Source organism: Streptomyces sp. NPDC047917 (genome assembly GCF_043204345.1).
GTDB lineage: Bacteria > Actinomycetota > Actinomycetes > Streptomycetales > Streptomycetaceae > Streptomyces > Streptomyces sanglieri.
Genome location: NZ_JBIDCA010000014.1, coordinates 115,343 through 168,708 on the forward strand (window position 1 = coordinate 115,343; position 53,366 = coordinate 168,708).

Consider the following 53,366-nt stretch of genomic DNA (forward strand, 5'->3'; position numbering starts at 1 on the left):
TGGTGCCCGTCTCCGGGGACGGGGTCCCGGTGAACAGCTCCCGGTGCTCGTGCTCGTCCGCCAGCTCCCGCAGCCGGGGCAGTACCCAGTCGGGCATCCGGTAGTCCACGCAGGACTCCACCCCGGTCGCCATCTCGCCCCGGACCGGGCTGGGCACCGGCGTGCCGAGCTCCCCGCGCACCGCCTTCGCCAGGAACGGCGGCACCCCCAGGTCATTGCTGTAGCAGCGGGCCATCGGGCCGGAGAGCTGACGGGTCGGCGGGTGCCAGCGGGCCAGGAAGTGCAGCCAGAGCCGGTCGTGCAGCCGGTCGTTGAGCTCCAGCACCTCCTCGTCGTCGACGTGCTCCCTGATCAGGGTCAGGGTCTGGAGCACGACGCCCCAGTAGGACGGGCTGTTGAACTCGGTGAAGCTGCCGGTGCTGTCGATGGCCCGGGTGAGCCGCACCATGCGGTCCTTGCCGTACGCGAAGAGCTCCTCGTCTTCGAGGAGTTTCCCGGCGGCGAGTGTCACGAAGGTGCCCATGACGGCGACGTTGGTGTACGTCAGATGTACATTCCTGCGGACGATCGAGGCGGCCGCGTGCCGCAGTGACTCCCGCAGCTCGTGGCGCACCTCGGCCGGCAGGGTGTCGCCGTGCCGGGCCTGCACCAGCAGCAGCGCGATGCCGAGGAAGTCCGCCCAGTTCCAGTCGGCCGGGACCATCTCCGCCGCCGGCTCCTCGGCGTAATAGCCCCAGATCCCGTAGGTGGCGTTCTCCGGCTGCCGGTCCTGGAGCCCGGCGATCCGCAGGATCACCGAGTGGGCGCGCTCGGCGTCGCCCTCGCCGCCCCGCTCCAGCAGCAGCAGGGCGTAGTGCAGGGAGTTGCGGGTGGGGTGGGCGGGGCCGCCCTTGATGTTGGTGTGGATGGGGTTGTACGGGGCTTCGACCTGCAGCAGGTTCGCCTCGGCGTCCCAGCAGCGATCGCCCTCGGCGAGGGCCGCTCGCAGCAGGGCGCGATCGTACTCGGCGGCCGACCAGGCAGGGTGCACGGGATGTCCTCCAGCTCGCGATCGTCGGGACGACGATCTTCGGGAAACGCTTGGGAAACGTTTTCCAGAGGCTAAGCCGACGTCTACGCTGCGGCAAGAGGCATACGGGGGGCTCCGGGCCAGAAGCCCGCACCAAACCCATTGACGCGGCGATATCGGGCGGTGCAAGGTGACCCCGGCTGGAAAACGCTTTCCAGCCGGTTTCCGGTCTGCCCCTGAATGGAGTCCCCGATGAGACCCTCCCTGCGCATCGCCCTGACGGGCGTCACCGCGGGTGCGCTCGTCTGCGTGCTTGCCTCGTGTTCCGGTTCCGGCAGTGACGCGGCGGGCGACGGCACGGTGACGATCACCGTCTCCGGGCGCCCGCCCGCCACCAACGCGGCCGCGCTCAAGACGTTCGACGCGCGGGTGGCGGAATTCGAGAAGGCCAACCCCAAGATCAAGATCAGGACGAACGAGTACCAGTACGACCAGCAGAGCTTCCAGACCAAGGTCGGCGGCGGCAGCCTGGAGACAATCGTACGGGTGCCGCTGACCGAGATGTCTGGCCTGATCAAGCGCAGGCAGGTCGCCGACCTGACCTCGGACTTCAAGAAGCTGAAGCACAGCGAGGACTTCAACGACGTCGCGCTCGGGCCCGTGAAGGGCGCGGACGACAAGCTCTACGGCATCCCCACCGAGGAGTACGCCCTCGGCCTGGTCTACAACCGGGACCTGTTCGAGAAGGCCGGTCTCGACCCGGACAAGCCGCCGACCAGCTGGTCCGAGGTTCGTACGGCGGCCAAGGCGATCTCCGAGAAGACCGACGCCACCGGCTACGCGCAGATGACCAAGGAGAACACCGGCGGCTGGATGCTCACCGCGATGGCGTACTCCTTCGGCGACAGCATGCAAGAGCAGTCCGGCGGCAAGTGGGCCAACACCTTCGACCGTTCCGGCAGCGGCGCGGAGAAGTCGCTGAAGGCGCTGAAGGACATGCGCTGGACCGACGACTCGATGGGCAAGAACCAGCTGCGCAACATCACCGACATGGAGAAGGACTTCTCCGCCGGGAAGATCGGCATGACGATCGCCGGCCCGAGCATGGTCGGCCACTACATCCAGCAGTACAAGGGCGACCCGAAGCTCATCGGCCTCGGCGCCATGCCCGTCGACGGCACCGGTAAGCGGACCCTGGCCGGCGGCACCATCGCGGTGATCAGCCCGAGGGCCACTGCGCAGGAGCGCGAGGCCGCGGCGAAGTTCATCGACTTCTACTACCTCTCCACCAAGTACGACGCCGGGCTGGCCGAGAAGGACGCGGCGGCCAAGAAGAAGGACGGCGCCGCCATCGGCGTGCCGACCGTGCCGTTCTACAAGCCGGCCATCGCCGATCCGGTCCAGGCCGCGGTCGACAAGCAGGCCAACGTGCCGGTCGGGAACTTCGCCCCGTACAGCGGCACGCTCGGCGACTACGAGCTGGCCATCGAGCCGCCCGTCGAGGCGCAGAACGTCTACAAGGCACTCGACAGCGCCGTGCAGGCCGTACTGACCCGCCGGGACGCCGACCCGGCGGAGCAGCTGAAGAAGGCCGCGGCACAGGTCAAGTCCCAGGTGGAGCGGGCGCAGAACTAGGGCCTCTCGTCTGGATCATGCCGGGCCCGTGTGCCCCGGTGCCGCGCCCGCCGCGTTGTCGTCGGTCGCCAGGGCTCCTTCCCCGAGCTCTCGGCTCCGCTCGAACAGGGGAGACCCCGTCGACCCCCTGCGCCGCCTTGCGACGCACGACACCGGACCCGCTCCCCGGTCCGGCCCGTTCCAAACGAAAGACCCCAGTGCCCCTCGCGGCACCAGCATCCCTTCCGGTAACGGAGCGTCCGGACATCACGCAGTGAGCACAGCACGAGGAGAGGCGAGGAGACGTCAATGAGCAGGTCACAAGCGCCTGCGGCGCCCGCCGGGAACCGCACTCAGAAGGACCGGACGAGGAAACAACGTTCCGCCGACCCCTCCGCGGACCTGCCGCGGACTTCCGACGGGCCGCCGCGCCCCGCCTCCCCGCACCGCGGCGGCCCTGCGGAACGCCTCGTCCGCTGGGTCAGGCAAGGAGGCGTCACCACCATCCTGTTCGGCCTTCCGATGGTGCTGTGTTTCGCCTATTTCTCGTGGTGGCCGATCGTCCAGAGCGTGCAGCTCAGTTTCCAGCAGACCAACCTGGTCGACCCCGCCACCTGGGTGGGGCTGGACAACTTCACACACGTACTGGACGACCCGCTGCTGTGGACGGCCGTCAAGAACACCGCGCTGTTCGCCGTGCTCGCGCTGGTGATCGGCTTTCCGGTGCCGCTCTTCCTCGCCGTGCTCATCTCCGAACTGCGGCGCGGCGGCACCCTGTTCCGCATCCTCGCCTACCTTCCGGTGGCGATCCCGCCGGTCGTGTCGGTCCTGCTGTGGAAGGTGTTCTACGACCCGGACGCCGGACTGTTCAACCAACTGCTGGCCCATGTGGGCCTCGGCCCGTACCCCTGGCTGCAGTCCACCGACACCGCCATGCTGTCGATCGTGCTGGAAGCGACCTGGGCCGGCTTCGGCTCCACGGTCATCATCTATCTGGCGGCGCTCGGCTCCGTACCGACCGAACTGTACGAGGCCGCCGAGATCGACGCCGCGGGCATCTGGCGCCGGGTCTGGCACATCACCCTGCCGTCGCTGCGCGGGGTCATCCTGATCATGCTGCTGCTCCAGATCATCGGCACCCTGCAGATCTTCACCGAGCCCTTCGTGATGACCGACGGCGGCCCGGAGGACTCCACCCTCACCATCCTGATGCTGATCTACAACTACGCCTTCCAGAACGGCGACTTCGGAGCCGCGACCGCGCTCAGCGTGATGCTGGCCCTCGTGCTCGGCGTGCTCTCGGCGATCTACCTGCGGGCGACGAGGAGCTGGAGCAACTGATGGCCGTACAGACCCCCCTTCGTACCCGCCGCGCCGGCCGCTCCGAGGAGAGCGCACGCGGACTCATCTCCGGCGCCGACCGGCGGCGGACCTCGGTACGCGTCTCGCTCCGCTCCGTGCAGACCCTCTCGCTCCTGCTGCTGCTCGCCTTCGGAGCGGCGCCCCTCTACTGGACGTTCAAGGGCGCCGTCTCACCGACCCAGGAGCTGCTGCGCGATCCGCTGGCGCTCTGGCCCGACCACGCGCAGTGGGACAACCTCTCCCGCGCCTGGAGCGAACTCCAGGTCGGCCAGTACCTCTGGAACACCGTGGTCCTGGTCAGCGGCTCGGTCGTCGCGCACCTCGTCGTCGCCACCACCGGCGGCTACGTACTGTCCGTGCTGCGCCCCAAGTGGGCGACGCCCGTGCGATGGCTGGTGCTCGCCACCCTGTTCATCCCCGGCTCCATCTCCCTGGTGGCTCTCTACCTCACCGTGCTCGACCTGCCGGGCCTCGGCATCTCCCTCGCCAACAGCCCCTGGGGCGTCTGGCTGCCGCACGCGGCCAGCGCCTTCACCGTGCTGATCGTGATGAAGTTCTTCGACGGCATCCCGCGTGAACTCTTCGAGGCCGCCAAGGTCGACGGGGCGGGTCCGTTCACCATCTTCCGCCGGATCGTGCTGCCCATGTCGAAGCCGATCCTCGCGGTGGTGACCCTGCTGACGGTCATGAACTCCTGGAAGGACTTCCTCTGGCCGCTGATCGTCATCCCGGACACCGAGAAGCAGCCCATCTCCGCCGCGCTGCCGCGTCTCGCGGAAACGGCGGAACAGTCGCTGCTCATCGCCGGGATGCTGCTCGCCATCCTGCCCCCGGTCGTGCTGTTCCTGATCTTCCAGCGGCAGATCGTCCGCGGCGGGGGAGGCTTCACCGGCCTCAAGGGATGAGGCACCACCCGGGTAACGGCGCGGACCCCCGTCCGCGCCGGCCGACGGCGGCAGCGGTGCGCGCCGACGGCACACGGGCCGGTGTGCTCCGCCGGGGTACAGCCGACGGAGCACACCTCCACCCGGGAACCACCGAAACGCACCGCGCCGATCCGATCGAGAGGTTGCCTCGATGGAACAGAACGGCACGATCCGGCCAGGTCCTCTGGTTCCGGCCAGAATAAGGGGTCGCTCCCGGCGGCCCGCCGCATGGGGCAGTGCCGCTGCCCTGCTCGGCTGTCTGCTGGTGGCGGCTCCGTTGCCCGGCACCGCCCCGGCCGCCCACGCGGCCGGTACCCTCACCGTCACCTCGCCCGACCTGATCTTCGTCAAGGGACAGGCGAAGATCACCCTGGGCTCCGACCAGACCTCGGTGGCCTGGAAGGCCATCGACGACCAGGGTCTGACCGTCGCGTCCGGCACCGCCCCGGTCACCGGTGGCTCGGCCACCGTCGACGTCACCAAGCTCGGCAGCGGCTACTACACGCTCACGGCGACCGCCGGCACCACCACCCGTACCGCCAACTTCGGTGTACTGACCGCGCTGACCGGCAAGGAACAGCAGGACACCCGCTTCGGCACGGGCATCCACTACGGATGGAACGACGGCGACGACCAGAAGCTGCTGCGCTCGGTCAAGCTGATGGGCATGCACGGCATCCGCTCCGACATCAACTGGGGCGCCATCGAGAAGACCCCCGGCAGCTACACCTGGAGCAACTACTCCACCGACCAGCACATCCCGTACGCCAAGTCGCAGGGGCTGACCGCCCTGCCCATCTCCGGCTACCGGAACACCAATTACGACGGCAACCGGACCCCGGCCTCCGCCGAAGCCCTTGAGGCGTACGGGAAATTCACGGCCGCCGCCGTGGAGAAGTACCAGCAGTCCTCGAAGGAAATCGAGATCTACAACGAGTACAACTCGACCGGCTTCAACAACGGCACCTGCGGCATCACCGCCGACTGCTACCTCAAACTGCTCCAGGCCAGCTACGGCAAGGTGCACGCCAAGGTCCCGGACGCCGTCGTCGTCGGCGGCGGCCTGGCCGGTCTCCAGACCGATTGGCTCAAGCGGCTGTACGCGATCGGCGGCCTGAAGTACATGAACGCGCTCAGCGTTCACCACTACGGCTACCCCGCCCCGCCCGAGACCGCGTTGGAGAAGCTGCCGCAGGTACGCGCCGATCTGGACGCGGCGGGCGGCAAGAACTTCCCGCTGTGGATCACCGAGAACGGCTACCCGACCCACAGCGACGGCGTCACCCCGGCCCAGCAGGCCGCGTACGTGCCGCGCGCCCAGATCTTCTCGTTCGCCTCGGGCGTCAACCGCTACTACTGGTACGACCTCACCAACGACGGCACCGACGCCACCAACAAGGAACACAACTTCGGCGCCTTCAAGCGGCCCACCGCGGAGGTCAAGGCCTGGCAGCCCAAGCCGTCCGTGGTCACCGAGGGCGTGCTGATCCGGCAGCTCGCGGGCCGCGCCTACGCCGGCCGCGACGACGCGGGTTCCGCCGACATCCGCTCGTACCGCTTCGGCACCGGAAACGACACGGTCCGGGCCCTGTACACCACGACCGCCACCCCGGGCACGGCCGAACTCTCGGCGAGCGGCCCGGTCACCGTCACCGACCAGCTGGGCCACGAGAAGACCTACCTCCCGGTCGGCGGCAAGGTGCAGCTCGGCATCGACGGCAAGGTGCTGTACGTCAAGGGCGCGGTGTCCGCGGTCAAGACCGTCGGCGGCCCGGTGTTCTCCCTCCGGCTGCCGCAGCACTCCAACACGGAGGAGACCGTCGACGCGGTGCTCCAGGTGGACGGCACCAAGGGCCGGACACTGCCGCTGCCCTACGACTTCCGGGTCGCCGGTGAGAAGTACCGGGTCACCGCGAAGCCCGGCAAGGTCGTCCGCCAGAACATCCAGCTGCCCACCTCGGCCCTCACCGGGCCGCGCACGGTCAGCGGCACCGTCGGACTCGGGCCGCTGAACCTCGCCCGCCTCACCTCGGACACCGAGGTGGTGCCGCCGACCGAGGTCACCTTCGACCCGGTGGTGAAGAAGGCGGCCCCGTTCGCCGCCGCGCTGAAGGTCACCGTCACCAACAACCGTGTCCGCGACCCGCTCGAACTCACCAAGCTGGACTGGCAGGTGAACTCGGGCGACACCTACCTGGACCGGGGCACCGTCGACGGACCGATCGAGGTCGGCGCCCGGTCCAGCGCCTCGTACACCGTGGACGCGCGCAACATCAAGCAGTGGAAGCGGTACTGGACCGCCGCCTACATCAACACCCCCGACGGCGCCAGGACCGCCGTGGGCACCTGGAACGGCTGGGGTGCCGTCCAGCCGTCCGGCACCGACACCACCACGCCCATCGATGTCATCGGCGACGGTTCGGTGAAGTACACGGGCGGCTACAACGGCGCGGCCGACCTGTCCGGCACCGTCCGGCCCCAGTACACCGACGCCGGACTCGTGCTCAAGGGCGCGATCACGGACAACGCACTGGCACAGCCCGCCACCACCGCCGAGAACATGTGGCAGGGCGACAGCATCCAGTTCGCCGTCACCCCCCAGGTGCCCGGCCGCAGCAAGCAGTACGTCGAGATCGGCGCCTCGCTCGTGGGCGGCAAGCCGCAGGTCTACACCTGGCGGGCGCCCTCCGGCCAGTCCGCCGGACCGACCCCCGGCGCCACCGCACAGATCACCCGTGACGGCACCACCACCCACTACACCGTGACCGTGCCGTGGGCCTCGCTCGGCCTCTCCGGCAAGCCCACCGCATCCATCGGGCTCGGCGTCGTCGTCAACGACAGCGACAACGACGGCCGGGTGCGCGGCTGGACGGAGTGGGGCGCCGCCATCGCCAACAACTCCAAGAGCGCCACCGGCCTGCGGGCCGTCCAGCTGACCGACTGATCCACCCCCGAAGAACGGGCGGGGCCGGGTGCACCTGACAGCACCCGGCCCCGCCGCTCCATGCCGTGACGCCGCACGGCAGACTGTTCCGGATCCCACCATGAGGAGACCAGCTCCATGGCCCTGTTCGACATGCCGCTGCCCGAACTCCGCGCCTACCGGCCGCAGATCGACGAACCGGAGGACTTCGACGCCTTCTGGTCGAAGACCCTCGCCGAGACCCGCGCCCACGACCCCGCCGTCTCCTTCGAGCCCGTCGAGACCGGGCTGACCGGCACCCGCACCTGGGACGTCACGTTCGCCGGCTTCGGCGGCCACCCGATCAAGGGCTGGTTCACCGCCCCCGCGGACGCCGAGGGCCCGCTCCCGCTCATGGTCCAGTTCCACGGCTACAACGGCGGCCGCAGCCTTCCGCACTGCTGGGGCCTGTGGCCGTCGGCCGGATTCGCCCACTTCATCATGGACGTGCGCGGCCAGGGCAGCGGCGGCAACGTCGGCGACACCCCCGACCCGGTCGGCTCCGGCCCCTCCCACGCGGGCTTCATGACCCGCGGCATCGAGGACCCGGACACCTACTACTACCGCCGGGTCTACGCCGACGCCGTACGCGCTGTCGAAGCGGCCCGGTCCCACCCGCTCGCCGACCCCGCCCGCACCGTCGCGTTCGGCGGCAGCCAGGGCGGCGGCATCAGCCTCGCGGTCGGCGGACTCGTTCCCGACCTGGCCGCCATCGCCGTCGACGTCCCGTTCCTCTGCCACTTCGGGCGGGCCGTCACACTCACCGACTCCAACCCGTACGCGGAGATAGCCCGCTACCTCAAGATGCACCGGGGCAAGGAGGAGACCGCCCTGCGCACCCTGTCGTACTTCGACGGCGTGTCCTTCGCCGCCCGGGGCACCGCCCCCGCGCTCTTCTCCGTCGCGCTGATGGACCAGGTCTGCCCGCCGTCCACGGTCTTCGCCGCACACAACGCCTACGCCGGCGAGAAGGAGATCGAGGTCTACCCGTTCAACGGCCACGAGGGCGGTGCCATGTTCCAGGAGGCCGCCCAGCTCCGCTGGGTGCCGAAGACGCTGACCGGCACGGTCTGAGCCCTGCCGCACCGCAGCCGGCGTGTTGTGGATCACGGACAGGGTGTGCACAGCACGTATATCGTCCGACGGGGCACGTCAATGCCCCATGACGGGCGAGGACAAGGGCGAACAGTGCGGCAGAAAGCCTATGCGCAGGCGATGCGTGTCATCGCGTGCGCGCTGATGGCGTGGCAGGTCTGGACGATGTGGTACATCGCCGGCCACGAGGCGATCGGTGTGAAATGGTCCTGCGACCTGGCCGGAGGCTGCGCCAGTGACCAGTTCGCGTCCGTGTCGGCGTTGCTCGGGATCGCCTTCGCGGTCTGCCTCGGTCTGCTCTGCGCCCGGTACCTGCACCGGGCGGCACCCGGCGCGATGATCACACTCTCCGCCGTCGCGGCACTGGCCGGCTGGTACGACGCGCTGGCGGAGGGCCAGGTCGAGCGGACCACCGTCACCAGCTTCCACGTGGTCCTGCCGCTGGGCGAATTCGCCGTCTCCCAATGGATCACCGTCCTGTGGTCCGTCGCCGGCGTGGGCTGTCTCGCCGCCTGGTGGGGCGCGGCGGTGAGCCTGCGCCGCACCGCGGGGCTGCGCAGGCTGTCCCGCCGCTACCGCACGGCCGACGCGGTACTGGAGGGCTGGCAGTCGGTGGGCCGCAAGTCCGGTGAGGTCACCGTGGTGTTCGACGACGAGGACGGGGTGCGCCACGAGGTCCCGGCCGTCGTGGACCGCGTCGCCCTCAGACGCGACGTCCTCGCCGTGTACGACGCCGACCGCCCCGGCGACCCCGCTCTCACCCGGGTCGCGATTCCCCACCGAAAGCTGCTGCGCCTCACATGAACCGATCCATGTCGTCCCTGCGCATGCTCTTCTCCTCGCTCAGGATGGTGGCCGTCCTCCTGATCGGGCTCTCCGTCGCCGCGCTGGTCCAGGGTGCCCTGGACGGCCCCCGCTGGCTGCTGCTGACCGGCGTCCCGGTGACGGCCCTGATCCTGACGATCCTCGGCGACATGGGCGATCCGCTGGCGACGGGCTCGGCGATGCAGCCGCGCTCCGGCGGGCCGCGCGCCTTCGCGCCCGCCGTGGTCAATGGGGTGAGGACCGTCGACAAGAGGACCGGCCGGCCGGTCCGCGACGGGCGGTCGGTGGACTCCGTGTTCGCCTTCGACCTGACCGTGATGCCCGAGGGGCTCCCCGCGTACCGGATGCGGGTCTGTCACCCCCTCGACCTCCAGGGGCTGCTGCACAAGTCCAGGGCCGTCGTCGAATACGACCCCGAGCAGCCCTGGCGGGTCGCCGTCGCCGCCGACCCGCCGCGCGAATGGCTGGCCCGGGCGAACACCGCCGCCCCGCCGGCCGTGGTCAAGGAGCCGGCCACCGGGATCCCGACCGGTCTCTGGACGCTGCTGATGGGCGTGGGTCTCGCGGCCGTGCTGCTGGTGCTGGTCCGGGTACTCGGCTGACCCCGCGCCGGGTTCAGCCGTTGCGCGGATACTTCTTGAGCACCTTGCCGTCGATGTCGGCCCGCAGATACGCGCCGCCGTACTCGTCCGAGACATAGACGCTGAGGGTCGGCCGGTAGCCGTCGAACGGGGAGGCCGGGTCGATGTCCACGTAGTGGGTGGTGGGCTCGGCGACACCGAGCTCCTTGTCCGCCCGGCGTATCAGCCCCGGCAGGGCGTCCCAGTCGATCTTCTCCAGGTCCACGGACCTGGCGTCCGACGGGAGCGTGCCGCCCGCGCGGTCACGGACGGCCTTGCCGTCCTGGTACGTGTAGACGTCGTACAGGGCCTTGTTCTTCGCCACCGGGGCCTCGACGCTCGCATGGACGTCGTACAGCGTGAACGACGTGACCTCGGTGGTGCCCATCACCGGCTTCAGCGCCGCGACGACGGACCGTGCTCCGGCAGGCGTCAGCAGGTTCTTCCGGTCCACCCGCGACGAGCCCTGCGCCCGGTCGGCCCCGTCGGGCGACGCGCCGCCGGGGGGCCGGCCCGAGGCGGACGACGGGGTGTCGGGAGTGACCGACACAGTGCCGCCCGGCTTCGTACCGGAAGCCTCCGTCTCCGCGTCGGGCAGCAGCGACCACACCAGCGCCCCGGTCAGGGCGGTCCCCACGAGAGCGGTGCCGGCCGTGAAGGCACGGCCCCGCCGGAGCCGGCGACGGATCTCCTGGCTGCCCAGCGTCGCGGGCGCCGGACGCGGGGGAGCGGTGCCCGCCCCGCTCACGGGCGCCGGGCGCCGGACGGGGGCGGTGGGCAGGACCGTGGTCGGACCGGGGCCGCCGAAGCCGGGCGGCACCGCGTCCTGCCGGGTGGGCGCCTGCGGACCGGGCGGCACGGCATCCTGCGGAGCCGCGGGGCGCGGCTGCGCGGCCCCGGCCGGCCCGCCCACCGGCGCGACGACCGCCGCCAGCATCCGGTCCAGTTCCTCGGGACCGGGCCGGACGGACGTGTCCCGGGTCAGCAGCGCGTTCAGCACCGGGGCCAGCGCACCGGCCCGCCGGGGCGGCGGGATCTCCTCGTCCAGCACGGCCGCCAGCGTCGCCAGTGTGGTGGCCTTGCGCAGCGGATGCCGGCCCTCCACGGCGACGTACATCATCATGCCGAGCGACCACAGGTCCGACGAGGGATCGCCCTCCTCGCCGCGGATGCGCTCGGGCGCCATGTAGTCGGGGGAGCCGATGATGGAACCGGTCGCCGTCAGACTGGTGGACTCGCGGATCGCCGCGATGCCGAAGTCGGTGAGCACCGGACTCCCGTCGGCCCGCAGCAGCACATTGGCGGGCTTGACGTCGCGGTGCAGGATCCCGGCGGCATGGGCGGCCCGCAGCGCGGACAGCACTCCCCGGCCCAGCTCCGCGGCCTCGACCGGGGAGAGCGTCCCCCCGGCCAGCCGCTCCGCGAGCGAGGCACCGGGCACCAGCTCCATCACGATCCACGGGTACGTCCCGTCACCGCCGTCCACGATGTGGTGGACCGTGACGACGCCCGGGTGGTCGAGCCGGGCCAGCGCACGGGCCTCGCGCAGCACCCGCTCACGCAGCAGCCTGGCCGACTCCGGATCGTTCTCGCTGAGCGCCGGGTCCGGAGGCCGCACCTCCTTGAGCGCCACATCACGGTGCAGCGCCAGGTCGTGGGCCCGCCACACCATGCCCATCCCGCCACTGCCGAGCCGGTTCACCAACTCGAAACGGTCGTCGATCACACGGCGCACAGGCCCCCCAGCGTTCATGGAAAAAGAGTACGGGGCGGGTTCGCGGCGGCGCGCACCCACCCCGTACGCCTCACACCCGGGCCTCTCGTCCGGATCGGGCCGGGCTCGCGTGGTCCGGCCCGATCCGGACGAAAGACCCTATTCGTTCGGTGTGAGCCTGAGCGTCACGATCTGGAAGGGCCGCAGTTCCAGCAGGACCGCGTCACCCTCCACCTCGGCCCGCTCGTCGGCGAGCGGACGCTCCAGCAGGTCCGTCACGCTCGCGCCGGCCAGCGCGAAGCCCGCCGTCAGCCGCGCCGAGACCCGCCCGCCGTGCGCCTCGTGCAGCCGGACCACCACGTCCCCGCTGCCGTCGTCGGCGAGCTTCACCGCCGTCACGACCACCGCGTCGTCGTCGACCGAGACCAGCGGAGCCACCTCGGCGCTCCCCGGAACCCGGCGCTCGGGCAGGCTGAAGGACCAGCCCTCACGGACCGCGTCACCGATCGTCGCGCCCGGCAGCAGCGCGTACCGCAGCCGGTGCACCCCCTGGTCGGTCGCCGGGTCGGGATAGCGGGGCGCCCTCAGCAGCGAGAGCCGCACCGTGGTCGTGGTCGACCCGTCCTCGCGGACCGTCCGGGTCACATCGTGCCCGTACGTCGAGTCGTTGATCAGCGCCGCACCCCAGCCCGGCTCGCCGACGTGCAGGAAACGATGGGCGCAGATCTCGAACTTGGCCGCCTCCCAACTGGTGTTGGTGTGCGTCGGCCGCTGCACGTGCCCGAACTGGGTCTCCGCGGTGGAGTGATCGGCGCGCACATCGATCGGGAACGCCGCCTTGAGGAACTTCTCCTGCTCGTGCCAGTCGACCTCGGTGTCGACGTCCAGGCGCCGGGCACCGGGCCGCAGCGTCAGCAGCTGGACGACCCGGGACGAACCGAAGCTGCGCACCACCTCCACGCCGTCACCGCTGCGGCGCACCACGTCCGCCTCGGTCAGATCCGTCACCGTGTTGCGGTAGAAGGCATCGACGTCCCACGCGTCCCAGCGGTTGGGCAGATCCGGGTGGACCTGGAGCAGATTCGCCGCGCCCCCCGGCGCGACGGTCTCGCGCCCGGCCACCAGGTCGACGACGGAGACCACCAGCCCCCGCGCGTCCACGGTCACCCGCAGGACCCCGTTGTCCAGCCGGAAGCCGCCGTCGTACTCCTCGACCTCCACCGGCCGTCCGGACTGCTCCGGCGCGGGCGCCGCGCCCCCCGCCACCACGCCCGCGCGGCCGTGCGGAGCGGAGTTGAACACCACCGTGCCGCCGCCCTCCGAGGCTCCGGCCAGCGCCCGCTGCGCCGCCCCGATCACCGCTTCCAGCTCCTCGGCGATCCGGGCGTACGTCGCCTCGGCCTCACGGTGCACCCAGGCGATCGACGAACCCGGCAGAATGTCGTGGAACTGGTGCAGCAGCACGCTCTTCCAGATCCGGTCCAACTCCTCCTGCGGATACGGGAATCCGGCCCGCACCGCGGCGGTCGCAGCCCACAGCTCGGCCTCCCGCAGCAGATGCTCGCTGCGCCGGTTGCCCTGCTTGGTCCGTGCCTGAGAGGTGTACGTACCGCGGTGCAGCTCCAGATACAGCTCGCCCAGCCACACCGGCGGCCGCTCGTACTCCGCCTCGGCGGCCGCGAAGAAGTCCGAAGGCTTCTCGATCGTCACCCGGGGGGAGCCCTCCAGGTCCGCGAGCCGCTCGGCACGGGCCAGCATCTCGCGGGTGGGGCCGCCACCGCCGTCGCCCCAGCCGAACGGCACCAGCGAACGGGTGGCGTGGCCCTTGTCCCGGAAGTTCTCCTCGGCGTGCGCGAGCTCCTCGCCGGACAGCTCGGCCACATAGGTGTCCACCGGCGGGAAGTGCGTGAACACCCGGGTGCCGTCCAGCCCCTCCCACAGGAAGGAGTGGTGCGGGAACGGGTTCGTCGTGTTCCAGGAGATCTTCTGGGTGAGGAACCAGCGCGAGCCGGAGAGCTTCACCAGCTGCGGCAGAGCCGCCGAGTAGCCGAACGAGTCGGGTAGCCACACCTCCTCGGTCTCGACCCCGAACTCCTCCAGGAAGAACCGCTTGCCGTAGACGAACTGCCGGGCCAGCGCCTCCGACCCGGGCATGTTGGTGTCCGACTCCACCCACATCCCGCCCACCGGCACGAACTGGCCGGTGGCGGCCTTCTCCTTCACCCGGGCGTACAGCGCGGGCTGGTGCTCCCGCAGCCAGTCCAGCTGCTGGGCCTGCGACATCGCGAAGACGAACTCCGGCCGGTCGTCCATCAGCGCCACCACGTTGGAGGTGGTGCGGGCCACCTTGCGCACCGTCTCCCGCAGCGGCCACAGCCAGGCCGAGTCGATGTGCGCGTGGCCCACCGCGGACAGCCGGTGCGCGGAGGCGTTCGCGGGGGAGTCGAGCACGTCCCGCAGCCGCTCCCGGGCTGCGGTCGCGCTCGCCCCCACGGCGTCCAGGTCCAGGGCGTCCAGGCAGCGTTCCACCGCGCGCAGGATCTCCCAGCGGCGCGCGGAGCCCAGCGGCAGCTGCCGCATCAGCTGGTCGAGCACCTCCAGGTCCTGGACCAGCTCCCATACCTGCCGGTCGAAGACCGCGAGGTCCATCCGCTCGACGCGGTACAGCGGCTCGCCGCCCGCGGTCTCCCGGTCGCCCAGCGGGCTGACCCCGTCCAGGATCTCCGGATTGGCGGCGGCCTCCAGGTAGTACGTGAACTCCTCGCCGCCCGCGACCGGTTCGCCGACCCGCAGCCAGGTGTTGCGCGGGTTGAGCGCCTTGACCACGCTGCCGTCCGGCCGGTGGGCCAGCGCCTCCGCGGAGAAGCCGGGCCGGTCCTTGGCGAAGCCGAGGTCGATCACCGTCTCGACGGTCTCACCGGCCCAGCCCTGCGGAACCCGGCCGGTCACCCGGAACCAGCTGGTGCCCCAGGCCGGCCCCCAGTCGTCACCGAGGGCGCCCGGCTTGTACGGGGCGGCCACCGCCTCGGTGAACGGCACCGGTTCGCCGGGGGCGTGCCAGACCTCGAACTCCAGGGGCTCGGTGCGGGGGTGGACGGCGGGGCGGATGCGCTCGCGCAGGGCGCGGTCGAGCCGTTCCTCGGTCAGTGTGCGGTCGTCATGCATGAGTGAAGGGCCCCTCTGGATGAAATGTGTGCGACGCGGAAGTGGTTCACGGGAGGTCGTCGAAGCCCACGCAGGGCAGTGACATCCCGTCGGCCGTGGCCAGGAGCTTCTCCAGCCGGGCCGGGGTCACGTGGTTGGCCTCATGGGCGTCGGCCACGCAGTGGGCGTAGAGCGTGGTCACGCCGCCGTGCTCGGCGCTCCGGCGCAGTGCCGCCTCGACACCGCCGAGATCGTCCCCGTACGCGACGCTCCCGCGCCCGGAGTCCACCGAGCACCCCGGCAGGACCCGCCGGGCGGCGACGTCAGCGGCCGGGACGTGGAGTTCGTCCGCGAGGCGGGGGTCGGCGCGACGGCCGGCCGGGACCCCGCCGCGCAGCCGGTCGAAGAGCGTGAGCAGCAGCCGGTCGGTGTCCTCGTCACGGGCACTGCACGGGTAGGCGAAGCTGCGGGCCGGAAAGCCGAGGCGGCGCAGCGCGTCGAGGGCGGGCACCACCTCCCGGTCGAGATAGGCGCCCGCGCCGTGCGCGGCGACGAACTCCGGGGCGCGCTCGTGCCGCAGTCCGTGGCAGCCGACGGTGTGGCCGTCGTCCGCGAGCCGGCGCAGCAGCCGTACCTCGTCCCGGTCCAGCCGGTCGGGCTCGCAGATGAAGAAGGTGACCCGTGCGCCGTACGACGTGAACAGCGGCGCGGCCGCGGCCCACTCGCGCACGTGCCGGTCGTCGAAGGTGAGCAGCAGGGCACGGTCCACGCCGCTGTCCGGGCGGTCGGTCATCGCCCGGACCCCTGCGGGGCCCAGCCGGGAACGGAGCCGTGCAGTGCCGTGTAGAACGGGTCGCCCGGCCCGATCTCACCGGCCAGGACCGGGCGGCCGGTGAGCGCGGCCTTGTACATCGAGGTGATCAGCTCCAGGGACCGGCGGCCGTCCCCGGCGCTCGCCCGGGGCCGCCGTCCCGCCCGCATGTCGGCCAGGAGCGAGCGGAGCTGGGCGCCGTGCGAGCTGGGGACGTCCTCGGCGGGGGAGGCCCAGCCGGCCGCCCGGCCGGGTTCGACACCCGGAGCCGGGGTGTAGGTCCAGTCGCCGTTGCCGTACCCGTACAGATGGTTCAGCTCGATGGTGGCGTCCCGCAGATCGATCCGCAGATGGCTCAGCTGGCGGGGCGAGAGCGCGCTGTTGACCACGGTGGCCAGCGCGCCCGAGGCGAAGCGCACGGTGGCGGTGGTGACGTCGTCGGTCTCGACGTCGCGGGCCAGCCTTCCCGCCATGGCCCGGATCTCCGCCCAGTCACCCAGCAGTTCGAGCAGCAGGTCGATCTGGTGGATGCCGAGCCCCATGGCGGGGCCGGCGCCCTCGGTCGCCCACTTCCCGCGCCAGGGGACCGCGTAGTAGGCGTCGTCGCGGTACCAGGTGGTCTGGCAGTGGGCCACCAGCGGCGCCCCCAGCTCCCCGGAGGTGATGAGCGCCTTGGCGTGCTCGGCCCCCGAGCCGAACCGGTGCTGGAAGACGATCGGGGCGTACGGTCCCCGCTCACCCTCGGCGGCGGTCATGGCGTCGTACTCCGCCAGGCTCAGCGCGGGCGGCTTCTCGCACCAGACCCAGGCCCCCGCGGTCAGGGCGGCGACGACCTGCTCCCGGTGGGCGACGGGCGGCGAGGCGATCACGACGAGATCGGGACGGACCTCGCCCAGCGAGGCGGCGAGATCGGTGGAGTGGTGGGGGAGCGCGAAGTCGTCGGCGAAGGAACGGGCGGTCGCGGGATCGGCGTCCACGGCGCCCACCACGGTGAAGTCCGAGGGAAGTCCGAGGAACGCGGGCATGTGGACGGCACGGGCGATGTTGCCCGCGCCGACGAGCAGTACACGGTAAGGAGTCACAGTCACAGAGGGCCGTCCAGGCTGAGGGCGTGAGCCACCGGGATTGGTAAGCGTTTTCCAGCAGGTCGGGAAAGTGCCCTTCCCGAGGGAAGGGCAGTGGGGGTCAGAGCGTGGCGTAGAGCGCCCCGGCACTGGTCACGGGCCCGGTGCGGAGCCGGTCCGGCCAGTCGAGGGCGAGACCGAGCGAAGAGCCCAGCCGGTCCTGGAAGGAGGCGAGCCGGTGCTCGCCCGCGCGGACCGCACGCGGCGGCAGCCGGTGCTCCAGGCAGTAGGAGACCAGTGCGCCGACGGCCTCACCGATGCTCCACTGGCCCGCGTGCCCGCCGAGCGCGGGGGCGCTGAGATGGGTGGCGCCGATGTTCCGCCCGGCCGGGAGCAGATTCTCCACCCGTTCCGGCAGCAGTGCGCCCAGCGGCAGCTGGAACGGCAGGCACTCCAGGTCCAGTCCGGCGCCGCCACCCGCGCCGGGGCGCAGGGTGATCCGGGAGCGCAGGGTGCCCACACTGTCCGTGAACGTCTCGGCGCCCGGCGCCCCGGCCCGGGCCTCGGCGGTCAGATGATGCTCCAGCAGGGTGAACTCGGCCCGGATGCGCCGGGATTCGCGTACGTGCGGGGCCTTGGCGAGCCCGTCCCCGGTGCCCGTGACATCGGGCCTGAGCCGCAGCTCTGGGTAGCCGTGACCGCCGTCGTGCCGGGGCGCGCGGGTCTGCATCCAGTGCAGGAACGACATGGCCTGCTCGCGCGCCTCCCGCTCGGCCCGGACCCGTACCTCGTCGTCGGCACCGGTCAGCGGGAGCCGGCTGTAGGCGGTCTGCTCCCAGTCGACCAGGGTGATGTCGCTGTCGAACGTGCCCGGCAGATAGCGGCTCCGGGCCAGCGCCCGCAGCTGGTGCCAGCGGTCGTTGGGCGGCGCGGCCCAGGGCGGAACCTCGTCCGGCTCGTGCAGGAACAGCGGCACGGAGCGGGCCGGTCCGCCGCCCGGCTCCGCGGTGTCCCAGGAGAAGGCCTCGGACCACCGGTCGTAGCCGGCCGGGCGGTCCACCGTGTGGTCCTCGCCCGGGCGGTGGTCCAGGGCGAAGACCCAGGAGACCGGCTGCTGGTCCAGCGGATCGGCGACGGCGGGCGCGTGCGGCTCGCCGGTCTCCTCGCGGGACTCGGCGCCGGTGACGTGCTCGACGCCCGCGAGGCCGAGCAGCTCGCCCAGGTCCGTGGCGTCGACGACGTACGGGGCACTGACCGTCACCGGCTCGCCGTCCGCCGCCACCAGGGTCACCGCGGTGACCCGGTCCCCGTCCGCCTGGGCGGCGACCGGGCGGTGGCCGAGCAGCAGGGTGAGCCTGCCGGAGGCGAGGTGCGGGGTGAGCAGCTCCTGGACGACGGCGAGTGCGGCGCGCGGCTCGTGGCTGAGATGGCCGGTGGTGCTGAGGCCGGGGTCGAGCAGCGGATCGGCGAACGGTTCGGGGCACAGCGGGTAGTTGCGCCGGTAGAAGTCGCGTATCCGCTCGCGCAGATCGCGGTAGCCGGGAGAGACGGGGTCCAGTTCGATGCGGTGGCCGTCGGCGAGCGGTACGGCCTGCGCGGTGAACAGGCCACCGGGCCAGTCGGTCGCCTCGGTGAGCACGACGCGGTGTCCGAACCTGGAGGCGGTCAGCGCGGCGGCGAGACCACCGAGACCGGCACCGACCACCAGGACATCGGTCCCGAGTTCGCGGGTACGGGGGGTGGGGGCGGCGAACACAGGAGTCTCCTCCCTCAGGGCCGGCGGGCGGCGACGGTACGGAGCCGGACCGGCACGGACTCGCGCGTCCTGATCCGGACGGGGAGCACGATCTGCTCGGCGCTGCGGTACGGGTCCTCGCCCGCCGTGCGCTCCGCGATCCGGGTGACCAGTTGCTCGACCGCCCGCAGACCGATCTCCCTGGCGGGCAGCCGGGCGGCGAAGCTGGTGAGCGGCAGCAGGTCGTAGGGTCCGGCGTCGTCCATCCCGGCCAGCACGATCTCGTCGGGCACGGCGATGCCGAGCGAGGCCAGATCGGCGGCGGCGGTGGCGACGGCGAAACCGTGGGCACACAGCAGGGCGGTCGGCGGCTCGGGCGAGCCGAGCAGGTCGGTCAGCAGCTGCTTGCGCTCGTCCTCGGACAGCGCCGTGTACGAGCGCAGTGCGGTCAACTGGGGGAGCAGCGGCTGGTCATGGGCGCGCAGCGCCTGCTTGTGCCCGGTCATCCGGTCGTGGACGCTGGTGCACTGCGTCTCGCCCCAGAGCGTCGCTATCCGCTCGTGGCCGTCGGCCAGCAGATGTTCGGTGAGCCGGTAGCCGACGTCGTAGTTGTCGGCGGTGACCGCGTCGACGGCGAGGCCGGGGAAATACCGGTCGACCAGCACCATGGGGATGCGCAGGCGCCTGATCTCGTCGAGGACATCGGGATCGGGCGTGCCCTGGACGGGGTAGAGGATGATGCCGTCGACCCGGTCCCCGACGGCCTGGCGCAACGCCTTGTCCTGGCGGTCCAGCGAGGCGTCGTGCGAGGCGTGCCCGGTCTCGGTCATGTGGACGGCGGAGTCGGAGAAGAACAGCCGCATCCCGCGCTCCGCACAGCCGGACTCGATCCCGCGCAGCACCTCCGACTGGTAGGGCCCCTGGCCGCTGATGATGCAGGCGATCACCCCGGACCGGTGTGCCGGTGAGTGCTCCGCGGCCGCCCGGTCACCGGCGTCGGCGACAAAGGTCCCCTGGCCGCGCCGCCGCACCAGCAGCCCCTCGGCGACAAGGTCGTTGAGAGCCCGGACGGCGGTGGTGGAGCTGACCTGGAAGCGCTCGCGAAGCTGGTTCTGAGTGATGAACGGAGCACCGGCCTCGTACTCGTCACGAGCCACCTCGGCCCGCAACTCGTCCTTGATGCGCTGGTACTTGGGCCCGGACGTACCCATCCAGCCACCACCCTCTCGAATTTGACGCGTCAATCAGCGTTGACCTCAGTGTGGTGGGGGTTAATGCATTATTTCAAGGGGGTTGCAGGGAAAGGATCGGCAACTTGGTGCATCAAGCCGGGAATCTGCCTCCTTGATGCGTCAACTCGCTGTTCCCGGTGGCCCCGTGGCCGGGAAGGAAGTCAGCCGGTCACCCGGGGCGGCGGAGCCGTACTGGCCCGCACCACCAGACGCGAAGGCACGGCGAGCGTGCGCGGCGAGGCCGTCGCGTCACCGAGGGCCAGCAGCAGCGCCCGGCGGCCGATCTCCTCCAGCGGCAGCCGTACGGTGGTCAGCGCGGGGGTGACGTCGCAGGCCACGGGCAGATCGTCGAAGCCGACGACGGAGACGTCGGAGGGAACGCTCCGGCCGAGGTCGTCACGGAGCGCGGCGAGCGCACCCAGCGCCATGGCGTCGTTGAGCGCGAACAGCGCGGTGATCCCCGGCGACCTGCGGAACAACCGCACCGCCGCGGCCCGCCCGCCCTCCCGGGTGAAGTCGGCCTCCACGCGGTGGTGCTCCTGCACGACGACACCCAGCTCGGCGGCCCGCTCCAGGAAGCCGAGCAGCCGTTCCTGTACGGAGACCAGTGCCAGCGGACCGCAGATGACGCCGATCTCCGTGTGCCCCAGCGCGGCGAGGTGCTCGGCGACCGCCCGGCCGCCCTCGCGGTTGCCCGGCACGATCGTGTCCACCGGCAGGTCCTGGTGCGCGACCGCGGTCACCCGGCCGCCCTGTGCCGTGAAGGCCTCCAGCTCCTGGGTGAGCGCTGCGTTCGCGCCGGTGAAACCCGATCCGGCGAGGACCACGGCGCGGGCCCGCTGCGCCCGCAGCCGGGCCACGTACTCCGCCTGGAGCCCGGGTTCGTGGAAGGTGCCCGCCAGCATCACCAGGAGCTTGTGGTCACGGGCGACCTCCATGACGCCGGCCGCGATGGCGGAGTAGTAGGCGTCGTTCACATCGTGCACGACCAGGCCGACGATGGACGTCGTGGACTGCACCAGCGCGCGGGCGGGCGCGTTGGACACGTAGCGGAGCCGGGCGGCCGCCTCCAGGACCCGCTCCTGGAGCTCCTGGGTCACGTTGCGGTCGCTGTCGCTGAGGACGCGCGAAGCCGTGGCGAGAGAGACCCCGGCGTCCTGCGCGACCTGCTGGAGCGTCACGGCGGACGACGGGCGGGGGCGGGCGGAACGGCGATTGACCTGGCTCTGCATGGGGCTACGATAGCCGCACTGAAAGCGTTTTCCCATTGTGTGGGCAAGAGGACCCGGCCCGCCGCCGACGCTCTCGCCCGGGGCGCCCGGTCAGTCGGTGTTCCACCGGCCCGGCGCGGCCGGTGGCAGTGTGGCCAGGCAGCGGTAGACGGCATCACCGCGGAAGGCGTACTGCCGCTCGGTCTGCGGGGTGAGCCGGACGCCGAGCCCGGGCGCCCGCGGAGCGAGCAGGTGGCCCGCCTCGATGCGGAAGGGCTCGACCAGGAGCTCGGACCGCAGGGGGTACGCGGGCATCGGCCACTCGGCCAGCCGACCGCCACCGGCGAACGCGGCGTGGTAGTTGGCCGCCTGGCACACCGCACTGCCCCAGCAGTGCACGACCGGGTCGACGCCGTGTGCCGCGGCACCCGCGAAGACGGCCAGCGTCTGCACCGGCCCACCGACGACCGTGGCGTCCGGCTGCACCATGTCGTAGCAACCCGCGGCCATGCGTTCCAGCAGCTCTCGTGCGGTGGTGACGGTCTCCCCGCCGGCCACCGGGCAGCCGGCCGCCCGCCGCAGCGCGGGGTACTCATGTGTACGGGCGGGGCCCAGCGGCTCCTCCAGGAAACGCAGCGGCCGCCGCGTGCCGGCCCGCACCGCGGCCAGGAACGCCAGCGCGTCCGCCGCCGACTGGCCGGGGTCATGGAGATTCTGTGCCATGTCGACGGCGATCCCGACACCGTGCGGGGCCGCGTGCTCAAGCGTCCACACCGCCTTGTCCGCCTCGTGGCCCCGTGCCCTGATCTTGAAGGTGTCGATCCCGAGGGCGGCGACAGCGGCGATCTCGGCGCTCATCGCGGCCGGCGACGTCGAGTCGCCCCCGCTGGCGTAGAGCCGGATCCGGTCGGTACGACGGCCGCCCAGCAGCTCGTACGCCGGCACGCCGGCCCGCTTCCCGAGGGCGTCGACCAGGGCCGCCTCCACGGCGGAGACGACATGGCGGGCGGCCCCCTGAAGGCTCCAGTACCCCGTGATGTGCACCATGTCCCGGTAGCGTCCGGCCAGGTCCCCGGCCGGGCGTCCGACCAGGTAGGGGGCGAGCAGCTCGACCGTGGAGACGAAGACCTGCGGGGCGAAGACGGCGAGATACCCCTCGCCGAGACCGGTCGTCCCGTCGTCCAGGGTCACCTCGACCAGCCCCGTCGTGCGCCACCCCGAGGGCAGCGCCACGCGTACCTCCAGATTCTCCGGATCGGCGTACGGCGCACTGAGCAGCACCGGCCGGAGCGCCGCGACGCGCACTCCGTCGTCGACGAGCGCGCCGGGGCGCGCGGAAGCTGATTCGGGCATGTCGGTCGTGTCCTCAGAATCCTCTGGTCCACTGCACGGGATTGCGCAGCGGTTCACCGGCCCCGAACCGGAGCAGGTTGTCCGCGAACAGGTCGACGACCCGCGCGCTTTCGTCCGTGCAGCCACCCGCGGTGTGCTGGGTGAGGACGACGTTCGGGCAGGACCACAGGGGATGCCCGGCGGGCAGCGGCTCCTGCCCCGTCACATCCAGCACGGCGCCGCCGAGCCGCCCGGAGGACAGCTCGCGGACCAGCGCCTCCTCGTCCACCAGCGACCCCCGGCCGGCGTTCACCAGAACGGCCCCCGGCCGCATGAGCGCGAGCCGGCGCGCGTCGAGCAGCCGGTCCGTCGCGGGGGTGCCGGGCAGGAGTCCCACCACCACGTCGAAGCCGGGCAGCCGCTCGTCGAGCCCGGCCGGTGTGCGGATGTCGCCCGAGCCGCGTGCGAAGTACGACACCCGGCAGCCGAACGGTCCGAGCAGCTCGGCGAACCTCCGGGCGATGGACCCCCGGCCCAGCACCAGAACCCGTGATCCGGACAGCAGCCGCAGCCGCGGCCGGACGGTGGACTTCGCCCAGGTGCCGCGGGTACGCAGCACGGCGAGTTCGTCGATGCCGCGGTGCAGCGCCAGGACGCCCGCCAGGCACGACTCGGCCACCGGTCCCGCGAAGAGGTCACCCAGGTTGGTGACGGTCAGCCGGTGGCCGAGGACCGGCCAGTCCAGGCCGAGATAGCCGTCGATCCCGACCGAGGCGAGCTGCAGCCACCGCAGCCGGGGCGCTTCGGCCACCCAGGCCGCCCGGGGATTTCCGAGCGCGATGTGGGCGCCCGCGAGCGCCCGGGCGTCCGCCGCGGCGGTGGTTCCCGGCTCGGCGAACCACACGGGCCCGGTCCCGAGACCGCGCAGTCGGGTCCGGCCGGAGTCGTCGAGCGGCAGCTCCACGTACAGGCCGGGGCCGTCCATGTCCTCGTTCACCACGGGTGCGCCGCCAGGTGATCGGTGATCCGCTCCCGGTCCCAGGCGCCGTCCGCGACGGTGACCCGGTATCGGCGGGCCAGGGTGTCGCCCGGGGCGAGCTCCAGCTCCTCGTGGAAGGCGAAGGAGGGGGCGACCGCCGCGAAGGGCTCGTCGCGGACGAACCAGTGCGCCGGATGGGTGCCGCCCGCTCCCGTGTGATCGTTCTCCGGGGCGTGCTGGAAGATCAGCGTGGCGTGTCCGTCGGAGCCGTCGTGTTCGCCGCTGTAGGCCAGCCAGGGTGCCTGCGTCCCCATCAGCGCCGGGCCCTCCCCGTCCGGGCCGAGGATCCGGCCGCCGCGGAAGGCGCGCGGCCCGCGCCAGAAGAGGCCGGTGTAGCCGGCCGCCTCCCGGCCGTGGGTCGTCGGGCTGCCGAAGCGCAGCGGTTCGGCACGCCGGTTGGTGATCGCGCTGGACCAGGTCAGCGTCCAGCTGCCACCGCGGCCCGCGTCGGTGGTGCCGGATCCGGAGCCGGCGTGCTCGACGTCGTGCAGCTCGACCCGGCGCAGCTCGTCGGCCCAGTGCGTGCCGTCGTTGTGGCGCCAGCTCAGCCGCTCCGCGATGACCGCGCGTCCGGCGTCCGCCGCCACCTCGTCGAATCCGAGGTGCGCCATCGACCCGACCCGCTCGGGCAGCGGCACGTAGTCCTGGCCGTGCACATAGGTGTTGCCGCCCCACAGGTTCTGCCCGGAGAGGTGGGAGGCCGTCATCTGGAGGCCCTTGTGCCAGCGGTGATCGTTGGGCCGGTAGTCGGTGACAACGTTGTCAGTCAGTGTGCGCATGGGGTGGATGTACGGCTTGGGGGCTTCCCAGGCCGCTTCCGGTCGGTAGACGTAGCTGATCAGATCGATGCCGCCGTGCTCCTCCGTGACCGTGATCCGGTCACCGTGGGCGTGCGTGATGCGCAGTGGACTGCTCATGTCCCGAGATCTCCTGGATGCGGCTGGAAAGCGCTTACCGCAACCTAGGGCCTGCCTCGGAGGGGTGTCAACAAGAACGTGGGCCGAGGCGGGTGCGGTACGGAGGGGCGGTGTCCGTACGCCGCGGTCAGCCGGTGGTCAGGCCGAAGACGGTGATGATCACCAGATAGCACAGCGTCACGACAGCCGCTCCGGCCACATGGACCCGGACCGACCGGGCGCGGCCGGGCAGCAGCCAGAACGCGAGTGCCCGGTTGACCAGTGGCATCAGCAGCCAGGTCAGGATGCTTACGCTCAGTACATTGCTGAGGAACAGCGCGATGTACCCCGGCACCCCCAGATCCTTGAACCAGTCGCCTGCCGTCAGCTCCAGGACCATCACCGTCGGATACAGCGCCAGCACCACGGACATGGCCTGCTTCCAGTTGGGCGGCACGCCCTCCTGCGGGCCCGGACCGAAGCGGAACCAGCCGCCGAACGCCGAGCCGATCTTGCGAACGGCGTAGGATTCGAAATGGCCGCGCCCCTCCTCGACGAGCCGTCGGCGGGCATCGGATGCGAGCCATGCCTCCAGGTGCTCCCGGGTGTCGAACCGGAAGGCCACCACCCAGCGGTCCTGGATGCCCTTCACCGGTCTGAACAACTCGGACCCCATGAAACCCGGTTGCCTCTCCTGCTCCTTCAGGATCTTGGACTGCCAGTGCAAGAAATCCTGCTCGTGCCCCGGCCGCACATCGTGCGAGACCACGGCCGTGACGACATCGTCGGTGGGCGTCCCGCCGGAGAGCACTTCCTGCGTGGCGGGCCCGTCGAACAACGGAGCAGCCTCGTCGAGGAGTTGCCGGCGTGCCGCTGACTCCAGCCAGCGCGTGAGCTGTTCGAGGCGGGAGAAGCGGAATACGACGACCCACTCGTTCTCGTCACCGGAAGCCGGTGGGTACATCTCCGTTCCCTGGAACCCGTCGAAACCCCGCACGACTTCGTTGGTCTTCTCCTGCCAGCGCCGGTAGTCGTCGTTCCGACCGGCCCGGACCCGCTGGGAGATGACGACCGTGGCACTGCCGCCGGGGCCGGGGCTTGCACGGGTACTCATGCGGAGTAGTCTAGTTCTAAAGGGAGTTATCGGACAAATAGGGTTAATTTTAATCCCTGAAGGATGGTCGCGCCAGGAGGGCGAGCGCCGGATGAAGAGGGGTGCCGTGATGGGGCACGAGGAATTCATGGCCGAGGCTGTGCGGCTGGCCACCGAGTCCGTCGAGGAGGGCTGGGGCGGGCCGTTCGGCGCGGTGATCACCAAGGAAGGCGAGATCATCGCGCGCGGGCAGAACCGGGTACTGCTCACCGCCGATCCGACCGCTCACGGCGAGGTGGAAGCCATCCGCAAGGCCATCCAGGTCTTCAATCCCGAGGCCCCCAGCATCTCCGAGGCGTACCTGGACCGGTACACGCTCAAACTGGTGCCGCGCCCCGAGGGCTCGCCCGATGCCGTGCCGGAGCGTGCCCGGATGCTGCAGGGCTGCACGATCTACACGAGCGGGGCCCCGTGCCCGATGTGCATGAGCGCCATCTACTGGGCCCGCATCGGTGCCGTCTACTACAGCTGTGACTGGAAGGCGACCCAGGAGATCGGCTTCGACGACGCCTTCCAGTACGAGGACTTCGCCAAACCACCGGACCGGCGCAGCATCACACTCGAACAGATCCATCCCGAACTGGGGAACACGTCCTACCGGGCCTGGGCGGACAGGGTGAACAAGCACCCCTACTGAGACAGCGACCGGGGGCAGAGGACCGGGGGCCGGGAAACCGGGGGCCGGGCAGGGCTGCGGAGCCTGCCCGGCACGGCGGCCGACGGCCTGCCGCACACTCATGGAAGAGCGACAGGACGTCGGCCGCCGGCGTGAGGCGGGTGCTACTTGGACGGGCGGATGTTTCCGCCGCCCGTGCCGCCCTGCTGCTCGCACTGCTCCTGCAGCTTCCGGGCCTTCTCCTGGAGCCGTTGGCGCTGCTCAGGGTCGGTGGTGCGCTCGGCGGCCTCGGTCATGTGCCGGGCCTTGTCGCGCAGCTGCTGCGCACGGTCACCGGATTCACGTGCAACGCTCATCATCGCTCCTTGTGCTGTTGGGGAGAGCGGGCTCCATCAGAGAACCAGCGCCGCCGGATCGCCGCACCTCGAATCGTCACTCAGGGTGACGGTGTCGGGAGGTGTTGCGACGCTGGCATGATCGAGGGCATGAACGAGAGCATCATCGCCGCGTGTGACGGGGCGTCCAAGGGCAATCCGGGTCCCGCGGCCTGGGCATGGGTCGTGGCCGACGCGCAGGGCCGGCCCGAGCGCTGGGAGGCGGGGCCGCTGGGCAACGCGACCAACAATGTCGCCGAACTCACCGCGCTGCGACAGCTGTTGGAGTCGACTGACCCCGCTGTGGCGATCGAGGTACGGATGGACTCGCAGTACGCGATGAACGCGGTGACGAAGTGGCTGCCGGGGTGGAAGCGCAACGGCTGGAAGACCTCGGCCGGCAAGCCGGTGGCCAACCGCGACCTGGTGGTCGCCATCGACGACCGGCTGACCGGCCGGACCGTGCGCTTCACCTACGTCCCGGCCCACCAGGTGGACGGCGACCCGCTCAACGCGCTCGCCGACCAGGCGGCCAGCGAGGCCGCGGTGGCCCAGCGGCCGGCCGGAACCGCGCACGGCTCCACTCGGCTGCCGACCCCGGCCCCCGCCCGTGCGACCGAGGGCCGACGCGCCGGCGCGGTGACGAAGAAGGCGGCGGGCGCGGCACGTCCCGCCCGTTCCGGCGGCACCATCAAGGCCAGGTTCGCGGGCCGCTGCCACTGCGGAAAGCCCTATGCGGCACAGGAAATGATCGCCAAGAACCCCAACGGCTGGGGCCACCCGGAGTGCCGCACCATCCCCGCCTGAGCCGCACCGCCGTCCGGAGCGGTCTGCCGGGGCGGGGCAGTGGCTGTCCGGCGGATCGGGCCGGTCCGGACAGGCGACCGCAGGGGTGCGTGCGTCACGGCCGATGGTGTCGCCGCGGCCGAGAGCTGCCGGGCCGGACTCCATCTCGGGCCTCCGGGTCTCCGTGATCCGGACCGAGGTTCCCAGCGAACCACACGATCACGACCCGATACGCGCCCGGTGCCCCCGCGCGACCGGGTCCGCGTGCCATGATGCGGATCCGGTGGCGGTGTCCGCGCATTCCTGGGCCGATGCCGATGCCGACGCCGTTCGCAACGGTGGGACGCTGGGGGGCGGATGGGAAGCAAGGGCACGGTCCTGCGGGAGCTGCGCGGCGCGCAGAAGACGGCCAAGGGAGTGTCGCTCTACTCGCGGTACGTGAACCGGCCGGCCGGCCGGGTCCTCGCGGCCGGTGCGTACCGAATGGGGCTGACACCCAATCAAGTTACATTGATCAGTGCGGCGTTCACGTTCGCAGCTATCGCCTCCGTGGCGCTCGTCCGCCCCTCCGGCGGGCTCGCGGTCGCCGTGTACGCGGGTCTCGTCCTCGGCTTCGCCCTCGACTCGGCCGACGGCCAGCTGGCCAGGCTCACCGGCGGGGGAGGCCCGGACGGCGAGTGGCTGGACCATGTCGTGGACTGCGCCAAGATGATCCTGGTGCACACCGCCGTGCTGATCTCCTTCCAGCGGTTCTCCGGGCTGCCCGGCGAGGGCTGGCTGCTGCTGCCGTTGGGCTTCCTGTTCACGGCGGTGCTGACGTTCTGCGCGGGACTGCTGCGTGAGCAGTTGGGAAGGGCGGCCGCCCGGCCCGCGGCGGGCACCGGCACCGCCGCCCCGGTCTCGCGGCTGCGAGCAGTGGTGCTGCTGCCCGCCGACTACGGAGTGTTCTGCCTGGTCTTCCTGCTTCTCGGTGACCGGACCGCGTTCCGCGTCGGATACGCGGCCCTCGCCGCCGTGCACGCGCTGTTCCTGGTGGCGTTCCTCGCCAAGTGGTTCCGGGAGCTCAGAGCGCTCCGGACTGCCGGCTGACGAGCGTGTCCAGCGCCCGGCGCAACTGGGTGCTGGACGTGTGCACGGTGTACGGGAAGTAGACGACCTCCACGCCGACCTCGGCGAAGTCGCGTTCCAGCCGTTTCCCCCTCTCCGTGTCCCGCCAGTCGTCCCCCTTGAAGATCACGTCGAACCGCACCTGCTGCCAGGTCTCGACCTTGTCGGGCACCGTCTCGACGAACGCGGCGTCCACGTACCGCACGCTGCGTACGATCTCCAGGCGTTCCGGCAGCGGAATCACCGGCCGATGGCCCTTGGCGAGCGCGGCCATCTCGTCCGAGACGACTCCGGCGACGAGGTAGTCGCACTGACTGCGGGCGTGCCGCAGGATGTTGAGGTGCCCCACGTGGAAGAGGTCGTAGACCCCCGGCGCGTAGCCGACCCTGTGCACCATCCGTTCTCTCCCCCCACGGTGAACGTGATGTCCGTGTCCCGCAGCAGTTTTCCGGACATGGCATCCGGTGCGGTGGGATATCGGCATCGGTGTTGATGGAGCAACGACCTTACTGTGAAGACCACTTGCGCATCACGTGAACGGATAAGCTCGCTTTTGGGGCTGTTCTCCGGGAGAAACCCGGGGGAACGCGGAATGTTCCGGGGGGAAGGCGGGCACTCATGTCCGATGCCGATCGTCACAAGCTGTTCGAGGGACGTACCCTGCTGGTCGTCTCGACGAACTACGCACCCGAGCTGACGGGCATCGGCCCGTACGCCGCGCAGCTCGCCGAGCACTGGGCACAGGCCGGGGCGGAGACCCACGTACTGACCGGGATGCCGCACTACCCGTCCTGGCGGACCGACGCGGAGTACCGGGGGGTGTGGCGGATGGCCGAGCAGCGGGCCGGGGTCACCGTGCACCGCCGAAGACACTATGTGCCGTCCCGTCAGACCGCCCTGCGCAGAGCGGTGTTCGAGGCTACGGTGTTGGGTCATGGTCTGCTGTCACCGCCCGCCGCCCGGCCGCCGGACGCGGTGGTCTCCCAGATGCCCAGTCTCGCCGGGGGCGTCATCGGTGCCCGGCTGGCACGCCGGCACAAGGTCCCGTACATACCCGTCGTGCAGGACCTGATGGGCGCCGCCGCCGCGCAGAGCGGCATCCGGGGCGGGGACCGCGCCGCGGCCGTCGCCTCCGCCGCCGAACGGTACGCGCTGCGCTCCGCGGCCCTCGTCGGCGTCATCCACGAGACCTTCGTGCCCCGTGTCACCGCCTACGGAGTGGACCCGGGTCGCATCCGCACGGTGCCCAACTGGTCGCATGTGCAGGCACCTTCGGCCGACCGGGCCGTCACCCGGGCACGGCTCGGCTGGGACGAGGGCACCCCGGTGGTCCTGCACTCCGGGAACATGGGGCTCAAACAGGGCCTGGAGGTCCTCGTGGACGCGGCCCGGCTGGCGCCCGGCATACGCGTGGTGCTCATGGGGGACGGCAACCAGCGCGAGGCGCTGCTGGCGCGCGCCGCGGGCCTGCGCAACCTCGACGTCCTGCCCCCGGCCGACGCGGGCGAGTTCACGGACGTCCTCGCCGCCGCCGACGTGCTCGCGGTGACACAACGGGCCTCCGTGCTCGACATGAGCGTCCCGTCCAAACTCACCTCCTACTTCGTCTCGGGCCGGCCCGTGGTGGCCTCGGTCGCCGACGGGGGAGGCACCGCACAGGAGGTCCAGCGGTCCGGCGCCGGGCTCCTCGTCGCCCCGGAGGACCCCGCGGCGCTGCTCTCGGCCGTACGCAAGCTCGTCGAGGCACCGGCGGGGGCGGACGCGCTCGGCGCCAGGGGGCCGCAGTACGTCGCACGCCACCTGAGCCGCGAGGCGGGTCTGGCCCGCTTCGACGCCCTGCTCACCGAGGTCCTCGCGGACGCCAAAGGGAGACCACGTCGATGAACCAGCCGATCCGCACCCTGGAGGACCAGGACGAACCCGCGCTGCTGAGGGACCAGTTCCGCCAGCTCCTGCGCTACCGGGCCCTGCTCGCCTCCGGCGTGGTCGTCGGGCTCATCGGCGGCGGCTGGCTCGCGCTCAGCGGCGAGGACACCTACACATCGACCGGCGAGGTCGTCGTACGCTCCGCCGCCTCGGACCCCTTCGCCGCCGGTGCCTCCGCCGACAAGGGCATCAACATCGGCTCCGAACGGCAGACCGCCGTCAGCGACACCGTGGGCACCCTGGCCGTCACCACCCTGGCCGGAAGGGGCGACCGGGTGGCGGTCGGACCGCTACTCTCCGGCCTCCAGGTCACCAACCCGCCCAACACCCTCGTGCTCCGGTTCTCCTACACCGGCCGCACCCCCGCACTGGCGAAGGCACGGGCCCAGGCGCTCGCCGACGCCTATCTGGAGATTCGCCGCCAGCGCACCGAGAACAGCATCGCCAACATGGTGGACGGCTACCGCGCCCAGCTGGCCCCGCTCACCGAACAGCGCGACCAACTGGCGGCACAGACCGGCGGCGGCAACGACGTGACCAGCGCACGGGCCAACCTCGTCGTCGCGATCTCCGAACTCAACCGGAAGATCTCCGAGTTGCGCGCGCTGGACACCACCCCCGGATACCTGACGAAGAAGCCCGCCGCCCCGACCGGGCCCACCGGAGCAGGACTGCCGCTGCTGCTGGGGCTCGGCGGAGTCGTCGGTCTCGCACTGGGACTGCTGCTGTCCTGGGTGCGTCTAGTCTTCGACCCCGCCGTGCGCTCGACCCGGGAACTGGTCCGCTCGCTCGGCGCGCCGCTGCTGGGCACCCTGCCCAGGGAGCGCGCGCACGGCGGTTCGCTGCTGGCCATCGGACGGAACGGGAGCAGGCTCGCCGAGGAGTACCGCGCGGTGGCCTTCCGGCTCGCCTACGATCCGTCGTTCGCCGAGCGCCGCAGGCTCCTGGTCACCGCCCCGCGCGGGGACGGCGCCGCGGCGTCCGCCGCGGCGGCCAACCTGGCCGCCGCCTTCGCCGAGATGGGCCGCGACGTGATCCTGGTCGAGGCCGATCTGCGTACCCCGGCCCTGGCCAGGGACCTGGGTCCGGCGGCGCAGGGTTCCCGGCCGCGCTGGGCGACCCGGGGCCGGCGCGCCTGGCCCTCGGACAGCCAGATGAACGTGGACGTGCCCGGTTCGGGCGCCTTCACCCTGATAGCGGGCCGGCGCACGGACAATGTGCCGCGCGCACTGACGTCGGCACCCGTCGGCCGGATCGTCGCCGAGGGCGACCGGCCCGACGCCGTCGTCATCGTGCTTGCTCCGCCCGTGCTGTCGTACGCCGACGCCGTCGCGCTGATCGACCGGGTCGAGGGCGTCGTGGTGGTCTGCGACCCGCGCGAGGTGCACCGCAGCGACCTGGAACGGATCCGGGAGATCATCGGCGCGGCGGGCGGCTCCGTGCTCGGCGCCCTGCTGCACCCCGGTCTGAGCCGCCACGAGCGCCGGGCCCGCAGGAAGGCGGCCAAGCGCCGCCCGGGCGGCGGCCGGCCGGACCGGGGCGAGGCGGGCAACGGGCCGGAACAGACCGGTGACCCCGCCGAGACGCTGGGGCTGCGCGCCTTCGACTCCACCGCCGGACACAGATGAGGGCACGCACCGCGATCCTCTGCTCGGTCGCGGACCAGGGGGTGGCCGCGCTCACCAACATCCTGGTGCTGGTAGCGGCCGCCCGGCTCTCCACCGTGGCCGACTTCGCCCGCTTCTCGGCGGTCTACCTCGTCTTCACGGTGCTGCTGGGGGTGTCCGGCGCCTACACCGGGCAGCCCCTCGTGCTGCGGCGCGGCGGGGAAGACGAGGTGCGCGGCGCCTGCCGTTCGGCGGTGGTCTTCACACTGCTCGCGTCGACGGTGCCCGGCACGCTGCTGGCCGGGGTCTGCCTGCTGCTGCCGGGTGCCACCGCGCAGGCCCTGGCGGTCCTGGGGCTCGTCCTGCCGGTGGTGCTGGGGCAGGACACCATGCGTTACGCCTTCTCCACCCTGCACCTGCCGCAGCTGGCGCTGGCGGGCGATGTGCTCCGGCTGGCCGGTGTGCTGGGCGCACTGGCGCTCCAGCCGCACGGCGCCCCGGCGGCCCGGCTCGTCCTGGTGTGGGGGCTCGCCGCGCTGCCGGCCCTGCTGTTCTCGGCCGCCCTGCTGCACCGCAGGGCGGCCGGGACACCGCTGCGGCTGAAGGTCCTGCTGCGGCGCGGCCACCTCGGGCGGCGCTTCGTGGTGGAGTTCGCGGTGGGCAACGCCACCGGCCAGCTCTCCGTCCTCGGACTCGGCGCGGTCGGCAACCCGCTGGTGGTCGGCGCACTGCGTGGCGCGACCACCCTCTTCGGGCCGCTGAACGTGCTGTTCACCTCGGCCACCGGCTTCGGCCCGCCGCTGCTGGGCAGGCTCGCCGGCGAACGGCGCAGAGTGCGGGCCGCCGCCGTACTCGCGGCCGTCCTGGCGGCCGTCGCCGCCGCCTGGGCCACCGTGCTGTCCCTGCTGCCCGACCCGGTCGGACGCCGGCTGCTGGGCGACACCTGGCCCACGGCCGCCGCGCTGCTCCCCGCGACCGGCAGCCAGTACGCGGCGATGGCCGTCGGCACCTGCGGGCTGCTGGCCCTTCGGATGCTCGACCCGCGCACCACGCTCGCCATCCAGGTGGTCTTCTCGCTCGCCGCGGTCGCCTTCCTGGCCGGCGGCTACGCGCTGGGCGGCGTGCCGGGCGCGGCCTGGGGCCTGTGCCTGGGATCCGGATGCAAGGCCGTCGCCACCTGGACCAGGGTGGTCCGGCTCGGGGCCCGCACCGAGGTGGTGTCGGCGCCCGTCAGCGCGGGCGCCGTACGTCCCGACGGAAGCTCGTGACCAGCAGCAGGCAGAGCGCCGCGACGGCCAGTTTTCCCGCGGACTGCAACAGCGGCCCGCGCAACAGAATGAAGGTGTACCCCGCGACCAGCGGCGCGGTGACGGCCAGGACGCTGCCGGGCCCCGGACCGGCCCTGGACACCGCCCGCGCGTACCGCCGGTCCGTACGGGCGGCGGCATACCCGATCATGGCGAAAGCACCGACCATGCCCGGCGCACCGAAGTCGACCCAGAGCTCGGTCCATAACGGCGAGGACAGGTTGGTCATGTTCATCCCCATCCACTGACCGACGCGCACCCCCGTGTCCTCCGGCTTGCCGCTCCACACCGACCGGGGCACGAAGAAGAGAGCGGATCCCGCCAGTTGACGCCCGTAGGTGTGACCACGGGTGTCGACCCAGGTGATGGTGTTGGCGAACATCACCGTCTGGTCGTAGTCCTTGGTGGCCAGTGGCTCGAACACCGACGAGGATTCCACCGGCCGGTACCCCGCGCTGTCGTAGCGGAACCGGTCCGCGTACGGGAACAGCACCAGCGCCCCGACCACCCCCATGGCCAGCACCGAGCGGTACATCGCCGCACTGCTCGGGAACGCGGTGAACAGCAGCGAGACCAGCACCGTCAGGAACCAGTAACGTGCGTTGGACACAGGGTTGTTGACGATCACGTTGACGACGAGGAGGCCGGTCCAGACCAGCACCGCCGACGGGGAGCGCCGGGCCGAGCGCGAGGTCACCAGCCGGCGGGTGAAGAAGAGCAGCGCGAGCAGCGCGGGCACCGTGCCGAAGCCCTTGAGGAACGCCGATCCCACGTTGGACCCGTCCGACCCCACCCCGCTCCCCGCGACCGAGGCACTGATCTCCTGACGGCTGGTGAAGAAGACCGCGGGCCCGCCGACCTTCAGGATGTAGTAGCCGCTCGCCGCGAAGGCCAGCAGCACCAGCAGCCCGAGCCGTCCCCGGTGCGCCACGGCCGGGTGCCCCCCGGAGCGGGGGGTGACCCGTCGCCGCAGCGGCCGCCGGGACGCCAGCAGGGCCCCCAGGTCGAAGGCGGCACAGCCCACCAGGATCAGTGCGACGGCCGTCACCAGATCCGACCGTGGCCCGACCACCGGGGTGGGCGTCTGCCCGATGACGGCCTGGGCGAACGGTGCCACGCCCATCGCGATGTACACGAACATCCAGAAGACGCCCTGCAGCAGACGCCGACGGGTGGAGAGAATCATGGTCGCGAGCCGGATCCCCGCATAACAGGTCAGCACGAGCTGGAGCCAGTACGCGGTGTCGCGGACCCCGGTGCCGGGCTGCGCGGCGATCACCGCGGGCAGGAAGCAGACCAGGGCCAGGATGAGGGGCATCGCCAGCGCTCGCGAGAGCATGGTCCACGACCTGGGCTCCGCCTGCGCGTGGCCCGGCGCCCGCGGGCCGTGCTCCGGTACGGATGCGGACGGCGCCGCCTCGTGCACGGACGTCATGTGCTCCCCGTTTCCGTGGACCTGTGAACACTCTAACGAATCAACCCACTTGGGGGGTTTGGACGACTAGTCTGTGAGGCGTCGGCCGCGGTTGGGGGGAACCCTGGTGAAGATCCTGCACATCGTCACACTGCACACCCCGGACCACGCGTTCGGCGGTCCGACCAGGGTGGCGCTCAACCTGTCGAAGGTCCAGCGGGCCGCCGGTGACGACGCCAGGATCATGGCGCTCGGAGACGGTTTCGAGGGCCCGCTCCCGCGCGAGATCGAGGGGGTGCCGGCCCGTCTCTTCCCGGCCCGCCGTCTGTTCCCCGCGTTCGAGGTCAGCGGCATCACCTCCGGAGCGCTCCTGCTCACCGCGCTCCGCATGATGCGCGGCGCCGACATCGTCCATGTCCATCTGATGCGCGACCTGGTGACACTGCCCGCCGCGCTGCTCGCCCTGGCCTCCCGCACCCCCCTGATCGTCCAGACGCACGGAATGGTGGACCCCACCGAGAACCGGGTCGCCCGACTCACCGACCTGCTCGGGGTGCGCAGGGTGCTGCGTGGGGCCGACGCCCTGCTGCACCTCACCGAGACGGAACGCCTCGATGTGAACGCCGTCGCCGCGCCGGTCCCGCTGACCCGCACCGTACGGCTGGTCAACGGGGTGCGCCCGCAGGAGATCAAGCCCGCCCGCGAGCCGGGGCGGCCGCCGACGGTCCTCTTCCTCGCCCGGATCCAGGAGCGCAAGCGCCCCGAGGACTTCGTCGCGGCGATGCCCGCGGTCCTGGCCCGGTACCCGGACGCCCGCTTCGTGCTGGCCGGCCCCGACACCGGCGCGCTCGGGGCCACCCTCGGACTCGCCCGCGCTCTGGGGGTGACGGCATCGCTCGACCAGGTGGGGCCGCTCGGTCACGAGGAGGTCCTGGCGGCGGGCCGGCGTGCCGATGTGTACGTGCTGCCGTCGATCGAGGAACCCCTCGGTGTGTCCGTCCTCGAAGCGATGTCGGTCGGCACCCCCGTGGTCATCACCCGTACCTGCGGACTCGCCCCCGACGTGGCGCGCGCGGGCGCGGGCCGGGTGATCGACAGCCGGGTCGGCGAGGACGGGAAGAACGCCCTCAGGGTCGCCACCGCCGTCCTGGAACTCCTCGAACCGGAGACCAACACCCGTACGGGCAAGGCTGCCTGGAACCTCGTCAACGAGGACTTCACCATCGAGGCGGTTACCGCGACGCTCCGGCGGACCTACGAGGACGTGGCCCGCCGGAGCGCCGGGCGGTTCAAACGGTCTTTCCCTCGCGGGACTTGAGGGCGATCTGCCAGCGGTAGAAGCTCATCGCCAGCGCGAAGTCGAACCCCGCCCGCCCGTCGAGGAACCCCCGCCGGTACAGATACATGTACGCGAACGACACCAGCGGCTTGAACGGCGCCTTGTGGAACAACTGCCCCTGGCGCGACTTCACGAGGCGCACCTGTTCCTTGACCTCGGGGTGGTGCTCCAGCCACGCCTCCCAGTCGGAGTAGCGGTTGTGCCGCTCGAACCAGGCGGTGACCGGGTCGAGGTCCTGGTGCTCGATCGGATTGCGGAGCGAGCCGACCGAGTCGGCGACCGGCTGGTAGTGGCCCTCGACCTCTCCGATGCCCGGCGCGTCCAGATCGCCCACCTCCGGATACCGGCAGCGGGTGCGGTCGGTCAGCGAGCGCTTGCGGATGGTGTATCCGTGCCGCAGCCGCTTCCCGGAGAACCAGTATCCGAGCGGGATGTCGTACGCGGCGGGCTTCGGCGCGGCCGGGTCGGCGAAGACCTGCCGCAGTTCGGCCAGCAGCCCGGGACCGAGCCGCTCGTCGCCGTCGAGCAGCAGGATCCAGTCCAGGTCCGTGCGGACATGGTCCAGACACCATTGCTTCTTGCGCGGATGACCACCGTCCCAGGTGTACGTGATCACCTCGGCCCCGCACTCCTCGGCGATCTTCACCGTCTCGTCCGTGCTGTGCGAATCGACGACGACGACCGCCTCGAAATGGCCGAGAACCGATGTAACCGCCTCGGCGATGTTGAGCCCCTCGTTCTTCGTGGGGATCGCCACGGCTATCGGCAGCTTGCTCATCCGAGATCTCCTTCGGGCAGCCAGGCGTAGCAGCCCGTGGAGGTGAAGGCACGGGCCTGCCGGGGCACGGTGATCGAGGTCCGCTTCCCGGCGGCGGAGCCGGAGGCCAGGGCCGTGCCGTCCGCCCCGGTGATCTGCCAGGCGCAGCTTCCGGTGGGGGAGACGACGCGGTAGCGGCCCGGCCGGATCTGTTCGTTTTGGTATGTGCCGTCCGGGTAGCCCCGGTCGGCCTCCCGCAGCAGATCCCGGTGCTGGGGGCAGAGGTGCTCGACGGCGGGCTTCGCGTCGGCGATCTCACCCGTCACGATCGCACCGACCGCGACATCCCGGTCGGCCTTCACCAGGAACCGCAGCCTGTCGCAGGTCTCCTGGCCGGTCTGCAGCACGGCCGCCGGGTCCATGCCCCTGGGCACCCGGTCGACCAGATACTCCTTCTGCTTCCTGCTGAACGAGCCGGTGGCCGGGGTGAGTTCGTCGCTGGGCAGCTTCGGCGGCTCACTCGTGCGCCGCGCCTCAGGACCGTCGGCGGCGGTGCTGCCGGGCCCGGCCGACGGGGCGGCGACCGGGACCCGCGTGGCCGCCGGTCCGGCGCTGCCGGCGCCGTCCCGTCCGTCGGCGGACGAGCCGCAGGCGGCCAGCGCCGCCGTCAGTACGACGACGGCGGCACCGGCCCGGAACGGATGCCTCATCCGGCTGTCCTCAGCGCGTAGTGGGCACTGATCTGCGCGCCGCTCAGCGCGGTCGGGTAGACGGCGGTCTCGTCGATCTGCCCGGCGAAGAAATCGCTCGTCGGCCTGGACGGCCAGCCGTTCAGGTTGTCCCCGCCCACCCGCCAGTAGCCGTCGTACTTCTCGTTGCCGGTGTACAGGGCGCTTGAGGCGCGGAGCTGCCCGTCGACGTACAGCGCCATGCCACCGGGGCCCTGGGTGGCGACGACGTGGTGCCAGGCGCCGTTGTTGTACGCCGCGGGGGTGGTGACGGTCCGGGCGCTGCCGCTCTTCACCCCGAAGACCAGCCGGCCGTCGTCACGCATGTACACATGCTTGTCGTACTGGGTGCTGTTCTGCATGGTCAGACTGCCGAAGCCGACGATCTTCCCGCCCTTGGTGCTCGTCGTCCTGAACCAGGTCTCCACCGAGAACCTGGCCGGCTGCGGATGGCGCTTGTTGCTGTACACGTACTGGGTCGAACCGTTGAGGCCGATCGCGGTCGAGGGGCCCGCGACGGCGGCCGGGGTCACCCGCCGGGTGGGGGAGTTGCGCACGAATCCGTTGTCCCGCCCGCCGCTGCTGTCGCCCGCGAGGGTCGAGGCGGCCTCGTCGTAACGCCAGTAGAGCGAAGCGCCGTCCGCGAGCACCTTGGCGGGGTACTTCGGCGCCGTCGACGCCACCGTGGCGGACACTGCGGTCGACTTGGCACTGGTGTTGGTGCCGTCGCTCGCACTGATCCGGTACGAGTGGGTCTCGCCCGCCGCCACGTCCGTGTCGGTCCAGCTCAGCTGCGGCCGGTCCCAGAACAGCGAGTGGCCGGTCGTGGTGTGCACCGGGGTGCTCGCGCCGTCCTTGTAGATCCGGTAGGTGAGTTCCCCGTCGTCGGTGTCGAAGCTGGTCTGCCAGTCGACCACCACCTTCCCCGGGGTGAGCGTGGACAGGGTGACGTTGGGCACCCAAGGGGCCCCGGTGTCGGGACCGTCGGCGAACCTGGTCAGGCCCTGCTGGGCGGAGCCGTTGACGGTGGTGAACTCGCCGCCGACCCACAGGTAGTGATGGCCGCCCTTGTCGGTCTGCGCCATCACCCGGGGCCCGACCGGCTCCCCGATCCCGTCGTTGGTGTCCGGGAACCAGGGCAGCAGCTTCGGGTCGTCCACGGACTGGGCCAGCAGATGCTTGCGCGGCTGGTTGGGGAACTCGCCCATGGTGGCGCAGTCATGGGCGTGGCTCCCGCTGTACAGCACGCCGTCGTGCACCAGGACGGCCTGGGTGGCGCCGAGGCAGGTGTCCCGCCAGCGCTGCGCGAAGTCGCTCAGGTCCAGCGCGATCCGTCCGTCGAAGACGCCACCTCCGGTGCCCTCGTTGGCGGTGTAGAAGCCGGTGGCGTCCGTGGTCAGGTCCTGCACCGTGGAGGTGTTGGGAATGAACCCGGCCGGATAGCTCTTGGTCACCGCCCCGGTCGTGGCGTCCACCACCGCCAACGCGTGCGACGTGGTGCCGTTCACCTTGAAGAAGTTGCCGCCGAGCAGTACGTGCCGGCGGTCGGGCGTCAGCTCGACGGCCCGGCCGATCTCGTCCGCGTCGGCCTTCCACGGCTTCAGCGCGGCGCCCGTGGTGACCGCGGCGAACTTCTTCCTGGCCTGCCCGGCCACGGTGTTGAAGTCACCGCCCAGATACACGGTGTCGGCGGTCACGGCGAGGGCTCGCACCGTCGCCGAGACGGAGACCTTGAAGTCCTTGCGCGGGGTGCAGCTCGCGGTGTCGATCGCGGCGATGTTGCTCACCCCGACACCGCTCACCGACCCGAACTGACCACCGACGTAAAGGGTCTTCTGGTCCGGCGAGAGCGCCAGCGCCCGTACGGTCGCCGTGCCGGACGAGAGTGTGAACGACAGACTGCAATCGGTCGGCGCACCGGTCGCGGCGTCGAAGGCGGCGAAGTTCACCGCAGGCCGCTCCGAGGTGCCGGGTGGCGCGTCCGGTGGCCGGACGGTGGAGAAGGTGCCGCCGGTGTAGACGACACCGGCCTCCGACGCGGCCATCGACCACACGATGCCGTTGGTCTGCCAGGTGGTGAGGTCGTCCGCGGTCAGGGAGACCGGCGGGGTCAGGGCCGCGGCCGGGGATCCCCCGGACGCGGCGGCTGCGGACAGTGCTCCGGCGAGCAGGCAGAGCGCGGCGGCGGCGGCGCGGACCCGGCCGCGGCCGCCGCGTCCGCGGCCCGTGGTTGCGTACATCATTCGGCTCCGAAGGTGAGAACGGGCCCGCGGCCGGACCGCCGCGGTGGCTGTTGCGGGGTGCGGGGAGGTCTCATCGGTCCACCCGCACGGCGGCTCCCGCGAGTTGGTCGGACAGCTGGCGGATGTCCGCCTCGACCATGATCCTGGCGAGCTCCCGCGACCGCACGACCGGTTTCCAGCCGAGCTGTTCCTCGGCCTTGGTGGCGTCCCCGATCAAGGCGTCGACCTCGCTGGGTCTCTCGTACTTGGCGTCGTACCGGACGTGCTCGCGCCAGTCCAGACCCGCGTGCGCGAAGGCGTACTCCAGGAACTGCCGCACACTGACGCCCTCGCCGGTGGCCACCACATAGTCGTCCGGGACGTCGCACTGGAGCATCCGCCACATCGCCTCGACATACTCGGGTGCGTACCCCCAGTCGCGTACGGCGTCGAGGTTGCCCAGATGGAGACAGGTCTGCAGGCCCGCCTTGATCCTGGCCACCCCGCGAGTGATCTTCCGGGTCACGAAGGTCTCGCCGCGGCGCGGGGACTCGTGGTTGAAGAGGATCCCGTTGACCGCGAACATGCCGTACGCCTCACGGTAGTTGACCGTGGACCAGTACGAGTAGACCTTGGCCACGCTGTACGGGCTGCGGGGATGGAACGGGGTGCCCTCGTTCTGCGGCGGCGGGGTGGCGCCGAACATCTCGGACGAGGACGCCTGATAGACACGGGTGTCGATCCCGCTCGCGCGGACCGCCTCCAGCAGCCGGATGGTGCCCAGTCCGGTGATGTCGCCGGTGTACAGCGGTGCGTCGAAGGAGACGCGGACGTGTGACTGCGCACCCAGGTTGTAGACCTCGTCCGGCCGGATGTCACGCAGCAGATTCACCAGTGCGACACCGTCGGCGAGGTCGGCGTGGTGCAGGACGAACGAGCGGTTCTCCTCCTCCGGTCCCTGGTAGATGTGGTCTATGCGCTCGGTGTTGAAGCTCGACGAGCGGCGTATCAGACCATGGACCGTGTACCCCTTGTCGAGCAGCAGCTCGGACAGGTACGAGCCGTCCTGCCCGGTCACACCGGTGATGAGCGCGGTCTTCGCCACGACTCCCCCTTCTCTGGTCGCCTCAGCGGCTGTTGTTCCGCACCGAATATTTCCCGACGAAATTCCGGGATTGAGTGTTCTGCGGCAAAACATCACCGCAGGATGCGGGTGCTGGCAGAATCCGGGCCATGACGACCGATCTCCCCGGCCCCGCTCAGGAATCCGTCCGTACCCTCCTACGATCCGGCGCCCGTGTGTTCGTCGCGGGCCACCGCGGCCTGGTCGGCTCGGCGCTGGTGCGCCGCCTCACCGCCGAGGGGCACGAGGTGGTCACCCGCGACCGTGACCGGCTCGATCTGCGCGACGCCGTCCGGACCGAGGCGTTTTTGCGCGAGGCCCGTCCGGACGCGGTGGTGCTGGCCGCCGCCAAGGTCGGCGGGATCATGGCCAACAACACGTATCCGGTGCAGTTCATCGAGGACAACCTGCGCATCCAGCTGAGCGTCGTCGCAGGGGCGCACGCGGCCGGGGTCGAGCGCCTGCTCTTCCTCGGCTCGTCCTGCATCTACCCCAGGCACGCCCCGCAGCCGATCCCCGAAAGCGCTCTGCTCACCGGTCCGTTGGAGCCGACCAACGAGGCGTACGCGCTGGCCAAGATCGCCGGAATCGTGCAGACCCGCTCCTACCGCCGGCAGTACGGCGCCTCGTACATCAGCGCCATGCCCACCAACCTCTACGGCCCGGGCGACAACTTCGACCTGGAGTCCTCGCACGTGCTGCCCGCGCTGATCCGGCGCTTCCACGAGGCGCGCCGGGACGGTTCGCCCACGGTCACGCTCTGGGGCTCCGGCAGCCCCCGCCGGGAGTTCCTGCACGTGGACGACCTCGCCGCCGCGTGCCTTCTGCTGCTGGAGCGGTACGACGGCGACGAACCGGTCAACATCGGCTGCGGAGACGATCTGACGATCCGCGAACTGGCCGCCACGGTACAGGAAGTGACGGAGTATCAGGGAACTGTCGAATGGGACACGACGAAGCCCGACGGCACCCCGCGCAAGCTGCTCGACATCTCCCGGCTCGCCTCGCTGGGTTTCGCGCCGCGGGTCGCGCTGCGCGACGGGATCGCCCGGACCTACGCATGGTGGCTGGACCGGCAGACCGCCCAGGTCTGAATCCAGCTGAACGCCGGTGATGCATAAGGGACTTCGCGCCAATCTCATCGACGTCCGCCGCTTTCAGTAGGCCCCGCGGCCGTCGGTGACGGCGCGCAGTGTACGGGCCATGAGCCCCATGTCCGTGGCCACCGACCAGTTGTCGACGTACCACAGGTCGAGCGAGACCGTTTCCTGCCAGGACAGGTCCGAGCGGCCGCTGACCTGCCACAGACCGGTCAGTCCGGGCTTCACCTTCAGTCGCCGGAACTCGCGCTCGTCGTAGCGGGACACCTCCTCCGGCAGTGGCGGGCGCGGGCCGACCAGCGACATGTCGCCGCGCAGCACATTGAGAAGCTGAGGGAGCTCGTCGAGGGACGTCCGGCGCAGCAGGCGGCCGATTCCGGTCACCCGGGGATCGCGGCGCATCTTGAACAGCGGGCCGTCGACCTCGTTCGCGGTGCGGAGCCGGTCCTTCTGGGCCTCGGCGTCGGCCACCATGGTGCGGAACTTCCACATCGTGAATGGCCGGTTGTGCTGCCCCTGCCGGATCTGACGGTGGAACACCGGCCCGACGGAGCCGAGCCGTACCGCCGCCCCGATCAGCACCAGCAGAGGTGTCAGCACCAGTAGACCCAGGGCGGCGCCGACCCGGTCCACGACGGCCTTCAGGGCCGGTTGCGGCCCCCGGCGCAGCGGCGGCGCGACGTGCAGCAGGGTGAGCCCTGCCGCGGCGGTGGCCCGTATCCGGCCGGCCGCGATGCCGGAGAGGCCCGGGAGAACGGACAGTGCGAGCCCGCCGTCGTGCAGTCCCCAGGAGAGCCGGCACAACCGCTCCTCGGAGAGCTGGGGCCCGGGGACCACCAGCGCCAGGTCCGCGTCCTGGGCGAAGGCCCCGCCCAGCACGGTCGACACGTCGTCGTCGGCCGGTGCCGGCGCCAGCCGGCCCGGCACCGGCACCCCGCACTCCAGCGGCGCGGTGCCCACCGGGACCGCGGCCACGACCGAGTACGGATGATCCGCGCGGGCCGCGAGCAGCCGGACGGCGCGATCCACGCCCTGAGCCTCGCCCACCACCAGCACCCGCCGGACCACCCGCGGGCGGCGCCCCGGCCACGGCAGCCGCCGCAGGGCCTGCGCCGCGATTCCCGCCGGCAGGCCGGGCAGCAGCGCCACGACCGCCGTCGCCGGGTCGAGCGCGTCGCCGGTCGCGGTGTGCAGCACGGCGAGCACGCCTATGAACAGCAGCCAGTCGCCGACCGTGCTCAGCATCCCCGGCGGTCCGTCCGCCGGCCGCCTCGTGTACCGGCCGCGTACGGCCCGCAGCGCGGACCACGCCAGTGCGGCCACGGCCGCGGCCAGCACGGCCCGGGACTCTCCGCCGGTGCGCAGTACGAGCAGGGCCGGAACTCCGAGGCCGAGCAGCTCCACACCGGCGACCACGGGTATGCACCGGGTCGCCCCGGTCTTCGCGGCGGCCGGTCCGGAACGCTCACGCGGTGCGGTCGGCGCCTGCCACAATTCTTCGAGTCCGTTGCTGCGAGGCCGATTCGGGACGGTGCGCGGACGTGGCGCCCCCGCCAGACCCACGGGTCCGGTTCTGTCCGAATCAGGTAGCTCGACATGCCCCATGAACCCCCCAGTCACAGTTGCATCGTCACAAACGGGGCGCATCCGCCGATCTCATGGACTGACGGATGCGCCCTCGCTCGGTGCACGATATCCACAGACGTGCCATTTCGCTGGAGTTCTCGTGAAGTTCAGACATGCGTACTGACTCGGATCTCGTCCCGTTCCGCGCCGGATCACTGGGTCTGTGAGTAAGTGTTGGCATTTGGAATGCACCTGAATCGGGTTGTGTGCGGACATGTACGCCGGTCAACTGCATGGCGTGTCCACCAGGTTGGTCTGCGGCAGTGTGCTGTCGGGAGACCTTCCCCGGCCAACAAACGAGCGAGTGTGCATGTGGTGACGGCCGATGGCCGGATTGTGTCGTTGTGGAAGCTGCGGTGTCGGTGGTGCCGGAGCGACGTGTGGTGCTCAGCGGCTGTCGAGTTCGTCGTCCGGCCGGGACGGCCAGGCGGCCGCCGCCCTCCCCGGGGCCAGATGGTCGACCACTTCGGCCAGTTCCTCGCAGGCGCGCTCGATCCGGTGACGGATGTTGCTCTGTTCGGTCACGACCGCCGCGAGCAACAGCGCGGTCAGCGCCACACAACCGTTGAGCACGGCGAGGTTGACCATCACATGAAGGATCGTCTGGCCCTCGAACGGACCCACCCCCGCCGTTCCCGCGATCGCCGCCAGCACCGACACCAGCAGCGCGCAGGGCGCGCTCCCCGCCAGCTGGAAACGCAGGGCGGCCCAGATGAGCAGCGGGAAGACCAGATAGATCATCGCCAGTGAACTGCGGGTCGCCACCAGCGAGACCACGACCGAGACGATCAGCAGCGCGCTCGCCTCGATCCACCGGTCGGTGGTCCGGGGCATCCGCAGTCTGCGCAGCACGAGCAGCAGGGGAGTGACGACGAGCACCCCCATCGCGTCCCCCGACCACCACGCCGCCCAGACCGGCCAGAACCCGTTCAGGGGCAGCTTCCCGTCCAGCACGAGCATGCCCGTGCCCACGGTGGCGCTGACGACCATCCCGGCCAGCGCCCCCAGGAAGACCAGCATGACCCCGTCGCGCAACCGGTCCAGCTCCTCGCGGAATCCCGCTCTGCGGAGTATCAGGTACGAACAGACCGGGGCCGCGGTGTTCCCCGCCACGACCGCGAAGGTGGAGGGCGTGACCGAGCCGCTGAGCGTGGCGACGACGAGCAGGGAGCCCAGTGCGATCCCGGGCCAGGCGCTCAGGCCCAGGTAGATCAGGGCCCCCAGCGCGATGCCCGTCGGTGGCCACAGCGGTGTGACGACCGCGCCGTGTACGGACACCTCCCGGATGAGGCCGAGACCTCCGCCCGCGTAGTAGGCAGCGGTGACGGCCAGGACACGTAGTGCGGCCACGGCCGCACGTCTGGTTCTCTCGCTGCGGATCACACATCTCATCAGACACCGCCCCGGACGGGTGGCGGCTGTTTGACACGCTGGGCCGGTTCCGCGGTCCCGGCCCGGGCCGCAAGGCCCAGGATCCGCCTCCGCCCGCGGCCTCCGCCGGCGGCCGGGTGCGGTCCCGTGCCGCATTCCCGGCCCCGGCCGGGCACGCGGTCCCGTGCCGAGTCATCAGTCCCGGCCGGGTACGGTCCCGTGCCGCACCACGAGCACCGCGGCGTCGTCCTGGTGCCCGGTCTGCTCCGCCGCGCGCAGCACCGCGTCGGCCAGTTCACCGGCGTCGGCGCCGACCCTCGCGTGCACCAGCCGGGTCACCGCGTCCAGGCCCCGGTCGATCGGGAACGAGGGCCCCTCCACCACGCCGTCCGTGACCAGGACGAACGCGCCCGGGGCGGTCAGTCGCCGCCGGGTGACCGGATAGTGCTCGCCCGCCTGGATCCCCAGGGGCAGCCCGCCCTCGTCGTCGGTCACCCCGGACCGCCCGTCGGCCGTGGCCCACACCGCCGCGACATGCCCGGCCCGGGCGCTCTGCAGCTCCCGGGACACCGGGTCGAGGCGGATGAACGTACAGGTCGCGAAGAGGCCGGAGCCCACCGAGACCAGCAGGTCGTTGGTCCGGCCCACGACCTCGCCGGGATCCGCTGCGGTGGCGGCTATCGCCCGCATGGCGATCCGTATCTGACCCATGAACGCGGCGGCCTCGACGTCGTGCCCCTGCACGTCCCCGATGGCGAAGGCCAGCGCACCGTCCGGCAGCACGAAGCCGTCGTACCAGTCACCGCCGATGTCCAGCCCGCTGCGGGCCGGTGTGTACCGGGCGGCGGTCTGGAGCCCCGGCCGGGCGGGCAGCGCCGCCGGGAGCATCTCGCGTTGCAGCACCTCGGCCAGCTCCACCCGGGCCTGGTGCAGCTCCACCTCGCGGCGCGCCCGGGAGGTGAGCTGTTGCAGCGTGGTGAGCAACTCCTCGGCACTCGCCGAACGGGGAGGACGACGCCGGTTCATGGGCCGCTCCGCACTGCGCTCGTCGGCGTGGCGCAATCCGGGGCATGCCGCGGCTGGGCCGTCCGGGGTATCGACGGGCCGGATCCCGGTGCGACGTCCGGCCGTCGCCCGCTTTCGGTGCAATTGGACACCCTGCATCCTATTTCGGCGGTGTGATCCCCGCAGGACGAGCCGGAACGCGCGAACCCGCCCGGCCGGGTGGATCCTGGTGGCAGGACCGCGTCGAGGCGGCGCATCGCGACCGGACGCGGTCGCAGGAGGTGCGTGATGACCCGCACGCTGGAGTGGAGACTGCGCCTCGGCCTGACCGAGGACGACGGTACGACCAGGGCGGAGGCGGTACTGGACACCGGCTCCGCACAGCTCACCGGACACGGGGTCGCCCGCTGCAATCCGCAGGACGTGGACGTACCGGCCATCGGCGACGAGCTCGCGGCGAGCCGGGCCATGAAGGACGTCGCCACACAGTTGATGAAGGCCGCCGACGCGGATCTGGAAACCGTGGGCGCCGGCCCCGCGAGCGGCCCGGTGGCCCCGCCCTACGCCTGGACCGACACCACGGCCTGAGTCCCCGGGAGCAACCGTGACCCGCATTTCGACGACCGTGGACGGTACCCGTTACGAGCACGGGGCAGGGCCCCGGCTGCTGCTGTTCCACCACCTCAGGGACCACCTGGGCCTCATCGGCACCCCCATCGGCTGCGAGACCGGGAACTGCGGCGCATGCATCGTCGAACTCGACGGCGACAGCGTGAAGAGCTGCTCCGTACCGGCCGTCCAGGCCGACGGCGGCCGAGTGACGACCGTCCTGGGCCCCGTCACCGACGGCGAATTGTGTGACCCGTGCTTCCCGCACCCGTCATCGACGCGACCGCCGTGGCCGTGGGGCTCTCCCGGCCACTGTGCGCCGCCGGTGTGGCCACCGGCCCGGACCGCACACAGCTGTTCCTGGGCGCTCTCGGCCTGCTCTACCCCGCACGGCGGGCGGGCCGGCTCACCCCGTGCGGCAGCCGGGACGACCTGGAGCGCTACGACCGGGTGTTCGCCGCCTGCTTCGACCGGGCCCCGCGACCGCACCACCCGGCCCGTTCCGCGGCCCATCCGAAGCCGCGGCCACGGGCGGTGGGCACCGTTTCCCGCCCGCCGTGCGGCCCCGACGACAACGTGGCCGGGCGCGACACCGGGTCACGCGAGCCCGGCATGATCCAAACGAGAGGCCCTGGCTCGGCCGAGGACCTGCGCCACCGCGACATGGCCGGCCCGACCGCCGCCGAAGGCGCACAACTGCGGCGCCTGCTCACCGCGTTCGCGCTGAGCTGCGAACTCCGGCGCACCGCCGGAACGCGCCCCTCCCGACGCCGCGGTACGGACCCCCGGCGCACCGTGCGCGAACTGCCGCGGCACAGCGGCGAGCCAGTGCTGCTCGCCACCCGGACGAGCCGGCTGCGCCGGCCGGCGCACCGCGTGGTGCGGGCCGACCACCGCAAGGCGCAGCCGGGTTGCGCGCCGCTCGCGGCGGGCACGGCGGCCGCGCTGCCGCACGTGGACGCGTCCGTCGACGGACACGGTCCGGCGGTCCTGGAGCAACTGGCCTCGGTGGTACGGGGGGTGGCGTCCGATGCGTGAGATCCTGCCGGTGCTCGGCCGCTGGTACGCGGCGGGGGAGCCGTTCGGGCTCGCCACTGTCGTCGCGGTGAGCCGCAGCGCGCCGCGCGGCACGGGCGCGGCGATGGCCGTGGGCCCGGACGACGAGGTCGTGGGCAGCGTCTCCGGAGGCTGCGTCGAGGGAGCGGTCTTCGAACTCGCCAAGGACGTCGTGGAGACCGGCCGGGCCCGGTTGGAGACCTTCGGCTACAGCGACGAGGACGCCTTCGCCGTCGGGCTCACCTGCGGCGGCGAGATCACCCTCCTCGTGCGCCCGGTCACGGCGGCGGCCGACCCCACCTTCGGCGAGGTCGTCGCGGCGGTCGCCGGGCACCGTCCGGTGGTGGTCGCCACCGTGACCGGCGGTCCCGCACCACGCGGGGCCACCCTCGCGGTCCGGCCGGACACGGTATCGGGATCGCTGGGCGCGAGCGGCCTGGACGCGGCCGTGACCGCCGACGCGCGCGGGGAACTCGCCCAGGGGACAACAGGGTCGCGGCACTACGGACCGAACGGCGAGCGGCGCGAGGACGAGGTCACGGTCTTCCTCCAGTCGTTCGCCCCGCCGCCCCGGATGCTGGTCTTCGGTGCGATCGACTTCGCGGCCGCGGTGGCCCGGATCGGCGCGTTCCTCGGATACCGGGTCACCGTCTGCGATGCCCGCCCCGCCTTCGCCGACGCCCGGCGCTTCCCCGCCGGCGCCGAGGTCGTCGTCGACTGGCCGCACCGATATCTGCGCGGGACGGAGACCGACGGGCGGACCGTGATGTGCGTACTCACCCACGACCCCAAGTTCGACGTGCCGCTGCTGGAGGTGGCACTGCGCACCCCGGCCGCCTACATCGGCGTCATGGGAAGCCGCCGGACCCACGAGGACCGGCTGGCCCGGCTCCGCGAGACGGGTCTGGACGACGGCGAACTGACCCGGCTGCGTTCTCCCATCGGCCTCGACCTCGGGGCACGCACCCCGGAGGAGGTGGCCGTCTCCATCGCCGCGGAGATCGTGGCCCTGCGCTGGGGCGGCACCGGCAGCCCGCTCACGGACACGGCCGGGGCGATCCACCGTCCTGCCCCGGACCGGACCGGTCCCGGGCCTTCTCCAAGACCGATGGGACCGGTGGGACCGGCGTGATTCATGTGAGGAGCGGACCATGCAGCTGCAGAACTCATTCACCGTGCCCGTCCCGGCCGACGAGGCCTGGCGGACCCTGCTCGACATCGAACGCGTCTCGCACTGCATGCCGGGCGCGACCGTGGAAGAGTTCGACGGCGACACCGTCAAAGGCTCCGTGAAGGTGCGGGTGGGACCGATCACCGTGACGTACCGGGGCACGGCGACCTTCCTGGAGAAGGACGACGCGGCCCACCGCATGGTCCTGTCCGCGCGGGGCGACGAAGTACGCGGCCGGGGCACGGCGAGCGCCACGGTGACCGGCACCCTGACCGAGCACGACGGCACCACGACCGTCTCCGTGACCACCGACCTCACCGTCACCGGCCGGCCGGCCCAGTCCGGCCGTGGCGTCATGAGCGATGTGAGCGACGGCCTCGTCGGCCGGTTCGCCGACTGCCTCGCACAGCGGCTGTCCGCGACACGGCCCACCGCTTTTGCCCCACCCGCGGCGAGTGCCGCCGCCGGCACGCCGGACAGCGCGGCGGACACCGCGCCGACGCACGGGGCCGAGCCGGTCGATCCGCTGCGTGCGGCGGGCGGACCGGTGGCACGGCGCGCCGTGCGGGCCCTCGCCGTGGCCGCACTCGCCGCACTGGCCGTGCTGCTCGCCCGGCGCGGCCGCCGCCACTGCCGCTGCGGCGGACTGTGCCGCACGTGTCACAGCTGCTGACCGCCGCCGGAGCCGTAGCGTTGCCCACGGAAGTGACCGATTCCGTACCGCCGGCCCCGTTCCGCCGGTTCGGTGCCGCCGGGTCCTTGGGGGACGTCATGTGCTGGAGCGCGACCGCCGACCTCGTCGCCGGCACGGGCATCGCCGCCATCGGGGTGGCGTGCGTCGCACGGGTGCGGCAGGTGCGTGATCTGCCGGTGGCGGCGCTGCCACTGCTGCTCGGCGCCCACCAGATCATCGAGTCCGTGATCTGGCGCTCGGGCGGCGGAACCGGCCCGGCCACCCTCGCCTGGGCCGTCATCGCCCTGCCGGTGCTGCCGTTGTGGGTCGCCCTGGGGGTGCTGTGCGCCGCCCCGCCACAGGCCCGGCGCCGCCTGCTGGTCCCCGTCGCGGCCGCCGTCGCCACCGCCGTGCCGCTCGCGTACAGCCTGGCGACCCGCCCGGTGACCGCCGAGATCCGTGGCCACACCCTCGGCTACGCCCTGGACCTGCCCCGCTCCGGACTGCTCGTCACCGGATATCTCCTGGCCACGGTCGGCGCCCTGCTCCTGTCCGGTGACCCGGTACTGAGGTCGCTCGGGGCGACGGCCGCGGCCGGCGCCGTCGTCTGCGCGGCGCTGTGGCGGCTGGAGTTCGTCTCGACCTGGTGCGCCTTCGCGGCGGTGTGCTCGGTGATCCTGCTGGTCCGGACCCGTTCGGACCCCGCGGCCCGGTCCGCCCCGGGTCCTTCGTCCGGATCGGGCCGGATCGGGCACCGGAGCACGCGAGCCCGGCACGGTCCGGACGAGCGGCCCTAGACCGGCCGGGGCAGCCCGATCGGGTTGGGGAACGGCAGCAGACTCGCCCCCAGCACCAGCCGGGTCGGCAGCTCCAGGTCGGCCAGCAGCTCGTCCACGGCGCTCTCGGTGAGCGGGCGCAGCAGCCGGGCGGCCAGCCGGTCGGTGGTGTCCTCGACGAGCTCCCGCTCCTGGCGGCCGCGCGATGTGGCGGCCGACTCCGCGTCGATCAGGCCCCGGGAGCGCAGCCGTTCCTCCGCGTCCGCCCACTCCGCCTCGCTCCAGCCGCGGTCGAGCCGGATGCCCTCACGCGGGACCCGCCCCGTGGCCGCGGCGAGGACCAGGGCCTCGGGCGCGTCGAGGCCGTGGTCGGCGAGCGCGGCGATGTGCGCGGCACCCCGGAACTCCCGCAGCGCGGTGGTGAGTTGCCAAAGGTTCTCCACCGGGTCGGTGCGGCCGCACAGCGCTCGGTCGGCGGCGAACAGCGGGCGGGCCGGAGCGGCCGCTTCCGTCACCATCGCGGTGAGTGGCGGTACGAGCCGGCCGGCCAGGGAGTCGATCCCCGGGACCAGCCGGCGCAACGCACCGGCGGCCAGCCGGGCTCGCAGGTCGGTGAGTTTCTCGGGGGTGACGACACGCCACGCGTCGGGCAGCGCGCGGGCCACCATGCCGGGTGCGAAGACCCCCAGGACCGCGGCGGCGGCCTCGGGAAGGATCCGCCCCATGGGGGCCGTACGAGTGGCGAAGTACCCCATCCAGAAGCCCTTGAGACCGACCGATCTCCCGATGCCCCGGCACTCCTCGTCGAAGTAGAGCACTGCGTGGAGAGGCTCGGTGCGCAGCCACAGGGTGCGGGGTCTCGACTCCATGCGGCCAACCTAACGCGCGATGTGCCGGCCACGCCCGGCGACGGCGGACGGGAGCCGCGGGCCCCGGGGGAGTGCCGACGGGCCCCCGTCGGCACTCCCCGGTCCCGACGGGCCCCGTCGGGACAGCCCGGTCCGTCCGCCGGCCGACCGCGTCCGGCCCACGGTTCAGCCGTCGGCGCCGAAGTGCCGCTCCACGATCGCCGCGGCGTCGGTGCCGCGCGGCAGGACGCCGTACTGGTTGCCGCGGCCTTCCCCGAGCCGGGCCGCCACGAACGCCTCGGCCGACGCGGCCGGTGCGTGACGGAGCATCAGCGAGGCCTGCAGGGCCAGCGCCATGCCCTCGACCGACGCCCGCGCCCGGGCCTGCGCCGCGAGCGGGTCACGCAGGTCCTCGGCCAGCTCCCGGCGCACCCGGCCGACATGCGCGTCCAGTACGGAACTGGCGCCGGCCGTGGTCTCCAGCTCGGCCCAGAAGGCGTCCAGCGACTGCGGGGTGCGCCCGATGCCCCGCAGCACGTCGAGGGCGATGACGTTGCCGGAGCCCTCCCACACCGCCATCACCGGCTGCTCGCGGTAGCGCCGGGCCAGTGGCCAGTCCTCGGTGTAGCCGTTGCCGCCCAGGCACTCCAGCGCCTCGTAGGCGTGGTGCGGGCCGCGCTTGCAGATCCAGTACTTGGACACCGCGGTGGCGAGCCGGCGGAACATCTCCTCGGACTCGCCGCCGCCGCTCTCGTACGCGTGGGCCAGCCGCAGCGCGGTCCAGGTCGCGGCCTCCGTCTCCAGCGCCAGATCGGCGAGGACCGCCGTCATGGCCGGCTGGTCGGCCAGCCGGGCGCCGAAGGCGCTGCGGTGCCGGGCGTGCCAGATCGCCTCGGACACCGACTGGCGCATTCCTGAGGTGGTGCCCAGCACACAGTCGAGCCGGGTGTGGTTGACCATCTCGATGATGGTCGGGACACCGCGGCCGGGTTCGCCCACCCGTACCGCCCACGTGCCGTCGAACTCCACCTCGGAGGAGGCGTTCGACTTGTTGCCGAGCTTGTTCTTCAACCGCTGGATCCGGACCGTGTTGCGGGTTCCGTCGGCCAGCACCCGCGGCACGAGGAAGCAGGTCAGCCCGGCCCCGGCCTGGGCCAGCACCAGGAAGGCGTCCGACTGCGGGGCGGAGAAGAACCACTTGTGACCGGTCAGCAGATGGGCCCGGCCCTCGGGGTCGGAGGCCAGCGGAACGGCCCGCGTGGTGTTGGCGCGTACGTCGGAGCCGCCCTGCTTCTCCGTCATCCCCATGCCGAAGGTCAGCCCGGACTTGCTGCCCGGAGCGACCATCCGGGGGTCGTACGAGCGGCTGAACAGGCCCGGCAGCCAGTCCCGGCCCACGTCCGGATCGTGCTGGAGGACCGGGACCACGGCGTGCGACATGGACATCGGGCAGCCATGGCCGGGCTCGATCTGGGTGAACAGCATGAAGGACGCCGCGCGCGCCACCGCCGCCCCGGGCTTCGGGTCGGCCCAGCCCGCGGTGTGCGTGCCGTGGGCGACCGCCGCGCCGATGATCTCGTGGTACGCGGGGTGGAAGTCGATCTCGTCGACGCGGTTCCCGTACCGGTCGTGGGTGCGCAGGGCCGGCGGCGAGGCATGGGCGCGCTCCGTGTCGAGCTGGAACTGTCCGGAGCCGACGAGGGTGCCGATCCCGTGCAGCTCCGGTTCGTGCCAGGCCGCCCCGAAGGTGCGGACGGCCTCGGTGAGCGGCAGGTTGGTGCCGTACTCGTCGAGGTCCACCCGGGGCGGTGCCTGGTTGGTGACCTCGTGGGTGGGGTGCGGCGCGGAGGCCGCCGGCCGCGGGTCGGTCCGGTGCTGGGTGACGGTCATGGCGGGTGGTCCTGTCCTGGGTGGGGGGTTCTGGTGGACGGTCGGGGCGGTGGGGGAGGCGTGGTAACCGGTACGGCGGTCGGGGGCCCGGGTGAGGGACAACCGGGCCCCCCCCCCCAGAGGCACCCAGCGGGGTTTGTCTCAAACACCGGCGCCCGACCCCGGAGCGCCCCCACCCCCGGGCGCCGGCC

At 71.8% G+C, this 53,366-nt stretch carries 44 protein-coding genes and 1 pseudogene (1 of these 45 cut by a window edge); 21 read left to right on the plus strand and 24 right to left on the minus strand.

Translation table 11 applies throughout. From position 1 onward, the window contains the following. Nucleotides 1-1,030 carry the 5' portion of a hypothetical protein gene (locus tag ACGF8B_RS31670; RefSeq protein WP_392745427.1) on the minus strand. Its footprint begins 782 nt before the window's first position, so 1,030 of the gene's 1,812 nt are visible here — the first part of the coding sequence; it begins with the start codon at nt 1,028-1,030; the stop codon falls past the left edge of the window. Nucleotides 1,031-1,261: 231 nt separating this feature from the next. On the opposite strand from ACGF8B_RS31670, the gene ACGF8B_RS31675 reads away from it, so the two are divergent. From ACGF8B_RS31675 to ACGF8B_RS31705, 7 genes are all read left to right on the plus strand, one after another. Further along, the gene (locus tag ACGF8B_RS31675) at nt 1,262-2,644 is read left to right on the plus strand and encodes an extracellular solute-binding protein (protein WP_392745429.1); all 1,383 of its coding nucleotides are present in this window, start codon (nt 1,262-1,264) and stop codon (nt 2,642-2,644) included. A gap of 288 nt (nt 2,645-2,932) precedes the next feature. After that, nucleotides 2,933-3,964, plus strand: coding sequence for a carbohydrate ABC transporter permease (locus tag ACGF8B_RS31680; protein WP_392745430.1), 1,032 nt, complete (start codon nt 2,933-2,935; stop codon nt 3,962-3,964). Beyond that, nucleotides 3,964-4,890: a carbohydrate ABC transporter permease gene (locus ACGF8B_RS31685; RefSeq protein WP_392745432.1), complete on the plus strand. Its 927-nt coding sequence runs from the start codon at nt 3,964-3,966 to the stop codon at nt 4,888-4,890. The genes ACGF8B_RS31680 and ACGF8B_RS31685 overlap by 1 nt, the downstream gene beginning before the upstream one ends. A 286-nt stretch (nt 4,891-5,176) precedes the next feature. Next, on the plus strand, nt 5,177-7,855 hold the full coding sequence (locus ACGF8B_RS31690; protein ID WP_392745434.1) for a hypothetical protein: 2,679 nt from the start codon (nt 5,177-5,179) through the stop codon (nt 7,853-7,855). Nucleotides 7,856-7,972: 117 nt separating this feature from the next. Then, the gene (locus ACGF8B_RS31695) at nt 7,973-8,947 is read left to right on the plus strand and encodes an acetylxylan esterase (RefSeq protein ID WP_392745435.1); all 975 of its coding nucleotides are present in this window, start codon (nt 7,973-7,975) and stop codon (nt 8,945-8,947) included. Between the two features lie 141 nt (nt 8,948-9,088). Then, on the plus strand, nt 9,089-9,772 hold the full coding sequence (locus ACGF8B_RS31700; RefSeq protein ID WP_392745436.1) for a hypothetical protein: 684 nt from the start codon (nt 9,089-9,091) through the stop codon (nt 9,770-9,772). An 8-nt stretch (nt 9,773-9,780) separates the two neighbouring features. Beyond that, the gene (locus ACGF8B_RS31705) at nt 9,781-10,395 is read left to right on the plus strand and encodes a hypothetical protein (protein ID WP_392745438.1); all 615 of its coding nucleotides are present in this window, start codon (nt 9,781-9,783) and stop codon (nt 10,393-10,395) included. Between the two features lie 13 nt (nt 10,396-10,408). Here the strand turns inward: ACGF8B_RS31705 and ACGF8B_RS31710 are convergent, their stop codons facing one another. The 11 genes from ACGF8B_RS31710 to ACGF8B_RS31760 form a co-directional block, all read right to left on the minus strand. Then, nucleotides 10,409-12,166 carry a protein kinase gene (locus ACGF8B_RS31710; RefSeq protein ID WP_392745439.1) on the minus strand — a complete coding sequence of 586 codons (1,758 nt, stop codon included), beginning with the start codon at nt 12,164-12,166 and terminating at the stop codon, nt 10,409-10,411. 120 nt (nt 12,167-12,286) lie between these two features. Then, entirely contained in the window at nt 12,287-15,292 is a 3,006-nt protein-coding gene (locus ACGF8B_RS31715; protein WP_392745440.1) for an alpha-mannosidase, read from the minus strand. Nucleotides 15,293-15,338: 46 nt separating this feature from the next. Then, nucleotides 15,339-16,064, minus strand: a complete 726-nt coding sequence (locus ACGF8B_RS31720) for a polysaccharide deacetylase family protein (protein WP_392745442.1) — start codon at nt 16,062-16,064, stop codon at nt 15,339-15,341. Then, nucleotides 16,061-17,164 (minus strand): Gfo/Idh/MocA family protein, encoded by a 1,104-nt coding sequence (locus ACGF8B_RS31725; RefSeq protein ID WP_392745444.1) that lies wholly within the window; start codon nt 17,162-17,164, stop codon nt 16,061-16,063. Before ACGF8B_RS31725 ends, ACGF8B_RS31720 begins: the two co-directional genes overlap by 4 nt. Nucleotides 17,165-17,267: 103 nt before the next feature. Continuing rightward, entirely contained in the window at nt 17,268-18,902 is a 1,635-nt protein-coding gene (locus tag ACGF8B_RS31730; protein WP_392745446.1) for an FAD-dependent oxidoreductase, read from the minus strand. Nucleotides 18,903-18,916: 14 nt separating this feature from the next. Further along, nucleotides 18,917-20,092, minus strand: coding sequence for a GntR family transcriptional regulator (locus tag ACGF8B_RS31735; protein ID WP_392745447.1), 1,176 nt, complete (start codon nt 20,090-20,092; stop codon nt 18,917-18,919). Between the two features lie 182 nt (nt 20,093-20,274). Continuing rightward, nucleotides 20,275-21,345: a LacI family DNA-binding transcriptional regulator gene (locus ACGF8B_RS31740; protein ID WP_392745449.1), complete on the minus strand. Its 1,071-nt coding sequence runs from the start codon at nt 21,343-21,345 to the stop codon at nt 20,275-20,277. 90 nt (nt 21,346-21,435) lie between these two features. Further along, nucleotides 21,436-22,677: a mandelate racemase/muconate lactonizing enzyme family protein gene (locus ACGF8B_RS31745; RefSeq protein ID WP_392745451.1), complete on the minus strand. Its 1,242-nt coding sequence runs from the start codon at nt 22,675-22,677 to the stop codon at nt 21,436-21,438. A 13-nt stretch (nt 22,678-22,690) separates the two neighbouring features. After that, complete coding sequence (locus ACGF8B_RS31750; protein WP_392745453.1) at nt 22,691-23,656, minus strand: D-2-hydroxyacid dehydrogenase; 966 nt, start codon at nt 23,654-23,656, stop codon at nt 22,691-22,693. Beyond that, nucleotides 23,650-24,612, minus strand: a complete 963-nt coding sequence (locus ACGF8B_RS31755; RefSeq protein WP_392745454.1) for a PmoA family protein — start codon at nt 24,610-24,612, stop codon at nt 23,650-23,652. Before ACGF8B_RS31755 ends, ACGF8B_RS31750 begins: the two co-directional genes overlap by 7 nt. A 127-nt stretch (nt 24,613-24,739) precedes the next feature. Beyond that, on the minus strand, nt 24,740-25,705 hold the full coding sequence (locus ACGF8B_RS31760; RefSeq protein ID WP_392745456.1) for an antibiotic biosynthesis monooxygenase: 966 nt from the start codon (nt 25,703-25,705) through the stop codon (nt 24,740-24,742). 109 nt (nt 25,706-25,814) lie between these two features. Here ACGF8B_RS31760 and ACGF8B_RS31765 point away from each other — a divergent pair, with 109 nt between their 5' ends. Beyond that, the gene (locus ACGF8B_RS31765) at nt 25,815-26,381 is read left to right on the plus strand and encodes a nucleoside deaminase (RefSeq protein ID WP_392745457.1); all 567 of its coding nucleotides are present in this window, start codon (nt 25,815-25,817) and stop codon (nt 26,379-26,381) included. A 143-nt stretch (nt 26,382-26,524) separates the two neighbouring features. On the opposite strand, the gene ACGF8B_RS31770 is transcribed toward ACGF8B_RS31765, so the two are convergent. Further along, complete coding sequence (locus tag ACGF8B_RS31770) at nt 26,525-26,716, minus strand: DUF6381 family protein (RefSeq protein ID WP_392745459.1); 192 nt, start codon at nt 26,714-26,716, stop codon at nt 26,525-26,527. Between the two features lie 129 nt (nt 26,717-26,845). Between ACGF8B_RS31770 and ACGF8B_RS31775 the strand changes: the two genes are divergently transcribed. Then, the gene (locus ACGF8B_RS31775; RefSeq protein WP_392745461.1) at nt 26,846-27,541 is read left to right on the plus strand and encodes a ribonuclease H; all 696 of its coding nucleotides are present in this window, start codon (nt 26,846-26,848) and stop codon (nt 27,539-27,541) included. A gap of 336 nt (nt 27,542-27,877) precedes the next feature. Next, nucleotides 27,878-28,609 carry a CDP-alcohol phosphatidyltransferase family protein gene (locus ACGF8B_RS31780; protein WP_392745462.1) on the plus strand — a complete coding sequence of 244 codons (732 nt, stop codon included), beginning with the start codon at nt 27,878-27,880 and terminating at the stop codon, nt 28,607-28,609. Here ACGF8B_RS31780 and ACGF8B_RS31785 read toward each other — a convergent pair. Then, nucleotides 28,584-29,024: an adenylyltransferase/cytidyltransferase family protein gene (locus tag ACGF8B_RS31785; RefSeq protein ID WP_392745463.1), complete on the minus strand. Its 441-nt coding sequence runs from the start codon at nt 29,022-29,024 to the stop codon at nt 28,584-28,586. The genes ACGF8B_RS31780 and ACGF8B_RS31785 overlap by 26 nt on opposite strands. A gap of 221 nt (nt 29,025-29,245) precedes the next feature. Here ACGF8B_RS31785 and ACGF8B_RS31790 point away from each other — a divergent pair, with 221 nt between their 5' ends. The 3 genes from ACGF8B_RS31790 to ACGF8B_RS31800 are packed head-to-tail and all read left to right on the plus strand — an operon-like array spanning nt 29,246 to nt 33,428. Further along, nucleotides 29,246-30,511, plus strand: coding sequence for a glycosyltransferase (locus ACGF8B_RS31790; RefSeq protein ID WP_392745464.1), 1,266 nt, complete (start codon nt 29,246-29,248; stop codon nt 30,509-30,511). Beyond that, complete coding sequence (locus ACGF8B_RS31795; protein WP_392745466.1) at nt 30,508-32,181, plus strand: lipopolysaccharide biosynthesis protein; 1,674 nt, start codon at nt 30,508-30,510, stop codon at nt 32,179-32,181. Before ACGF8B_RS31790 ends, ACGF8B_RS31795 begins: the two co-directional genes overlap by 4 nt. Beyond that, a complete protein-coding gene (locus ACGF8B_RS31800; RefSeq protein WP_392745467.1) occupies nt 32,178-33,428 on the plus strand; it encodes a hypothetical protein in 1,251 nt (416 codons plus the stop codon). Before ACGF8B_RS31795 ends, ACGF8B_RS31800 begins: the two co-directional genes overlap by 4 nt. On the opposite strand, the gene ACGF8B_RS31805 is transcribed toward ACGF8B_RS31800, so the two are convergent. Beyond that, the gene (locus ACGF8B_RS31805) at nt 33,391-34,902 is read right to left on the minus strand and encodes a hypothetical protein (protein ID WP_392745469.1); all 1,512 of its coding nucleotides are present in this window, start codon (nt 34,900-34,902) and stop codon (nt 33,391-33,393) included. The two genes, ACGF8B_RS31800 and ACGF8B_RS31805, sit on opposite strands and share 38 nt — an antisense overlap. A 106-nt stretch (nt 34,903-35,008) precedes the next feature. Between ACGF8B_RS31805 and ACGF8B_RS31810 the strand changes: the two genes are divergently transcribed. Next, nucleotides 35,009-36,199, plus strand: coding sequence for a glycosyltransferase (locus ACGF8B_RS31810; protein WP_392745470.1), 1,191 nt, complete (start codon nt 35,009-35,011; stop codon nt 36,197-36,199). Here the strand turns inward: ACGF8B_RS31810 and ACGF8B_RS31815 are convergent. The 4 genes from ACGF8B_RS31815 to gmd all read right to left on the minus strand — a co-directional run bounded on the left by ACGF8B_RS31815 (nt 36,171) and on the right by gmd (nt 41,032). Continuing rightward, nucleotides 36,171-36,998, minus strand: a complete 828-nt coding sequence (locus ACGF8B_RS31815) for a glycosyltransferase family 2 protein (RefSeq protein ID WP_392745471.1) — start codon at nt 36,996-36,998, stop codon at nt 36,171-36,173. The two genes, ACGF8B_RS31810 and ACGF8B_RS31815, sit on opposite strands and share 29 nt — an antisense overlap. Further along, entirely contained in the window at nt 36,995-37,687 is a 693-nt protein-coding gene (locus ACGF8B_RS31820; RefSeq protein WP_392745472.1) for a hypothetical protein, read from the minus strand. Before ACGF8B_RS31820 ends, ACGF8B_RS31815 begins: the two co-directional genes overlap by 4 nt. Continuing rightward, nucleotides 37,684-39,948: a LamG-like jellyroll fold domain-containing protein gene (locus ACGF8B_RS31825; RefSeq protein WP_392745474.1), complete on the minus strand. Its 2,265-nt coding sequence runs from the start codon at nt 39,946-39,948 to the stop codon at nt 37,684-37,686. Before ACGF8B_RS31825 ends, ACGF8B_RS31820 begins: the two co-directional genes overlap by 4 nt. Before the next feature lie 70 nt (nt 39,949-40,018). Beyond that, nucleotides 40,019-41,032: a GDP-mannose 4,6-dehydratase gene (gene gmd / locus ACGF8B_RS31830; protein WP_392745476.1), complete on the minus strand. Its 1,014-nt coding sequence runs from the start codon at nt 41,030-41,032 to the stop codon at nt 40,019-40,021. 128 nt (nt 41,033-41,160) lie between these two features. Between gmd and ACGF8B_RS31835 the strand changes: the two genes are divergently transcribed. Next, entirely contained in the window at nt 41,161-42,144 is a 984-nt protein-coding gene (locus ACGF8B_RS31835; RefSeq protein WP_392745477.1) for a GDP-L-fucose synthase family protein, read from the plus strand. Nucleotides 42,145-42,207: 63 nt separating this feature from the next. On the opposite strand, the gene ACGF8B_RS31840 is transcribed toward ACGF8B_RS31835, so the two are convergent. From ACGF8B_RS31840 to ACGF8B_RS31850, 3 genes are all read right to left on the minus strand, one after another. Next, on the minus strand, nt 42,208-43,755 hold the full coding sequence (locus ACGF8B_RS31840; RefSeq protein WP_392745479.1) for an exopolysaccharide biosynthesis polyprenyl glycosylphosphotransferase: 1,548 nt from the start codon (nt 43,753-43,755) through the stop codon (nt 42,208-42,210). Nucleotides 43,756-44,163: 408 nt separating this feature from the next. Then, nucleotides 44,164-45,159 carry an MASE1 domain-containing protein gene (locus ACGF8B_RS31845; RefSeq protein WP_392745481.1) on the minus strand — a complete coding sequence of 332 codons (996 nt, stop codon included), beginning with the start codon at nt 45,157-45,159 and terminating at the stop codon, nt 44,164-44,166. A 183-nt stretch (nt 45,160-45,342) separates the two neighbouring features. Next, the gene (locus ACGF8B_RS31850) at nt 45,343-46,173 is read right to left on the minus strand and encodes a PP2C family protein-serine/threonine phosphatase (RefSeq protein WP_392745482.1); all 831 of its coding nucleotides are present in this window, start codon (nt 46,171-46,173) and stop codon (nt 45,343-45,345) included. Between the two features lie 267 nt (nt 46,174-46,440). Here ACGF8B_RS31850 and ACGF8B_RS31855 point away from each other — a divergent pair, with 267 nt between their 5' ends. From ACGF8B_RS31855 to ACGF8B_RS31880, 6 genes and pseudogenes are all read left to right on the plus strand, one after another. Further along, the gene (locus tag ACGF8B_RS31855) at nt 46,441-46,740 is read left to right on the plus strand and encodes a DUF1876 domain-containing protein (protein WP_392745484.1); all 300 of its coding nucleotides are present in this window, start codon (nt 46,441-46,443) and stop codon (nt 46,738-46,740) included. Between the two features lie 16 nt (nt 46,741-46,756). Next, nucleotides 46,757-47,005 (plus strand): annotated as a pseudogene (locus tag ACGF8B_RS31860) ((2Fe-2S)-binding protein); the annotation flags it as partial. Nucleotides 47,006-47,016: 11 nt separating this feature from the next. Next, nucleotides 47,017-47,799, plus strand: coding sequence for a hypothetical protein (locus tag ACGF8B_RS31865; RefSeq protein WP_392745486.1), 783 nt, complete (start codon nt 47,017-47,019; stop codon nt 47,797-47,799). Further along, the gene (locus ACGF8B_RS31870; protein WP_392745487.1) at nt 47,792-48,949 is read left to right on the plus strand and encodes an XdhC family protein; all 1,158 of its coding nucleotides are present in this window, start codon (nt 47,792-47,794) and stop codon (nt 48,947-48,949) included. Before ACGF8B_RS31865 ends, ACGF8B_RS31870 begins: the two co-directional genes overlap by 8 nt. Nucleotides 48,950-48,968: 19 nt before the next feature. Beyond that, nucleotides 48,969-49,661: an SRPBCC family protein gene (locus tag ACGF8B_RS31875; protein ID WP_392745489.1), complete on the plus strand. Its 693-nt coding sequence runs from the start codon at nt 48,969-48,971 to the stop codon at nt 49,659-49,661. A gap of 98 nt (nt 49,662-49,759) precedes the next feature. Then, a complete protein-coding gene (locus tag ACGF8B_RS31880) occupies nt 49,760-50,458 on the plus strand; it encodes a DUF6629 family protein (RefSeq protein WP_392745677.1) in 699 nt (232 codons plus the stop codon). On the opposite strand, the gene ACGF8B_RS31885 is transcribed toward ACGF8B_RS31880, so the two are convergent. Next, entirely contained in the window at nt 50,455-51,306 is an 852-nt protein-coding gene (locus tag ACGF8B_RS31885; RefSeq protein WP_392745490.1) for a hypothetical protein, read from the minus strand. The two genes, ACGF8B_RS31880 and ACGF8B_RS31885, sit on opposite strands and share 4 nt — an antisense overlap. 165 nt (nt 51,307-51,471) lie before the next feature. Beyond that, on the minus strand, nt 51,472-53,175 hold the full coding sequence (locus tag ACGF8B_RS31890) for an acyl-CoA dehydrogenase family protein (RefSeq protein WP_392745492.1): 1,704 nt from the start codon (nt 53,173-53,175) through the stop codon (nt 51,472-51,474). Between the last annotated feature and the right edge of the window lie 191 nt (nt 53,176-53,366).

Bases quoted from the DNA above. Each gene is read 5' to 3' on its own strand.
- ACGF8B_RS31735 (WP_392745447.1), bottom strand. From the start codon at position 20,092: ATGGGTACGTCCGGGCCCAAGTACCAGCGCATCAAGGACGAGTTGCGG.
- ACGF8B_RS31700 (WP_392745436.1), top strand. From the start codon at position 9,089: ATGCGTGTCATCGCGTGCGCGCTGATGGCGTGGCAGGTCTGGACGATG.
- ACGF8B_RS31850 (WP_392745482.1), bottom strand. From the start codon at position 46,173: ATGAACCGGCGTCGTCCTCCCCGTTCGGCGAGTGCCGAGGAGTTGCTC.
- ACGF8B_RS31875 (WP_392745489.1), top strand. From the start codon at position 48,969: ATGCAGCTGCAGAACTCATTCACCGTGCCCGTCCCGGCCGACGAGGCC.
- ACGF8B_RS31770 (WP_392745459.1), bottom strand. From the start codon at position 26,716: ATGAGCGTTGCACGTGAATCCGGTGACCGTGCGCAGCAGCTGCGCGAC.
- ACGF8B_RS31825 (WP_392745474.1), bottom strand. From the start codon at position 39,948: ATGATGTACGCAACCACGGGCCGCGGACGCGGCGGCCGCGGCCGGGTC.
- ACGF8B_RS31855 (WP_392745484.1), top strand. From the start codon at position 46,441: ATGACCCGCACGCTGGAGTGGAGACTGCGCCTCGGCCTGACCGAGGAC.
- ACGF8B_RS31800 (WP_392745467.1), top strand. From the start codon at position 32,178: ATGAGGGCACGCACCGCGATCCTCTGCTCGGTCGCGGACCAGGGGGTG.
- ACGF8B_RS31835 (WP_392745477.1), top strand. From the start codon at position 41,161: ATGACGACCGATCTCCCCGGCCCCGCTCAGGAATCCGTCCGTACCCTC.
- ACGF8B_RS31760 (WP_392745456.1), bottom strand. From the start codon at position 25,705: ATGAGTACCCGTGCAAGCCCCGGCCCCGGCGGCAGTGCCACGGTCGTC.
- ACGF8B_RS31745 (WP_392745451.1), bottom strand. From the start codon at position 22,677: ATGCCCGAATCAGCTTCCGCGCGCCCCGGCGCGCTCGTCGACGACGGA.
- ACGF8B_RS31820 (WP_392745472.1), bottom strand. From the start codon at position 37,687: ATGAGGCATCCGTTCCGGGCCGGTGCCGCCGTCGTCGTACTGACGGCG.
- ACGF8B_RS31870 (WP_392745487.1), top strand. From the start codon at position 47,792: ATGCGTGAGATCCTGCCGGTGCTCGGCCGCTGGTACGCGGCGGGGGAG.
- ACGF8B_RS31780 (WP_392745462.1), top strand. From the start codon at position 27,878: ATGGGAAGCAAGGGCACGGTCCTGCGGGAGCTGCGCGGCGCGCAGAAG.
- ACGF8B_RS31805 (WP_392745469.1), bottom strand. From the start codon at position 34,902: ATGACGTCCGTGCACGAGGCGGCGCCGTCCGCATCCGTACCGGAGCAC.
- ACGF8B_RS31815 (WP_392745471.1), bottom strand. From the start codon at position 36,998: ATGAGCAAGCTGCCGATAGCCGTGGCGATCCCCACGAAGAACGAGGGG.
- ACGF8B_RS31880 (WP_392745677.1), top strand. From the start codon at position 49,760: ATGTGCTGGAGCGCGACCGCCGACCTCGTCGCCGGCACGGGCATCGCC.
- ACGF8B_RS31885 (WP_392745490.1), bottom strand. From the start codon at position 51,306: ATGGAGTCGAGACCCCGCACCCTGTGGCTGCGCACCGAGCCTCTCCAC.
- ACGF8B_RS31785 (WP_392745463.1), bottom strand. From the start codon at position 29,024: ATGGTGCACAGGGTCGGCTACGCGCCGGGGGTCTACGACCTCTTCCAC.
- ACGF8B_RS31740 (WP_392745449.1), bottom strand. From the start codon at position 21,345: ATGCAGAGCCAGGTCAATCGCCGTTCCGCCCGCCCCCGCCCGTCGTCC.
- ACGF8B_RS31695 (WP_392745435.1), top strand. From the start codon at position 7,973: ATGGCCCTGTTCGACATGCCGCTGCCCGAACTCCGCGCCTACCGGCCG.
- ACGF8B_RS31890 (WP_392745492.1), bottom strand. From the start codon at position 53,175: ATGACCGTCACCCAGCACCGGACCGACCCGCGGCCGGCGGCCTCCGCG.
- ACGF8B_RS31705 (WP_392745438.1), top strand. From the start codon at position 9,781: ATGTCGTCCCTGCGCATGCTCTTCTCCTCGCTCAGGATGGTGGCCGTC.
- ACGF8B_RS31715 (WP_392745440.1), bottom strand. From the start codon at position 15,292: ATGCATGACGACCGCACACTGACCGAGGAACGGCTCGACCGCGCCCTG.
- ACGF8B_RS31790 (WP_392745464.1), top strand. From the start codon at position 29,246: ATGTCCGATGCCGATCGTCACAAGCTGTTCGAGGGACGTACCCTGCTG.
- ACGF8B_RS31720 (WP_392745442.1), bottom strand. From the start codon at position 16,064: ATGACCGACCGCCCGGACAGCGGCGTGGACCGTGCCCTGCTGCTCACC.
- ACGF8B_RS31755 (WP_392745454.1), bottom strand. From the start codon at position 24,612: ATGAGCAGTCCACTGCGCATCACGCACGCCCACGGTGACCGGATCACG.
- ACGF8B_RS31710 (WP_392745439.1), bottom strand. From the start codon at position 12,166: ATGAACGCTGGGGGGCCTGTGCGCCGTGTGATCGACGACCGTTTCGAG.
- ACGF8B_RS31840 (WP_392745479.1), bottom strand. From the start codon at position 43,755: ATGGGGCATGTCGAGCTACCTGATTCGGACAGAACCGGACCCGTGGGT.
- ACGF8B_RS31765 (WP_392745457.1), top strand. From the start codon at position 25,815: ATGGGGCACGAGGAATTCATGGCCGAGGCTGTGCGGCTGGCCACCGAG.
- ACGF8B_RS31795 (WP_392745466.1), top strand. From the start codon at position 30,508: ATGAACCAGCCGATCCGCACCCTGGAGGACCAGGACGAACCCGCGCTG.
- ACGF8B_RS31685 (WP_392745432.1), top strand. From the start codon at position 3,964: ATGGCCGTACAGACCCCCCTTCGTACCCGCCGCGCCGGCCGCTCCGAG.
- ACGF8B_RS31680 (WP_392745430.1), top strand. From the start codon at position 2,933: ATGAGCAGGTCACAAGCGCCTGCGGCGCCCGCCGGGAACCGCACTCAG.
- ACGF8B_RS31675 (WP_392745429.1), top strand. From the start codon at position 1,262: ATGAGACCCTCCCTGCGCATCGCCCTGACGGGCGTCACCGCGGGTGCG.
- ACGF8B_RS31775 (WP_392745461.1), top strand. From the start codon at position 26,846: ATGAACGAGAGCATCATCGCCGCGTGTGACGGGGCGTCCAAGGGCAAT.